Origin of the sequence: Bradyrhizobium sp. RP6, assembly GCF_003837805.1 — a bacterium.
Classification (GTDB): domain Bacteria; phylum Pseudomonadota; class Alphaproteobacteria; order Rhizobiales; family Xanthobacteraceae; genus Bradyrhizobium.
Window position 1 is genome coordinate 222,725 of record NZ_RQIT01000007.1, and the last position, 56,401, is coordinate 279,125.

General features: G+C 64.9%; 52 protein-coding genes and 1 pseudogene (2 of these 53 cut by a window edge). 26 read left to right on the plus strand and 27 right to left on the minus strand.

The window, feature by feature from the left end:
* On the plus strand, positions 1-2,318 hold the 3' portion of the coding sequence (locus EHH60_RS16680; RefSeq protein WP_124160535.1) for a xanthine dehydrogenase family protein molybdopterin-binding subunit. Its footprint begins 7 nt before the window's first position; 2,318 of the gene's 2,325 nt are visible here — the last part of the coding sequence; the start codon falls outside the window, past its left edge; the stop codon is at positions 2,316-2,318.
* Between the two features lie 145 nt (positions 2,319-2,463).
* On the opposite strand, the gene EHH60_RS16685 is transcribed toward EHH60_RS16680, so the two are convergent.
* The 3 genes from EHH60_RS16685 to EHH60_RS16695 are packed head-to-tail and all read right to left on the minus strand — an operon-like array spanning position 2,464 to position 5,682.
* Positions 2,464-3,660 (minus strand): acyl-CoA dehydrogenase family protein, encoded by a 1,197-nt coding sequence (locus EHH60_RS16685; protein WP_124160536.1) that lies wholly within the window; start codon positions 3,658-3,660, stop codon positions 2,464-2,466.
* Positions 3,661-3,673: 13 nt separating this feature from the next.
* Entirely contained in the window at positions 3,674-4,822 is a 1,149-nt protein-coding gene (locus EHH60_RS16690; RefSeq protein WP_124160537.1) for an acyl-CoA dehydrogenase family protein, read from the minus strand.
* A 5-nt stretch (positions 4,823-4,827) separates the two neighbouring features.
* On the minus strand, positions 4,828-5,682 hold the full coding sequence (locus tag EHH60_RS16695) for an enoyl-CoA hydratase (RefSeq protein WP_124160538.1): 855 nt from the start codon (positions 5,680-5,682) through the stop codon (positions 4,828-4,830).
* A 153-nt stretch (positions 5,683-5,835) separates the two neighbouring features.
* Between EHH60_RS16695 and EHH60_RS16700 the strand changes: the two genes are divergently transcribed.
* The 6 genes from EHH60_RS16700 (at position 5,836) to EHH60_RS37570 (ending at position 11,121) form a co-directional block, all read left to right on the plus strand.
* Positions 5,836-6,444 (plus strand): LemA family protein, encoded by a 609-nt coding sequence (locus tag EHH60_RS16700; protein WP_124160539.1) that lies wholly within the window; start codon positions 5,836-5,838, stop codon positions 6,442-6,444.
* A 132-nt stretch (positions 6,445-6,576) separates the two neighbouring features.
* Positions 6,577-7,470: a TPM domain-containing protein gene (locus EHH60_RS16705; protein WP_199751515.1), complete on the plus strand. Its 894-nt coding sequence runs from the start codon at positions 6,577-6,579 to the stop codon at positions 7,468-7,470.
* A gap of 5 nt (positions 7,471-7,475) precedes the next feature.
* A complete protein-coding gene (locus tag EHH60_RS16710) occupies positions 7,476-7,973 on the plus strand; it encodes a TPM domain-containing protein (protein ID WP_124160541.1) in 498 nt (165 codons plus the stop codon).
* Positions 7,974-8,323: 350 nt separating this feature from the next.
* Complete coding sequence (locus EHH60_RS16715) at positions 8,324-9,304, plus strand: hypothetical protein (protein ID WP_199751523.1); 981 nt, start codon at positions 8,324-8,326, stop codon at positions 9,302-9,304.
* Positions 9,305-9,393: 89 nt separating this feature from the next.
* Entirely contained in the window at positions 9,394-10,932 is a 1,539-nt protein-coding gene (locus EHH60_RS16720) for a hypothetical protein (RefSeq protein WP_124160543.1), read from the plus strand.
* Positions 10,933-10,956: 24 nt separating this feature from the next.
* Entirely contained in the window at positions 10,957-11,121 is a 165-nt protein-coding gene (locus tag EHH60_RS37570; RefSeq protein ID WP_199751516.1) for a hypothetical protein, read from the plus strand.
* Positions 11,122-11,343: 222 nt separating this feature from the next.
* On the opposite strand, the gene EHH60_RS16725 is transcribed toward EHH60_RS37570, so the two are convergent.
* Entirely contained in the window at positions 11,344-12,549 is a 1,206-nt protein-coding gene (locus EHH60_RS16725) for a CaiB/BaiF CoA transferase family protein (RefSeq protein ID WP_124160544.1), read from the minus strand.
* 114 nt (positions 12,550-12,663) lie between these two features.
* Positions 12,664-15,663 carry a bifunctional proline dehydrogenase/L-glutamate gamma-semialdehyde dehydrogenase PutA gene (gene putA / locus EHH60_RS16730; protein ID WP_124160545.1) on the minus strand — a complete coding sequence of 1,000 codons (3,000 nt, stop codon included), beginning with the start codon at positions 15,661-15,663 and terminating at the stop codon, positions 12,664-12,666.
* Between the two features lie 113 nt (positions 15,664-15,776).
* On the opposite strand from putA, the gene EHH60_RS16735 reads away from it, so the two are divergent.
* A complete protein-coding gene (locus EHH60_RS16735) occupies positions 15,777-16,238 on the plus strand; it encodes an Lrp/AsnC ligand binding domain-containing protein (RefSeq protein WP_124160546.1) in 462 nt (153 codons plus the stop codon).
* Positions 16,239-16,409: 171 nt separating this feature from the next.
* On the opposite strand, the gene EHH60_RS16740 is transcribed toward EHH60_RS16735, so the two are convergent.
* The 4 genes from EHH60_RS16740 to EHH60_RS16755 form a co-directional block, all read right to left on the minus strand.
* A complete protein-coding gene (locus tag EHH60_RS16740) occupies positions 16,410-16,610 on the minus strand; it encodes a cold-shock protein (protein WP_008563500.1) in 201 nt (66 codons plus the stop codon).
* A 209-nt stretch (positions 16,611-16,819) separates the two neighbouring features.
* Complete coding sequence (gene sorB / locus EHH60_RS16745; protein ID WP_199751517.1) at positions 16,820-17,128, minus strand: SorB family sulfite dehydrogenase c-type cytochrome subunit; 309 nt, start codon at positions 17,126-17,128, stop codon at positions 16,820-16,822.
* A gap of 12 nt (positions 17,129-17,140) precedes the next feature.
* Positions 17,141-18,340: a SorA family sulfite dehydrogenase catalytic subunit gene (gene sorA / locus EHH60_RS16750; protein ID WP_124160548.1), complete on the minus strand. Its 1,200-nt coding sequence runs from the start codon at positions 18,338-18,340 to the stop codon at positions 17,141-17,143.
* 182 nt (positions 18,341-18,522) lie between these two features.
* A complete protein-coding gene (locus tag EHH60_RS16755) occupies positions 18,523-20,256 on the minus strand; it encodes an adenylate/guanylate cyclase domain-containing protein (protein ID WP_124160549.1) in 1,734 nt (577 codons plus the stop codon).
* A gap of 318 nt (positions 20,257-20,574) precedes the next feature.
* Here EHH60_RS16755 and EHH60_RS16760 point away from each other — a divergent pair, with 318 nt between their 5' ends.
* Complete coding sequence (locus EHH60_RS16760) at positions 20,575-22,080, plus strand: glycosyltransferase family 39 protein (RefSeq protein WP_124160600.1); 1,506 nt, start codon at positions 20,575-20,577, stop codon at positions 22,078-22,080.
* Between the two features lie 164 nt (positions 22,081-22,244).
* Here the strand turns inward: EHH60_RS16760 and EHH60_RS16765 are convergent, their stop codons facing one another.
* Both EHH60_RS16765 and EHH60_RS16770 read right to left on the minus strand, forming a co-directional pair.
* Positions 22,245-23,273 carry a YcjF family protein gene (locus tag EHH60_RS16765; RefSeq protein WP_124160550.1) on the minus strand — a complete coding sequence of 343 codons (1,029 nt, stop codon included), beginning with the start codon at positions 23,271-23,273 and terminating at the stop codon, positions 22,245-22,247.
* A complete protein-coding gene (locus tag EHH60_RS16770; RefSeq protein ID WP_124160551.1) occupies positions 23,270-24,739 on the minus strand; it encodes a YcjX family GTP-binding protein in 1,470 nt (489 codons plus the stop codon). The genes EHH60_RS16765 and EHH60_RS16770 overlap by 4 nt, the downstream gene beginning before the upstream one ends.
* Before the next feature lie 177 nt (positions 24,740-24,916).
* On the opposite strand from EHH60_RS16770, the gene trhA reads away from it, so the two are divergent.
* Positions 24,917-25,612, plus strand: a complete 696-nt coding sequence (trhA, locus tag EHH60_RS16775; RefSeq protein WP_124160552.1) for a PAQR family membrane homeostasis protein TrhA — start codon at positions 24,917-24,919, stop codon at positions 25,610-25,612.
* 57 nt (positions 25,613-25,669) lie between these two features.
* Positions 25,670-26,464: an SDR family oxidoreductase gene (locus EHH60_RS16780; RefSeq protein WP_124160553.1), complete on the plus strand. Its 795-nt coding sequence runs from the start codon at positions 25,670-25,672 to the stop codon at positions 26,462-26,464.
* 195 nt (positions 26,465-26,659) lie between these two features.
* Here the strand turns inward: EHH60_RS16780 and EHH60_RS16785 are convergent, their stop codons facing one another.
* On the minus strand, positions 26,660-27,115 hold the full coding sequence (locus EHH60_RS16785) for a MarR family winged helix-turn-helix transcriptional regulator (protein WP_199751518.1): 456 nt from the start codon (positions 27,113-27,115) through the stop codon (positions 26,660-26,662).
* A gap of 75 nt (positions 27,116-27,190) precedes the next feature.
* Here EHH60_RS16785 and EHH60_RS16790 point away from each other — a divergent pair, with 75 nt between their 5' ends.
* Positions 27,191-27,967 (plus strand): SDR family NAD(P)-dependent oxidoreductase, encoded by a 777-nt coding sequence (locus tag EHH60_RS16790; protein WP_124160555.1) that lies wholly within the window; start codon positions 27,191-27,193, stop codon positions 27,965-27,967.
* A 25-nt stretch (positions 27,968-27,992) separates the two neighbouring features.
* Here EHH60_RS16790 and mdlC read toward each other — a convergent pair whose 3' ends face one another.
* From mdlC to EHH60_RS16810, 4 genes are all read right to left on the minus strand, one after another.
* On the minus strand, positions 27,993-29,615 hold the full coding sequence (mdlC, locus tag EHH60_RS16795; RefSeq protein ID WP_124160556.1) for a benzoylformate decarboxylase: 1,623 nt from the start codon (positions 29,613-29,615) through the stop codon (positions 27,993-27,995).
* Between the two features lie 139 nt (positions 29,616-29,754).
* Positions 29,755-30,606, minus strand: a complete 852-nt coding sequence (locus EHH60_RS16800) for an HTD2 family dehydratase (protein ID WP_124160557.1) — start codon at positions 30,604-30,606, stop codon at positions 29,755-29,757.
* Positions 30,607-30,620: 14 nt separating this feature from the next.
* A complete protein-coding gene (locus EHH60_RS16805; protein WP_124160558.1) occupies positions 30,621-31,724 on the minus strand; it encodes a CaiB/BaiF CoA transferase family protein in 1,104 nt (367 codons plus the stop codon).
* Positions 31,725-31,734: 10 nt separating this feature from the next.
* Positions 31,735-32,904, minus strand: a complete 1,170-nt coding sequence (locus EHH60_RS16810; RefSeq protein ID WP_124160559.1) for an acyl-CoA dehydrogenase family protein — start codon at positions 32,902-32,904, stop codon at positions 31,735-31,737.
* A gap of 125 nt (positions 32,905-33,029) precedes the next feature.
* Here EHH60_RS16810 and EHH60_RS16815 point away from each other — a divergent pair, with 125 nt between their 5' ends.
* Positions 33,030-33,950: a LysR substrate-binding domain-containing protein gene (locus EHH60_RS16815; protein ID WP_124160560.1), complete on the plus strand. Its 921-nt coding sequence runs from the start codon at positions 33,030-33,032 to the stop codon at positions 33,948-33,950.
* A gap of 219 nt (positions 33,951-34,169) precedes the next feature.
* On the opposite strand, the gene EHH60_RS16820 is transcribed toward EHH60_RS16815, so the two are convergent.
* Complete coding sequence (locus EHH60_RS16820) at positions 34,170-35,444, minus strand: cytochrome P450 (RefSeq protein WP_124160561.1); 1,275 nt, start codon at positions 35,442-35,444, stop codon at positions 34,170-34,172.
* A 191-nt stretch (positions 35,445-35,635) separates the two neighbouring features.
* A complete protein-coding gene (locus tag EHH60_RS16825) occupies positions 35,636-36,901 on the minus strand; it encodes a cytochrome P450 (RefSeq protein WP_124160562.1) in 1,266 nt (421 codons plus the stop codon).
* Between the two features lie 309 nt (positions 36,902-37,210).
* On the opposite strand from EHH60_RS16825, the gene EHH60_RS16830 reads away from it, so the two are divergent.
* From EHH60_RS16830 to EHH60_RS16840, 3 genes are all read left to right on the plus strand, one after another.
* Positions 37,211-38,356 carry a DUF898 family protein gene (locus tag EHH60_RS16830; RefSeq protein ID WP_199751524.1) on the plus strand — a complete coding sequence of 382 codons (1,146 nt, stop codon included), beginning with the start codon at positions 37,211-37,213 and terminating at the stop codon, positions 38,354-38,356.
* Positions 38,357-38,359: 3 nt separating this feature from the next.
* Complete coding sequence (locus EHH60_RS16835; RefSeq protein ID WP_124160564.1) at positions 38,360-39,469, plus strand: M48 family metallopeptidase; 1,110 nt, start codon at positions 38,360-38,362, stop codon at positions 39,467-39,469.
* Positions 39,470-39,530: 61 nt separating this feature from the next.
* Positions 39,531-40,022 (plus strand): DUF305 domain-containing protein, encoded by a 492-nt coding sequence (locus EHH60_RS16840; protein WP_124160565.1) that lies wholly within the window; start codon positions 39,531-39,533, stop codon positions 40,020-40,022.
* Between the two features lie 3 nt (positions 40,023-40,025).
* Here EHH60_RS16840 and EHH60_RS16845 read toward each other — a convergent pair whose 3' ends face one another.
* The 4 genes from EHH60_RS16845 to EHH60_RS16860 form a co-directional block, all read right to left on the minus strand.
* Complete coding sequence (locus tag EHH60_RS16845) at positions 40,026-40,238, minus strand: hypothetical protein (protein ID WP_124160566.1); 213 nt, start codon at positions 40,236-40,238, stop codon at positions 40,026-40,028.
* 78 nt (positions 40,239-40,316) lie between these two features.
* On the minus strand, positions 40,317-40,946 hold the full coding sequence (gene upp / locus EHH60_RS16850; RefSeq protein ID WP_124160567.1) for a uracil phosphoribosyltransferase: 630 nt from the start codon (positions 40,944-40,946) through the stop codon (positions 40,317-40,319).
* A gap of 133 nt (positions 40,947-41,079) precedes the next feature.
* Positions 41,080-42,318, minus strand: a complete 1,239-nt coding sequence (locus tag EHH60_RS16855; protein ID WP_124160568.1) for a URC4/urg3 family protein — start codon at positions 42,316-42,318, stop codon at positions 41,080-41,082.
* 7 nt (positions 42,319-42,325) lie between these two features.
* Positions 42,326-43,582 carry a GTP cyclohydrolase II gene (locus EHH60_RS16860; protein ID WP_124160569.1) on the minus strand — a complete coding sequence of 419 codons (1,257 nt, stop codon included), beginning with the start codon at positions 43,580-43,582 and terminating at the stop codon, positions 42,326-42,328.
* A gap of 383 nt (positions 43,583-43,965) precedes the next feature.
* On the opposite strand from EHH60_RS16860, the gene EHH60_RS16865 reads away from it, so the two are divergent.
* On the plus strand, positions 43,966-45,093 hold the full coding sequence (locus EHH60_RS16865; protein WP_124160570.1) for a threonine synthase: 1,128 nt from the start codon (positions 43,966-43,968) through the stop codon (positions 45,091-45,093).
* A 49-nt stretch (positions 45,094-45,142) separates the two neighbouring features.
* Here the strand turns inward: EHH60_RS16865 and EHH60_RS16870 are convergent, their stop codons facing one another.
* Together EHH60_RS16870 and EHH60_RS16875 are read right to left on the minus strand one after the other, a co-directional pair.
* Positions 45,143-45,958 (minus strand): DUF2927 domain-containing protein, encoded by an 816-nt coding sequence (locus tag EHH60_RS16870; RefSeq protein ID WP_124160571.1) that lies wholly within the window; start codon positions 45,956-45,958, stop codon positions 45,143-45,145.
* Positions 45,959-46,042: 84 nt separating this feature from the next.
* The gene (locus EHH60_RS16875) at positions 46,043-46,621 is read right to left on the minus strand and encodes a L,D-transpeptidase (protein WP_124160572.1); all 579 of its coding nucleotides are present in this window, start codon (positions 46,619-46,621) and stop codon (positions 46,043-46,045) included.
* A gap of 263 nt (positions 46,622-46,884) precedes the next feature.
* On the opposite strand from EHH60_RS16875, the gene EHH60_RS16880 reads away from it, so the two are divergent.
* Positions 46,885-48,432 (plus strand): acetolactate synthase large subunit, encoded by a 1,548-nt coding sequence (locus EHH60_RS16880; RefSeq protein WP_124160573.1) that lies wholly within the window; start codon positions 46,885-46,887, stop codon positions 48,430-48,432.
* A 183-nt stretch (positions 48,433-48,615) separates the two neighbouring features.
* Positions 48,616-49,134 (plus strand): hypothetical protein, encoded by a 519-nt coding sequence (locus EHH60_RS16885; RefSeq protein WP_124160574.1) that lies wholly within the window; start codon positions 48,616-48,618, stop codon positions 49,132-49,134.
* Between the two features lie 63 nt (positions 49,135-49,197).
* On the opposite strand, the gene EHH60_RS16890 is transcribed toward EHH60_RS16885, so the two are convergent.
* Both EHH60_RS16890 and EHH60_RS16895 read right to left on the minus strand, forming a co-directional pair.
* Positions 49,198-50,145: a hypothetical protein gene (locus EHH60_RS16890; protein ID WP_124160575.1), complete on the minus strand. Its 948-nt coding sequence runs from the start codon at positions 50,143-50,145 to the stop codon at positions 49,198-49,200.
* Positions 50,146-50,400: 255 nt separating this feature from the next.
* Positions 50,401-50,634, minus strand: a complete 234-nt coding sequence (locus tag EHH60_RS16895) for a DUF3551 domain-containing protein (RefSeq protein WP_124160576.1) — start codon at positions 50,632-50,634, stop codon at positions 50,401-50,403.
* 75 nt (positions 50,635-50,709) lie between these two features.
* On the opposite strand from EHH60_RS16895, the gene EHH60_RS37115 reads away from it, so the two are divergent.
* The 6 genes and pseudogenes from EHH60_RS37115 to EHH60_RS38685 form a co-directional block, all read left to right on the plus strand.
* Entirely contained in the window at positions 50,710-50,859 is a 150-nt protein-coding gene (locus tag EHH60_RS37115) for a hypothetical protein (RefSeq protein ID WP_158626738.1), read from the plus strand.
* Between the two features lie 38 nt (positions 50,860-50,897).
* Positions 50,898-51,236 (plus strand): hypothetical protein, encoded by a 339-nt coding sequence (locus EHH60_RS16900; protein ID WP_124160577.1) that lies wholly within the window; start codon positions 50,898-50,900, stop codon positions 51,234-51,236.
* Positions 51,237-51,422: 186 nt separating this feature from the next.
* Positions 51,423-51,908, plus strand: a complete 486-nt coding sequence (locus tag EHH60_RS16905; protein WP_124160578.1) for a hypothetical protein — start codon at positions 51,423-51,425, stop codon at positions 51,906-51,908.
* 58 nt (positions 51,909-51,966) lie between these two features.
* Positions 51,967-52,449, plus strand: a complete 483-nt coding sequence (gene greA, locus EHH60_RS16910; protein ID WP_124160579.1) for a transcription elongation factor GreA — start codon at positions 51,967-51,969, stop codon at positions 52,447-52,449.
* 337 nt (positions 52,450-52,786) lie between these two features.
* A complete protein-coding gene (locus EHH60_RS16915; protein WP_124160580.1) occupies positions 52,787-53,464 on the plus strand; it encodes a hypothetical protein in 678 nt (225 codons plus the stop codon).
* Positions 53,465-53,798: 334 nt separating this feature from the next.
* Positions 53,799-53,891 (plus strand): annotated as a pseudogene (locus EHH60_RS38685) (PepSY domain-containing protein); the annotation flags it as partial.
* 96 nt (positions 53,892-53,987) lie between these two features.
* Here the strand turns inward: EHH60_RS38685 and EHH60_RS16925 are convergent.
* Positions 53,988-54,389, minus strand: coding sequence for a nuclear transport factor 2 family protein (locus EHH60_RS16925; RefSeq protein WP_124160581.1), 402 nt, complete (start codon positions 54,387-54,389; stop codon positions 53,988-53,990).
* A 113-nt stretch (positions 54,390-54,502) separates the two neighbouring features.
* On the opposite strand from EHH60_RS16925, the gene EHH60_RS16930 reads away from it, so the two are divergent.
* A protein-coding gene (locus EHH60_RS16930) for a response regulator transcription factor (RefSeq protein WP_245454509.1) crosses the window boundary here: on the plus strand, positions 54,503-56,401 show its 5' portion. Its footprint extends 1,215 nt past the window's final position; 1,899 of the gene's 3,114 nt are visible here — the first part of the coding sequence; its start codon is at positions 54,503-54,505; its stop codon lies beyond the right edge, outside the window.

Here is a 56,401-nt window from a genome sequence, read left to right on the forward strand (position 1 = left end):
TTCTTCCCGGCAATTTGCGTTTCGGAGCGGGCCAGCCCGTCAAGCGTTTGGAAGACCAGAGGCTGCTCACCGGGAAGGGACAGTTCATCGACGACAAGCCGGAGGAGGGCGCGCTGTGGCTGCACGTGCTGCGTTCGCCGCACGCCCACGCGAAGATCGTCTCGATCGACACCAGCGCCGCGGCCGGAATGCCCGGCGTCACCGCAATCTACACCGGCGCCGACCTCGTCAAGGACGACGTCGGCAGCATCCCGACGCTCAATATCTTCAAGCGCCCCGACGGCAAGCCGATGACCGTGCCGCCGCGCCGGCTGCTCGCCTACGAGATCGTGCGCTACGCCGGGGAGGCCGTGGCCGCAGTGGTGGCTTCCTCTCGCGCGGAGGCGCAGAACGCCGCCGAAGCGATCGTCGTCGAGTACGAGGTTCAGCCCGCGGTGGTCGATCCCATCGAGGCCGTGAAGCCCGGTGCGCCCGTGGTGTGGCCGGAGGCGCCCGACAACATCGTCGGGGCCATGAGCTATGGCGATGCCGCCAAGGTGGACGAGGCCTTTGCCAAGGCGGCGCACACCGTCGAGCTCGATCTCGTCAGCCAGCGCCTCGTGCCCTCCGCGATGGAGCCGCGCTCGACCATTGCCGAGATCGACAAGAAAACAGGCCGTCTCCTGCTGCATGTGCAGTCGCAGACGCCGGCGTCGACCCGCGACGTGCTGGCGGAAGCCGTGCTGAAGCGCCCGAAGGACAGCGTCCGTGTGCTGGTCGGCGACATCGGCGGCGGCTTTGGCCAGAAGACCAATCTCTATCCGGAGGACGGCATCGTCGCCTATGCCGCGACCAAGCTGAACAGGAAGATCCGCTGGCGCGGCGACCGCACCGACGAGTTCGTCGGCGGCACCCATGGCCGTGACCTCACCTCGACCGCGTCCTTTGCGCTGGACGAGAAGGGCAAGGTGCTGGCCTATCGCGTCAAGTCGATCGGCTGCACCGGGGCCTATTCCTCGGGCGCGGCCAACATCATTCCGCTGGTGCTCGGACCGTTCGTGCAGACCGGCGTCTACGATCTGCCGCTGGTGCATTTCGAGGTGAAGTCGGTGATGACCCACACCGCGCCCGTCGGTGCCTATCGCGGCGCGGGTCGCCCCGAGGCGGTCTTCATCGTCGAGCGCCTGTTCGACGCCGCCGCACGAAAAATCGGCATGGATCCGCGTGCGATCCGGAAGGCCAACTACATCAAGCCGGCGCAGCTGCCCTACACCAATGCGGCGGGCCAGGTCTACGATTCCGGCGCCTTCGCGCACATGCTCGATCGCGCCGTGAAGCTTGCCGACTGGGACGGCTTTGCCGCGCGCAAGAGGGCGGCGAAGAAGAAGGGCCTGCTCTACGGCCGCGGACTGACCTCCTACATCGAATGGACCGGCGGGCGCGCCCACACCGAGAAGGTCAGCCTGCACGCGACATCGCAGGGGCGCGTCGTGCTGCATTCCGGCACGATGGCGATGGGTCAGGGGCTGCAGACCACCTACACCCAGATGATCTCCGACACGCTCGGCATTCCCATGGACAAGATCGATGTGGTCCAGGGTGATACCGATCTCGCCATGGGCTTTGGCAGCGTCGGCTCGCGTTCGCTGTTCGTCGGCGGCACCGCGGTTGCTGTGTCCTCCAACGACCTGATCCAGAAGGCACGCGAAAAGGCGGCAAACGTGCTGGAGACCTCGGTCGAGGATATCGAGTACCAGGGCGGCATGCTCACCGTGGTCGGCACCGACCGCCGCATCAGCCTGTTCGATCTCGCCGAGAAGGAGAACGGCGCCAAGCTCAGCGTCGATTCCGAGGGTGAGGTCGACGGCCCGAGCTGGCCGAACGGCACGCATATCTGCGAGGTCGAGATCGATCCCGAGACCGGCGTCTCCAAGGTCGTGCGCTACACCACGGTCGACGACGTCGGCGTCGCCGTGAACCCGATGCTGGTCACCGGCCAGATCCATGGCGGTGTAGCGCAGGGCATCGGCCAGGCGCTGTACGAAGGCGTGTCCTACGATGCCGACGGCCAGCTCCTGACCGCCAGCTATCAGGACTACTGCATCCCGCGCGCCGACGACGTCCCGCCGATCGTGGTGACGCTGGATGACTCCGCGCCCTGCCGCACCAATCCGCTCGGCGCCAAGGGCTGCGGCGAATCCGGCGCGATCGGCGGCCCGCCCTGCGTCACCAACGGCGTCATGGACGCGCTCGCCGAGCTCGGCATCACCCAGCTGAATACGCCGCTCACGCCGCAGAAGATCTGGCAGGCGATCCGGGACGCGAAGGCGGCCGGTTAGCACCGTCATTGCGAGCCACAGGGTCCGCGCAAAGCGCGGCCCGATGACAGGCTCCGCGAAGCAATCCAGTCTCTCTCTGCGGAAAGATTCTGGATTGCTTCGTCGCAAGAGCTCCTCGCAATGACGGAGGAGAAAGCCGTAGCCCTCAAATCCCCAACATCATCTTCGCGATGATGTCGCGCTGGATCTCCGAGGTGCCACCGAAGATCGTGTAGGCGCGGCCGTTGAGATATTCCGGGATCACCGTCAGCATCTCCTCGGGCGTCGCCGGCTCGTGGTTGAGCTTGTAGAGCGGGCGCATCGGCTCCACGGCGAGGGCGTCATGGCCGATCACGTCGGCGCCCAGCCGCGTCACGGCCTGGCGGATCTCGCTATTGCGCAGCTTCAGGATCGACGACACCGCGCCGGGATTTTGCCCGGTTTGCAGTGCCGAGAGCACGCGCAGCTCGGTCATCTCCAGCGCGTCGATGTCGACCTCGACCTCGGAGAGGCGCGTCGCGATATCGGGGCTGTCGATCGCGCGTCCCGTGAGGTCGGACTCGGCAAGGTCCGCGATCGCCTTCAGCCCCTCGCGCAGCTTGGCCGAGGCAATCCCCGAGCCGCGCTCGAACTCGAGCAGATATTTGCCATAGGTCCAGCCCTTGCCTTCCTCGCCGACGCGGTTGGCGACCGGCACGCGCACATCGTCGAAGAACACCTGGTTGACCTCGTGATCGCCGCCGATAGTGAGGATCGGCCTTGTGGTGATGCCCGGCGTCTTCATGTCGATCAGGATGAAGCTGATGCCGTCCTGCTGCCGCGGCCCGTCGCCGGTGCGCACCAGCGCGAACATGCGGTTCGCGTGATGGGCATGCGTGGTCCAGATCTTGGTGCCGTTGATGATGTAGTCGTCGCCGTCGCGCACCGCGCGCGTCTTCAGGGACGACAGGTCGGAGCCGGAGCCGGGCTCGGAATAGCCCTGGCACCAGTAATCCTCGCCGGAGAGAATCCGCGGCAGGTAGAAGTTCTTCTGCTCCGGTGAGCCGAAGCCGATGATGACTGGCCCGACCATCTTCACGCCCATCACGTTGACATTGGGCACGCCGGCGCGCGCGCATTCGGTCTCGAAAATCCAGCGCTGCGCCGGAGTCCAGTCCGGGCCGCCATATTCGACCGGCCAGCCCGGCGCGCCCCAGCCTTGCCTGTGCAGCGCGCGTTGCCAGGCCATGCCGATGTCGGGGTCGGAGAACACCGACGGCGTCAGCGCGGTCGCGCGCTTCATCTCCTCGGTGAGGTTCTTGGCAATGAAGCCGCGCACTTCGTCCTGGAAGGCACGCTCCTCGGCATTGAACGAGAGGTCCATGATGCGCTCCTTGTCAGGCCGAGACGGCCCTGCGTCCCAGCTCGGCGTGGCGGGCATAGTGATGTGCACTGCCGCCGAACAGCGTGTCGAAGGCGACCAGCCGCTTGAAATAGCCGCCGACCTCGAGCTCCTCGGTGACGCCCATGCCGCCGTGGAGCTGGATCGACTGCTCGCCGACGAAGCGCGCGCATCTGCCGATCTTCGCCTTCGCGCCCGATGCCGCCCGGGCACGCTCGATCGGCGCGCTATCTGCCTTCAACGCAGCCCGCAGCGCCATTGAACGGGCCTCGTCGACCTGCATCGCCATGTCGGCGAGGCGGTGGCGGATCACCTGGTTGGCGGAGAGCGGCCGGCCAAATTGCTTGCGGATCTTGGTATATTCCAGTGTGGTGTCGAGCAGCGTCTGCATGATGCCGACGGCTTCCGCACCTAGTGCTGCCATGGCGCGGTCGACGGCCCATTCGATCGCGGGCAGGGCGTCGCTGCCGTCGCCGAGCAGGGCGTCTTCCGGCAGATGCGCGTCGAACAGCTCGATGTTGCAGGCTCGTCCGCCGCCGAGGCGTGGATAATCGCTGATGACGAGACCCGGCGTCGTCGCCTGCGCGAGGAACAGGCCGATCCGCCCCGACGGTCCTCGATGATCGTGGATATGGGCGGAGACGATGATGTCGTCGGCGGCATGTCCGTCGAGCACGGCGACCTTGCTGCCGGACAGGTGCCAGCCTTGCGCCGTCTTGTTGGCGCTGGTCGTGACCTTGGCGAGATCGAACCGGGCCGCGCGCTCGGAATGCGCCAGGGCAAGCTTCAGTGATCCGTCCGCCACCTTGGGCAGGCTCGCTTGCTTCTGCTCACTGGTGCCGCATTTGGCGATCAGCGCGGCTCCCAGCACGGCCGTGGCGACATAGGGCTCCGACACCAGCCCGCGGCCGAAGGCCTCCATCAGGATGCCGATGTCGACCGCGCCGCCGCCGAGCCCCCCGAACTCTTCGGGAAGCGGCAGCGCGAGCCAGCCGAGCTCGGCGAACTGCTTCCAAACGGCCGGACTGAAGCCGAGCGGATCGTTCGCCATCTTGCGGCGGTGATCGGCGTCATAGCTTTCGGCCACGAAGCGTTCGGCGCTTTCGCGCAGCAGCTTTTGCTCGTCACTGAGATTGAGGTCCATCGTGTTTACTCCGCGGCCGCCGGCGGTTTGCGCACGGAGGGATGCAGTCCGGCGGGATCGACGATCATGCCGAACTCCTGGAGATTATGGGCGTGACAGAGCTGGTGCAGCGCAAAAGCCTGGTCGATTGCGGCCGGCTGGCCCATTACGTCGATCGAGCGGTTGACGGCTTCTTTGGTCAGCTTCAGCGCGAAGGACGGTTTTGCCGCGATCCGGCGCGCCAGCTCGAGCACGCGCGACGACAGCTCGGCGCGCGGCACGACCTGGTTGACCATGCCGAGCTGGTGCGCCTCCTGCGCGCTCCAGCTGTCGGCGGTGAACAGGAACTCCTTGGCTTTGCGCGGGCCGAGCTCCCAGGGATGCACGAACCATTCGACGCCGCAGACGCCCATGGTGACGACGGGGTCGCAGAACTGCGCGTCGTCGCTGGCGACGATGAGATCGCAGGCCCAGGCCAGCATCAGCCCGCCGGCGATGCACTTGCCATGCACCTCGGCAATGGTCGGCTTGGCGAGGTTGCGCCAGCGCCGCGTGATCTGGAGATATATTTCCTGCTCGCGCGCGAAGCGGCCATGGGCACCAGCCTCGTCAAAGCCGCCCCAATGTCCGATCGGCGGAAAATCGACGCCTGCGGCATTCTTGGCGCCGGGCCGCAGGTCATGGCCGGACGAGAAGTGTGGCCCATTGCCGGCGAGGATGATCACCTTGACCGCATCGTCCTGCACCGCCGCGTCGAAAGCGGCATTGAGGTCGTAGGTCATTTGCAGGTTCTGCGCGTTGCGTGCCTCCGGCCGGTTCATCACGACCCGGGTGATCGCCGGATCCGGCCTCTCCACGAGGATGGTCTCGAACGAGGACATCGTGTTTCCTCCGGCCTTTCCGCTTTTTGCCGGAGTTGACTATGTCGGCCTGCGATAGGCAAGAGGCTTGCGTCAGCCGGCTGCTTTCGAGCGCTCTGGCGTCTCGCGTGCTCGATCTGGTAGTTTGTATCAGATTCCACCGGGAGAAATTTGATGCGCAAGATCCTGACCGTGCTGGCGGCGCTGGCCTCGCTGAGCCTGACCAATTGCGGCTACAACGCGATCCAGAGTGAGGACGAGCAGATCAAGTCTGCCTGGTCCGAGGTCGTGAACCAGTATCAGCGCCGCGCCGATCTCGTGCCCAACCTCGTCAACTCGGTGAAGGGTTTTGCCCAGCAGGAAAAGGACGTGCTGCTCGGCGTCACCAACGCCCGGGCCAAGGTCGGCAGCATCCAGGCGACGCCCGAGGTGCTGAATGATCCCGCCGCGTTCCAGAAGTTCCAGGCCGCCCAGGGCGAACTCTCCAGCGCGCTGTCGCGACTGCTGGTCGTCACCGAGAACTATCCGCAGCTGAAGTCCGACGCGCTGTTCAAGGATCTGATGTCGCAGCTGGAGGGCACCGAGAACCGCATCACGGTCGCGCGCAACCGCTACATCAAGTCGGTGCAGGATTATAACGTCACCATCCGCTCCTTCCCGAGCAACCTCACCGCGATGGCGTTCGGCTACAAGGAGAAGCCGAACTTCTCGGTCGAGAACGAGAAGGCGATCTCGACCGCGCCGAAGGTGGACTTCAACCCGGCCCCGGCGCCATCGAAGTAAGCGCGTTCGCCTCTCATGCGCGCCCCACACAGTGCTGTCATTCCCCGCGAAGGCGGGGAATCCAGTACGCCGCGGCTTCTCGGTTCAGGCACGGCTGCCTCTGGGATACTGGATAGCCCGCTTTCGCGGGCGATGACGGCGAGTTTGTTGCGGACGATAGCGGTCATCGCGCTCTTCCTTATCCTTGCGTTCCCCGCCTTCGCCGACGTCCCCGTACCTCAACTCACCGGCCGCGTCGTCGACCAGACCGGCACGCTGTCCAGCAGCGACATCGCAGCGCTGTCGCAAAAGCTGAGTGACTTCGAGAACCGCAAGGGCAGTCAGATTGCGGTCCTGATCGTCCCGACCACCCAGCCGGAGACGATCGAGCAATTCTCGATCCGGGTCGCTGAGGCCTGGAAGATCGGCCGCAAGAAGGTCGACGACGGCGCGATCCTCGTCGTCGCCAAGAACGACCGGCACTTGCGCATCGAGGTCGGCTATGGCCTCGAAGGCGCGCTGACCGACGTGACCTCACGGCGCATCATCGACGAGGATATCACCCCCAAGTTCAGGAGCGGCGACTTCGCTGCGGGCATAGGCGCAGGCGTCGACCGCATGATGCGGGTGATCGATGGCGAGCCGCTGCCGTCGCCGTCGCGCAGCGCAAACTTCGCCCACAATCTGGACGACCTTATGCCGGTGTTTGCCGTGGCGCTGTTTGCTTCGATAGGCGTCGGCGGGTTCTTCCGCGCGATCCTGGGACGGCTGCTCGGATCCTTGGTGACCGGGGGCATCATCGCGGCGGTGACCTGGCTCATCCTCGGCTCCGCCGCGATCGCCGCGGCCGTCGGCGTGCTCGGCTTCATCATCGGGTTCATCGCCGATCTTTTTTCGGCGATGGGGCCTGGCACGAGGTCGTCGCGCGGCAGCTCGTGGTCGGGTGGCTCGGGCGGCTGGAGCAGCGGATCGTCTTCCAGCGACAGCGGCAGCTTCAGCGGCGGCGGGGGTAGTTTCGGCGGTGGCGGCGCCTCGGGGAATTGGTAACGATCATGAGCATCAAGCGCATTGCCACACATCTCGTGCAGCATCATTGGCGGGTGAAGCAGATCTTCCCGCAAGCCGTGCTCGACCGCATCGAGCACGCCGTCAAGCGCGGCGAGGCGACCCATTCCGGTCAGGTCCGCTTCGTCGTCGAAGGCGCGCTTGACGGCGTGCCGCTGTTCCGCAACCAGCCGGCGCGCGAGCGCGCGCTTGACGTGTTCTCGCATCTGCGCATCTGGGACACCGCGCACAACAACGGCGTGCTGATCTATCTCCTGCTCGCCGACCGCGACGTAGAGATCGTCGCCGATCGCGGCATCGATGCCAAGGTCGGCGCCGAAGGCTGGGAGAGCATTTGCCGCGCGATGGAGGGCGAGTTCAGATCGGGCCGTTTCGAGCATGGCGTCATCGCCGGCATCGAAGCGGTGTCGAAAGAGCTGGCAAGGCACTTTCCGCCGGGCGCATCGCATTCGAACGAACTGCCGGACGCGCCGGTCGTGATGTGACGGACGCGCGACTGGAGGCGGCGCGACAGTCCAGACTCCGTCATTGCTTCGTCGCTCCGCTCCTCGCAATGATGACGTGAGGCCCCGCGGCTTACTCTCTGTCGGCGACCCCCGCGCGACGACGAAGCCGCACCGACGAAGGCTGCTGGGGTCCATTCCGCCGCGGTTCATCTTCCCCCGGTTACAAACTGTTTCACACCCGCCACGCCGGTTCCATCTTCCCGGCCAAATTCGGCCCCGGATCAATTCCTAAAGTTTCGGTAAGCGGGTCCCAAGGTAAGGATTTCGCAAGCAATGAAAGTTACCAAAAGGTCAATCCAGACTGGAGTATTTGAGCCGTGAGCGAACCATTGCCCGAGCAGCCTGCCCAGGATCATGGCGCCGTCGAATCCATAGCGACCGCGCCGCAGGCCATGGAGGCTGCTGCCGGGATCGACGCCCCCTCGATCGCCCCCGATCACGAGGCGCCGCCCAAGCCGGATCCGGTCAAGGCGGAAGCTCCCAAGGTCGAGCCCCCGCGGATCGACGTGCCGAAATTCGAAGCGAAAGCCGAACCCAAGGCCGAACCCAAGGCCGAGCCAAAGCCGGGCAAGCTCATCGTCATGGCGCCCTCGGACCGGTCCTGGGACCGCGAGGACTTCGCTCCCCATGTGAAGGCGGACGAGCCGCGCCAGACCGGCAGGCGCCGCTTGTCGGCGATGGCCGCGGTGGTGGCGATCGCCGCTTGCGTCGGCGCGATCAGCGGCGCGCTTGCGACCGCCGGCATGATGCGTCTCGCCGCCCCGGCCCAGGCGCCGGTGCAGGTCGCCGACACCAGCGCGCTGGATGCTTCGGTCGCGCGGATCGATGCCGACCTTGTCGCACTGAAGGCCAATGTCGAGCAGAGCTCGAAAACCGGCGTCAGCCAGTTCAACCGGACCAATGACCGCCTCGACAAGCTCGAGAAGGCGCAGGCCGAGCCGCTGGCCAAGATCGCAAAGCTGTCCGAGACCGTCGACAAGCTTCGCGCCACGCCGCCCGCAGCGTCCGCGCAGGCTGCAGCAGCTCCCGCCAGGGAGACCACCGGCTCGATCGCGCCGGCCCAGGTTGCGACCGCCGCAGCCGCACCGGCTCCCGCCGCCCCCAGGACCGAAGTCGGCCGTCTGCCGACAATCGAGGGCTGGAGGCTGCGCAATGCCGGCAATGGCGGTGCGCTGATCGAGGGCCGCGACGGGCTCTACGAGGTCTATCCCGGCGATCCCATCCCCGGCGTCGGCCGCGTCGATGCGATCCGCCGTCAGGACGGCCGCTGGGTGGTCGTCACCAGCAGGGGCCTGATCGTGTCGCGCTGAGCGTTCGATATCTTTCGAAAAGGCGCTTCACCACGATGTGAGGCGCCTTTTTACTTGAATAGGCGTCTCTGCGCGGTGTTACCTGAGGCATGAGCCGCGCCTTGCGAATTCTCTTTGCTGTCGCCGTATTGTTGGGCGGCGTCGTTTCGCTATTCGCAGCGGAGAATACGGCGCTGACGCGCGGCACGGCGATCACCGATCCCGATCTCCTGCGCAAGCTCGACCAGAACAGCACGCTGACGATCTCGCGTCTGCTCTCGCCGGAGCGGAACGCGGACGTCCCGCTCACCACAGACCTGATGTTCGCGTCGCTGCCGCAGCTGAAGGAGATTCCGCCGGCGATCGATGCTGAACTCGATCGCTACATCGCTCGGTACAGCGCGACATATCCGACCGAGACCATCGGCGTCGGCGAAGGCTTCGACGTCCAGTTGTTCGATCGGGCCAATCTGAAGTCGCGTGACACGCGGTTCGTGCTGGCCGGGATCGTCAACCGCATGGACCGCGCCTATGTGTCGGAAGAGTCCTGCGGCGAGATCCGGCTGATCTATCGTCTGGCGCGTTTCGACGGCGGGCCGAATGGCGGCAAGACCGCAACGCGCCTGCCAATGACGCTCAACCTCGTGATGAAGGCGCGCGATCCGCGTCAGACCGATGCGAACGGCACGCCGGTCACCTGCGCCGAGGTTGCCCGGCGCTGGCTCGACAATGGCGACTGGCAGGGGTTGATCGGCAGTCGAATCCCCCCTTACGACGCCATGCTCGACCGCATCGAGACCAACATCCAGGTCTCGGTCGCGCCGAAATCGGCGCTGCACGATTTTCGCTCCGACTATCTGCTCAAGGTGTTCAAGTACGACGCTGCCACGAAGACGTTCGGGGAATCGACGCTGGAGAACCAGATCGACCGCGACAGGATCCACGCCGACGATGCGCTCCTGCGCGACTTCAAGGCCTGGTTGCTCGCGCCCGATCATCTGCGCGAATTCGATCTCGGCACCGTGCTGATCCCAGAAAAATTCCTGGCCAGGGCCGCGGTGGTGCCGACCCCAGCCGGCCTCGATGCCTCGGCGCTGCAGCCCGAGTTCGGCATGATGCAGGGTGAGGGTAGCGGCGATCCGGTCTTCACCGCTGGCGACGTGATCGGTGCGCTGAAGCAGGCGGCGGCACGCGGTGTCGACATGCAGAACGTCCGCTCGGTCGCAGGCTTCCAACGCCGTCTCAACGACGTCACCTGCGCCGGCTGCCACCAGACCCGCGGCATCGGCGGCTTCCATTTCCCCGGCGTCGATTGGCTCGCGGACAGGCCCCCCAATTCCGCCATCGTGCCGGCCTCGCCGCATTTTTTCGGCGACCAGCTCCGCCGCCGCGACATTCTGGTCGCGTTCGCCTCCGGCAAAAGGCCTGATTTCTCACGCGGATTTGCCAGCCGGCCGCAGACCCGCGGAGGTAAGGAACTCGCCGGCACCGAATATCAGGACGGCTGGGGCGCGCATTGTTCCCTGCAAGATGCGGGATCGGGAGCGCCGGACAAGAGTTTTACGTCATGGAGCTGTGCTAACGGTCTCACCTGTCAGGCTGCCGCGGCCTCGCGCCGCATCGGCATGTGCTTCATCAAGACGCGTTAAACCAACAAGCGATTTGGATGACCCATGACGAATACGAGCGAAGCGAACAAGGAGCGCAATCGCGAGATCGCTCATAATGAGGAAGCCAAGCAGGTCACCGGCAGCGTCCGCGTCAGCACCTGGGCGATCGCGGTCGCCTTCATCATCGGCGGCATCCTGTTCACGCTCGGCTGGCTGTCGTTGAGGTGATCAAAGCCCCTCACTTTGCGTAATTCGTCATCCGCTTTCCTGGCAGCAGTTCATAGGCCGGCTTTCCGGATTGCTTCGCTGCGCTCGCAATGACGGGGCTTTGTTGCACGGGCGGCCTCCCGATCGTCGTCCCGGACAAGCGCAGCGAAGCGGGGCGCAGATGGGGTCCCGGGTTCGCGCTTTTGCGCGCCCCGGGACGACAGTGGAGCGCGAGGCGCCGCCTTACCCCACAGCCCCCGAACTGCGCAGCTGCTTGATTGCCGCCTCGTCGTATCCCGCGCCGCGCAAAATCTCGTCACTGTGCTCGCCGACGGCTGGCGGCTTGCGCGGCTGCACCTTCTTGGCGCCGTCGATCCAGATCGGGCTGTTGATGGTCAGCATGGTGTCGTTCTCGAACGGCACCAGCACCTCGTTGTCGAGCATCTGCTTGTCGTTCGGGATGTCGTCCAGGATGCCGACGACGCCGAACACGAGGCCGCTGCCGTCGAGGATCTTTCGCCATTCGGCGAGATCCCTGGTCGCAAAAATGTCGTCCAGAATCTTGATCAGTTCGACCGAGCGGGCGTGACGGTCGGCCTTCGTGGCGAAGCGGGGATCATCGATCAAATCCTCGCGTCCGAGGCAGCGGGCCAGCGTCGGAAACTGCTTCTCCTCGTTGAGCAACGACAGGATCAGCCAGCGGCCGTCCTTGCACTGATAATGGTTGGCGACCGCGTTCAGCGCGCGCTCGCGCGGCCGCCGCTCGCCGAACTTGGAGCCGCAGAGCTTTGCCTGCGCCAGCACGCTCGCCGCCCACACCCCGTTCGCCATCAGATTGGAGGCGACGTGCGAGCCCTTGCCGGTCTTCTCGCGCTGATAGAGCGCGGTGACGATGGCGCCGTAGAACGCCATGGCGCAGGGATGATCGCCCATGCCGGCGACCGAGCGGGCCGGCGTGGTGTCGGTGTCGGCGCGGACGAGGTCCATCAGGCCGGAGCGGGCCCAATAGGCGTTGCTGTCGAAACCGGGCTTGTTGGCCTCCTCACCCTTCTCGCCATAGCCGGTGAAGGACGCATAGATCAGCCGGTCGTTGAGATGGGCGAGATGGTCGTAGGTGATGCCGAGCTTGGCGCGCACCGGCGGCGGCATGTTGGTGATGAAAACGTCGGCCTCCGCCACCAGCTTGTACAGCACGGCCTGCGCCTCCGGCTTTGCGAGGTCGAGGGCGATGCTCTTCTTGTTGCGGGCTTCCAGCAGCCAGGCGAAATTGTGCTCGCCGGTCGGATAGCCCGGCAGGTTCGGCAGATTGCGGTAGGGATCCCCAGCGCCCGGCGGCTCGATCTTGATGACGTCGGCGCCGAAATCCGACAATACGGTCGCGGCCGCGGGCGCTGCGATGAAGCTCGCGCAGTCCAGAACCTTCAGCCCAGCAAAAATGCCCTTGTCCATCGCGGCGTTGCTCCCTCGCTCTTGTCGTTTCCCGCGCGCTGGAATTGGCGCGGGCGCATCGTCGAGCATTAGACCGATGTTTCGGCTGGATGCAACGGCGCCAGGTGCAGGGCCTCACTCCTCCCCCGCAAGCAGGGCGGCATTGCCGCCGGCTGCTGCGGTGTTGATGGTCACCGTCTGCTCGGTGGCGAAGCGCGCGAGGTAGTGCGGGCCGCCGGCCTTCGGGCCGGTTCCGGACAGGCCGTTGCCGCCGAAGGGCTGCACGCCGACCACGGCGCCGATCATGTTGCGGTTGACGTAGATGTTGCCGACCTGGGTGCGGTCGATGATCGCCTCGATGGTGTCGTCGATGCGGGAATGGACGCCGAGGGTGAGCCCGTAGCCGGTGCGCTCGATCGCCTGCAGGACGCGTTCGAGATTCTCGGCGCGATAGCGTACGACATGGAGGATCGGGCCAAAGATCTCCTCGGTGAGCTGACCTGCGTCCTTAAGCTCGAAGATGTGCGGCGCAACGAAGCAGCCGTCCGGCGCGTGGCCTGCAAAGTGCAGCCGCGCCTCGCGCTTCATCCGCGCGATGTGCGCATCGAGGCGTTGCTTGGCCTCCCCGTCGATCACCGGCCCGACATGCGTCGCAACGTCGGAGGGATCGCCGATCTTCAACTCGCGCGCGGCGCCCGCGATCATCTCGATCATGCGGTCAGCGACGTCCTCCTGCACGAACAGCAGCCGTAGCGCCGAGCAGCGTTGGCCGGCTGAACGGAAGGCCGAGGTCACGACGTCGTCGGCGACCTGCTCGGGCAGCGCGGTGGCATCCGCGATCATCGCGTTGATGCCACCGGTTTCCGCGATCAGCGGCACGATCGGTCCGTCCTTGGCGGCGAGAGTCCGGTTGATGCTGCGGGCCACTTCGGTCGAGCCGGTGAAGACGACACCCGCGATATCCGCATGCGCGGTCAGCACGGACCCGATGCGGCCATCGCCGGTGACGAGGTGCAGCGCGCTCTTGGGGATGCCTGCCTCGTGCAGCAGGGCAACGGCCTCGCTTGCGATGCGCGGCGTCTGCTCGGCGGGCTTTGCGACCACGCTGTTGCCGGCCATCAGCGCGGCCGTGACCTGTCCCAGGAAGATCGCCAGCGGAAAATTCCAGGGCGAGATCGCGACGAAGACGCCTCGGCCGCGCATGGCGAGCACATTGCTCTCGCCGGTCGGACCCGGCATGGCAGCGTCGCCCCCGAACAGCTTGCGGCCCTGCGCGGCATAGTAGCGGCAGAAGTCAGCGGCCTCGCGCAGTTCCGACAGCGCGTCGTCAAGCGTCTTGCCGCCCTTGCGCTGCAACAGCGCGATGAAGTGTGCGCCGCGGCTCTCCAGCAGATGCGCGGCCTGCTCCAGCGCGGCCGCCCTCGTACCGGCCGGTGTTCGGGTCCAGGCGGCAAAGCCGGCGCGTGCCGCGGCGACCGCCGCACTGGCCTGATCCGGCGACGCATCGGCAATCGGCTTGAGGCCGGCCGCCTGGGCCTCGACGTCGGTCAGCAACCGGTCGAGCGCGGCACGTTCGCCGAATTCGATGCCGCGCGAATTGCGCCGCTCCGGCGCGAAGAGATCGCAGGGCAATGGGATTTTGGAATGGGCCGCCGCCTGCGGCCGGGCGATGCCATCTGCCGGACGCTGCAAAAGCGCCGACACCGGCACGCGATAGTCCGCGGCCTGCGCCACGAAGGACGAGTTCGCGCCGTTCTCCAGGAGCCGCCGCACCAGATAGGCGAGGAGGTCGCGATGGCTGCCGACTGGCGCGTAGGTGCGGTAGGCGATGTCCGGGCGATCTTTGGCCAGCTGCTCGTACAATGCTTCGCCCATGCCATGCAGGCGCTGGAATTCGAAGCCGCCGCTGTCCGCGGCAAGCTCCAGCACGGTCGCGACCGTCAGCGCGTTGTGGGTGGCGAATTGCGGGAAGATGCGCGGTCGCAAGGCCAGCAGTTTCGTCGCGCAGGCGACGTAGTTCAGATCCGTCATCGCCTTGCGCGTGAATACGGGATAGCCGCCGAGCCCGCGCTCCTGAGCGCGCTTGATCTCGGTGTCCCAATAGGCGCCTTTGACCAGCCGCACCATCAGCTTGCGGTCATGTGCACGGGCAAGCGCATCGACATAGTCGATCACCGCGCAGGCGCGCTTCTGATAGGCCTGGACCGCCAGGCCAAACCCGTCCCAGCCGGCAAGTGAGATATCGGCCAACGTGGCCGCGATGACGTCGAGCGACAGCTCCAGACGGTCGGCCTCTTCGGCATCGACGGTGAAGTTCAAATCGTGAGTCTTGGCGCGCTGTGCGAGGTCCAGCACCAGCGGCACCAACTCGGTCATCACACGGCCACGGCTGATCGCCTCGAAGCGTGGATGCAGCGCCGAGAGCTTGACCGAGATGCCGGGCCGGTCGGGCAGGGGATGGTTGCCTGCCGCCTTGCCGATCGTCTCGATCGCGCTCGCATAGGCGTCGAAATAGCGTCTCGCATCGGCCGCCGTGCGTGCGCCTTCTCCGAGCATGTCGAAGGAATAGCGTGTCTTCTGGCTGGAGCGCGGCCCGCCCCGCTCCAGCGCCTGCTCGATGGTCTCGCCCAGCACGAAATGATTGCCCATCAGCCGCATCGCCTGGCGCGTCGCGGTGCGCACCGCCGGCGCGCCGAGCCGCTTCACCAGACGGCCGATCGTGCCGTCGGGCGTCTCCCCGGGCTGGATCACCCGCGCCGAGAGGCCAAGCGCCCAGGCCGAGGCGTTGACCAGGAACGCGGTGGACTTCGTCTCGTGATGGATGAAATCGCCCTCGCCGAGCTTGTCCTCGATGAACTGGTCGGCGGTGCGCGCATCCGGCACGCGCAGCAGCGCCTCGGCCAGCACCATCAGCGCGAGCCCCTCTTTGGTCGAGAGCGCGAACTCCCGCAGCATGTCCTCGACGCCGCCGAGGCGGTCGTCACGCTTGCGGATCGCCTCGATCAGCCGCGTCGCGGTGCGGTCGATCCGCGCCTCCTGCGGCGGGCTCAGATGTGCCGATGGCAACAGACGCGCGGCAATGTCGGCGTCGTCAGGTGCATAGGGGGCGGTGAAGGGAGGCGGGTTGTTCGGCATGGCGTGTCCTGTGGCTAATTTCAGGATAAGGCCCGCATGACCGTCGTTCGATAGACAAATTAGCCGTTCTGCCTTAGAAAATAAAGTTCATGGGGCGAATGGCCGAGTAAAATATGGAATTCGATCGCGTCGACCGGAAGATCCTCTCGATTCTGCAGCAGGACGGCCGCATCGCCAATGTGGAGCTCGCCGAGCGCATCGGGCTGTCGCCGACGTCGATCGGCGAACGGCTGAAGCGCTTGCAGCGCGAGGGTGTTGTCGAAGGCTATGGCGCGCGGCTCAACCCGCACCGGCTCGGTCTCGGGCTGCTGGTGTTCGTCGAGGTGCTGCTCGACAAGACCACGCCCGACAATTTCGAGCGCTTTGCGCGTGCGGTGAAACTCGCGCCCGAGGTGTTGGAGTGTCACATGGTTGCCGGCGGCTTCGACTATCTTGTAAAGGCGCGGCTTGCGGATATGGCCGCCTATCGACGCTTTCTCGGCGAGACCCTGCTGTCGATGCCGGGCGTGCGCGAGACGCGGACCTATGCGGTGATGGAGGAGATCAAGCGCGACGCACCGTTGCCGGTGGGCTGACGACATGCCGTCGCGATTGTCATTGCTGTGGCGTGAAGAAGCGGTCTTCCAAGGAAAATAACTATCCCCCGTGCAATCGCAACGCCTGTCGTCGACTGCACTGGCCGTCTACTGAATTTTCTTGGCCCGGCTCCCGGATTGGCCTGGGAGGCAGCAAATAGCTGGTGGGCTTTATACTTTGAGGTTTTCTGCGGAGGTCTTGCCCCGGTTTGCGATCTCTTCGTATTCCACCGTCTGTCCCTCGTTGAGGGTGGACAGACCGGCTTTCTGCACCGCCGAGATATGCACGAACACATCCTTGCCCCCCGACGCAGGCTGGATAAATCCATAACCCTTCGTCGGGTTGAACCACTTGACCGTACCTTTAGCCATCACGACTTTCTCCGCGGGTCTTCCTCCGAGATCGCGAACCGCCAGTCCCCGCCAACCGGCCGGTTCGGTCCTATAGGATACGCGGAATGTGGCAGGCTTGGTAGCTCAAACCACATCGCCATTTCGCTGAATTCCGCTCAACTTCGCGGCGTTTTTGCCGGTTTTGCCCGTTTCGCGGTCAAATGGCCCGCATGCGTCCTCCGCATCCCTCAATACGTCGCAGCCAGATAATCGACGATCTTGCCGACATCGGCATCGTCGATCGGCGCGCCATAGACCTTGATCATCTTCGTCACCTCGGCCTGCCAGAAGCCCTTCTTGTCCTTCATCGGCGGCTGCGTGGCAATGTAGTCGGACGAGTGGCAGGCGCTGCAATTGCCTTGCACGACCTCGAGATTGGGACCGGGCTTGAAGGCGGCGACCTCGTCGGGAGTCTTGTAATTGACCGGCGCGGCAAACGCCGAACCCACTGCGGTGGCTAGGGCGAGCGTGACGGCGGGGAGAACGGTGCGCTGCATGATCAGTCTCCTTCAGGCCACGCTGACGCGGACGGTTTCGACGACGTTGCGTAAGTAACCCGCCGGGTTCCAGCGCGGCGTGTCCGGCTGCGTCTCGCCGCCATTGCCGGTGGCGCGCACCTTGAGCTCATGGCTGCCGGCGTCGAGCTTCACCGGCAGCTTCCATTCGCGGAAGGCGTAATTGCCAAGGTCCTTGCCGAGCTTGGCACTCGTCCAGGTCTTGCCGCCGTCGGTTGAGACCTGGACTTCCTTGATGCCCTTGCCGCCGTCGAAGGCGATGCCGCGCAGGGTCGTCGTTCCCGCCTTCAGCCTGGCGCCATCGGGGACGCTGGTGATGAAGGAGCGGATGGTGAAGCGGTTGATCGGGATCGTCGCCTTCGGCGCGGTGCCCGGCTCGACCGCGTTGTTCGGCGTATCGGGAATGCGATACGCCGACTTCATCCAGAAGCCGTCATAGACGTTGTCGATGACGGTGATCTCGTTGAGGTGCTTGACCCAGTAGGTGCCGAAATAGCCGGGCACGATCAGGCGCAGCGGGAAGCCGTTGAGGAACGGCAAGTCCTCGCCGTTCATGCCATAGGCCAGCATCACCTCGCCGTCGGTGGCGTGATCGAGATCGAGCGCCTTGACGAAATCGGGCGTCTTGTCGCTGACCGGTCCGTCCATGCCGTTGAACGTGACCTGCTTTGCGCCGCTCTGAACGCCGGCCGTCTCCAGCACGGCCTTCAGCGGTACGCCGCGCCAGCGCGCGCAGCCCATCGCGCCGTTGGCGAGCTGGCCGCCTGCAACGCGCGGCTCGAAGAAACCGCGGCTGTTGCCGGAGCACTGGTTGACCGCGACGATCTCCGTCGCCTTCATCTTCCTGATGTCCTTCAGCGAAAGTTTCAGCGGCTTGTCGACCTTACCCTTGACCTCGAGCGTGAACTTGTCGGGGTCGAGATTGTAAGGCAGGTCGGAGAGGTGATAGCGCACGAAGAACGCGTTGTTCGGCGTGATCGGACCGTCGTTGAACACCGCAAACGGCGTCTCCAGCTGCGGCGGCCGGCTGGTCAGGCCGATCATCGGCCGCTTCTGCGGATATTTCACCAGCGGCCGTTCGCCATTGGCGAAAGGCAGGGTGACGGTGTCGAGCGCCAGCGCCTTGGTGGAATTCAATGTGGCCGCAATGGCGGCAACGCCCGCTCCCTTGAGCAGGTCGCGTCGGTCGAACATTCTGGTCTCCTCCCGGAGCTTTTCGTTGGATCGCGGTCATCACCGCGATCCTGCGCTCATCTGTCGCAATGATCTGGATGATGTCAATTGGTGCTTTCGCAGCAAGCCCATGCCGCTGTGTTGCAGCAGGCCGGTGTTACGCGGTGAATAGGGAGGAGCCGGGCACTGCCGCCGTGGCTGCCTTACGCCGCCACCCGCTCGCTGCGATCAACCAGCGCCGTCAACTTCCTCGCATCCGCCACCACGCGCACCGCCATCGGCTCGTCGCGGCCGCGGATTGCGACCTCCTGCTGCGGCAGGGCGTCGTCGGCGAGGTCCGCGGTGCGGAGGATCTCCTCCGAGACGATCGCCTCGCAGGCCAGAGTCTTGGTCATGTCCTGCAGGCGGGCGGCGACGTTGACTGCATCGCCCAGCGCGGTGAAGACGATATGATCGCGATAACCGATGTCGCCAATGATGACCTCGCCGCCATGGATGCCGATTCCGAAGCGGATCGGCTGGCGAAGATCGTGGCTCAGGAGCTCGTTGAGCTCGTCGATATGGGCGGCGATTCCGGCGGCGGCCTTCAGCGCCTGCCGGCACGCGGTTCGCGGGTCGGCCGACAGCCCGAACAGCGCCAGCATGCCGTCGCCGACGAACTGGTTCGGTTGCCCGCCGTTCTCGATCACGGCCTGCGAGACCGCACCGAGGAAACGGTTGACGATGAAGACCGTGTCGAACGGCAGCCGCTTCTCGGCAAGCTGCGTCGAGCCGCGCATGTCCACGAACAGGCTGACGAGATAGCGCTCCTGGCCGATTCTGGCCGGCGTCGAAGCCTGCGCGTTGGCGGAGAGTGTGTGCGGTGTGAAGAGCTGGAAGAAGGAGAGGTCGGAGGTTGGCCGCAGCTGGCAGGCGAGCCTGATCGAGGGATCGGTGGTGCCGACGCGGGTGAGCACGAAGGCCTCGCGCTGCGACGGTTCGGGCAGGGCATCATGATCGCCGATGATGCGGATGCGGCAGGTCGAGCAGCGGGCGCGGCCGCCGCAGATGCTGGCATGCGGCACGTTGTGGCGCAGGCTCGCTTCCAGCACCGAGAGACCCTTGGGGACCCGCACCGTCTTGCCGTTGCCGTAGGACAGCGCGATCATGCCGCCGCGCCGCTCGCGCAAGGCCCGCGCGCCGCGTGCCGCCAGCACCAGTCCCAGCAGACCGAAATAACCGATGGTGAGCCCGCCGGCGATGCGGTCGAGCGTGTTGCCTTCCGCTACCGTGCCGACCTGGCGGCGCGTGAGATTGTGCGTGCGCCATTCTCCATCATCGCTCTCGATGGCGACGCTGCGGCCGCCCTGATAGATGCCGAGCAGCGCCAGCGTCGGGATCAGCACGGCGGCCGCGAGCAGATAGGGCGCCGCGCGCGTGAAGAACGGCTTCAGGCGAAGCCAGAAGAAAATGCCGATGCAGCTGTGCACCCAGGCAATGAGGAGCAGGATCGTCATCTGCCAGAGCCGGCCCGGCGCTGCGACGAAGAACAGATAGAGCTCCTGCGGATAGAGCTTCTGATGATCGTACAGCGTGTAGCCGAGCCTCACCCCGATCACGTGCCCCATGACCAAAGCGGGGATGCTCAGGCCCAGCACCAGCTGGAGCGGCTCGACCGTCCGCCAGCGGAACTGCCGGCGCTGATACAGGGCGTAGATGCCGAGGCCCATATGGGTGAGCGCAGCCGTGTAGAACACGATCGCGACGGGTAGGAACTGCCAGAACAGGGTATGGTAGTAGACCCCGACCTCCATGGCATCGACCGAGATGTTGCCCAGCGCGTGGTTGAGGAAGTGGCTGACCACATAGGCGAACAGGATGATTCCGCAGATGAGCCGCACCTGCCGCGCGCTGGTGGCGCAGACAAGTTCGGGCATGTGTACGGGAGCGGTGGCCATGATTCGGTTGTATCAGTTCATGGAGGAGAACAGCCAGCCTAGCGTTTAATTCCGCCCGCGGACAGCTTGCCCGATCACATGCGCGGCAAGGTTACAGAACCGCAGGCGGGAAAGGACGCGCTCTTGCGCGCCGTGCCCACCATTTCGCGGTCACCCTCCGCTGTCGTCCCGGCCCTCGCCGGGACCACGACGCCTACATTGACTCCCCCTCTCAAGTCGGGGAAAAGCGCGGCCGTGACGACCGCTCCCGACATTTCTGCGGAACCAGACGGCGCCGAGCGCCGTCTCATCCTCGTTGCCGCAGCGATCATCGCCGCGATGACCGTGCTGCGCATCGTCTACGCCTCCGCGATCGAGCTGCGCACGGACGAAGCCTATTACTGGACCTGGTCGAAGGAAACGGCGCTCAGCTTTCTCGATCATCCCCCCGGCATCGCCTGGATGATCCGCCTCAGTACCGCGATCTTCGGCGATACCGCGCTCGGCGTCCGCTTCGGTGGCATCGTCGCAATGCTGGTGACGCAGCTGCTGCTCGCCGACATCGTCCGCCGCCTTACCCATGATGCGCGCGCTGTCATGTTCGCGGTGCTGATGCCGGAGGCCGCGCTCTATTACGGCCTGCTGATGGCCAAGGTCGCGCCAGACGTCGCGATGATCCCGTTTGCGGTCGCGATGATGTGGTCGCTGGTGCGGCTCGCACAGGGCGGCGACGGCCGCTGGTGGCTCGCGGCGGGCCTGTTCGCAGGCCTCTCGATGCTGTCGAAATTCACCGCGATCATGTTCGCGCCGGCGGTTGCCGCCTTTCTGCTGGTGCCGGACTGGCGCTGGCGTTGGCTTCGGAGCCCTTACCCTTACCTCGCCGTCCTGATTGCGATCGCCGCGTTCTCGCCGGTGCTGATCTGGAATGCGCAGCACGACTGGGCCTCGTTCCGTTTCCAGGGCGTGCGCGCTACCGCCAGTTACGGCATCTCGCTGCGGACGATCGGCGATTACATCGGCCTGCAATTCGGCCTGGTCGGCTTCGTCATGCTGCCGGTCGTGCTGACGGGCCTGGTGCTGACGGCATGGCGCGGCTTTCGCACGCGCGAGCCGGTGGCGATCCTGCTGTCGACAGCCGTGCTGGTGCCGTTTCTTTATTTCCTTGCGAAGTCGATGACGCTCCGGGTCGGCGACACCTGGCCGATGTTCATGTGGCCGGTCGGCTTCGCGGCCACCGCGCTGAACCTCGCAACGATGACGAAAGAGGGATGGTCGGCCCGAATGCTCAGATCGTCGCTGTTCTGGGCCAGGACTGCAATTGTCTCGGGTATCGCCTTCGTCGTCATCGTGTTTCTCTATTACGTCGCCGCGCCATGGAACTTCCTGGGCAGGATCGATCCGATCGGCGCCGAGGCCGGCTATGAGCAGGTCGCCGCGCGCGTGCAGGCCGCGCTGGATGAGACCGGCGCGACCTGGATCGCAACATCGGACTACCGCACCTACGCCATGATGCGCTGGCTGTTCAGGGGGCGCGCGCCCGTGATCGAGATCAACGAGCGCGGCCGTTTCCAGGATTTCCGCGATCCCGGCATGGACAAGATCAAGGACCACGCGGGCGTCTATGTCGGCCGCGCGCCGGACGATCGTTCGTCGCTGTGGCAGAACATCCCGGCCAAGCGGGAGCAGCTCGGCCAAGTCGAGCGCAGCTGGCGCGGCCGGGTGATGGACACCTATGTGCTGGAAAAGCTCACCGGTTGGACCCCGGAGCTGTCGCCGCCGAAGGACTCGCCATTGTTCCAGTGGCGGGTGTTGGCGGGGGAATTTGAGAAAGGTTCGCTTGGATAGAGCCGCAAGCTCGGACTCTTTCCCTTCTCTCCTTGCGGGAGAAAAGGTGGCGCGAAGCGCCGGATGAGGGGTCTCTATCCACACGGCAAGAGCCGCGTACATGCAGAGATACCCCTCGACGTCTCGCAGGGGGAGAGGGGGCGGCGAACGTGTGGCACGAGAAACTACTCTTCTCCATCCTTCTTCCGCAGCAGATCCGTGGCCAAATCCGACAGCTTCGGCGGCGGCAGTGCCGCGAACGGCAGCGGCCGCGTGACGTCGATCGCAGCTAGCCCCAGTCGCGCCGTCAGCAAACCATTGAGCACGCCTTCACCCAGTCGCTGCGAAAGCTTCGCAGCGATGCCATGGCCGAGCATCTGCTGCACCAGGCTGTCGCTCGCGGCCATGCCGCCGGTGATGGCGAGATGAGCGATGACGTGACGGAGCAGGCGGATCATGCCGAGCGCGCCGGGGCGGCCGCCATAGAGATAGGCAAGCTGGCGGATCAGGCGCAGCGCGGCGACGAACACGAACAGCACGTCGATCGCCGCGCGGGGGGAGACCGCTGTGACGATCGAAACCTTTTGCGCGGCTGATGACACCAGCCGCCGCGCTTCCGCATCCAGCGGCGACATCAGTTCGCGCTCTGCCAGGCGGATCATGTCGGCTCCGTCGATGATCTCGCCGGCATGGCTCTCCAGCGTGGCGCGGGCTCGCGCCAGCTGCGGGTTCTGGTGCGCGATCTTCAGCAGGTCCTGCACGATGACGCGGCTCTCCTTGCGATCGTCACTGGCAAGCACGGCGGCCGCGCGCTGATGCAGCTTCTCGATGGTCGCAAGACGCGCGAGACCGAACGCCTCGCGCCCGATCACCACGGCGAGCGCCAGCGCGGTGACGGCGGCGAAGGCAAGTCCGACGAAGCCGAGCGTCTGGCTGCGCGCGAACAGATCCTCGATCAGATGCACCACGCCGAGCCCGGTGCCGAGCAGGGTCAAGCCCGCGAGCCCCGACCAGAACAGCGTGCCCCAGGGAAAGCCGCGCCGCGCCGGGACCGCGGCTTGCACCGGCACCGGCAGCATCGCCGGGTCGGGCTCCGGCGTGATCTGGATGGTGCCGCGACCGAGCCGTCCCGTCTCGTCGGCCTCGGTGACGACGACGCCGGGATCGTCGAGCCGGAACGTCGCCGGCCGCCGCTGCTGGGATCGGTCGTTCATGACAGCTTGTCTCCGATCAGGAACTGCAAGGCACGGTCGAGGCGGATGTGTGGCAGTGCCGGCTCGTCGTTGCCCCCGCGTTCCAGCTTGGGCGGGCGGAAGCGCAGGAAGCGGAAGTCGCTTTTCCCGGCCGCCTCCGTCGCGAGTCCGCGGAACGCATCCGTGCCGTTGAACAGCGGCTCGGGATCGACGGGCAGATCGCCCGGAAAGGTCGCAACTTCCGTATTGCCGTCGAAGAACTCGCCGCCGGCGCTTTCGCCCGCAGCCGGCGTGCCCAGGATCGACGGCAATTTGTCGCGGCCACGCGCCACCTGCGCCTCACGCGTGGCGCGGACCGCGGCCAGCGCCACGACGTCGACCGCCGCGCCGGTATTTTCCGCGCGCGCGACGGCGCCCACAACGGCGCGGCGCAGCACGGCTTCGAGCCGGTCATGGCTGGAATGATGCAGATGGTCCGCCTTGGTCGCCGCAAACAGGATGCGGTCGATGCGCGGCCGGAACAGGCTGGAGAGCAAGGTGCTGCGGCCGATGTTGAAGCAGTCGAGAATGCCGGCGAGCGCGGCTTCGAGATCGTGCAGCGCTTCGGGGCCCGAGTTGAATGCGGCGAGTGCGTCCGCCAGCACGATCTGGCGATCGAGCCGCGCAAAATGATCGCGGAAGAACGGCCGCACCACGACGTCCTTGTAGGCCTCGAAGCGCCGCACCATCATCGCCCAGAGCGAGCCGTCGGGGGCCTGTCCGCCAGAGGGCAGATCGAGCGGCGCAAAGGTCAGCGCGGGGGAGCCTGCGAGATTGCCGGGCATCAGGAAGCGGCCGGGCGGCAACAGGCTCATCGCAAACCGCTCCTCGCGGCATGCGCGCAGATAATCGGTGAACAGCTTTGCGGCCGTCAGCGTCGCCTGCTCGTCCTCGCGGGCTTCGGGCTTGAGCGCTGCGAGATGCGCGTGCCAGTCCGCCGCGAGATGCGCCCGGGGTGTCTCGCGCGACAGCGCCAGGCTTTCCGCCGACCATTGCTCATAACTTTTCTGCAGCAGCGGCAGGTCGAGCAGCCATTCGCCGGGATAGTCGACGATGTCGAGCGTTAAATTGCGGTCCGCTCCGTTCGGGCGCTGGTACTCGATGACGAGCCTGAGCTCGCTGATGTCGACCGTCGAGTTCGGCCAGCGCCGTTCCTCGATCAGCGCGCGCAGGTGGTTCTCATAGGCAAAGCGCGGCACGGCATCGTCCGGCTGTGGCGCCAGATGCGCCCGGGCGATCCGGCCGGAGGCATAGGCTTCGAACACCGGAAACCGCCCGCCGCGCGTCAGCCCGTGGATCAGCGCTGTGATGAATACGGTCTTACCGGCCCGCGACAGGCCGGTGACGCCAAGCCGCACCGTCGGGTTGAAGAAATGCTCGCCATAGTCGATCAGCGCCCTCGCCGACAGCCGCGCCTCTTCGACCATATCCTGGAAACTGAATGCCATATGAACGTTAGGTGATCTCGGCGGGCAGATGTGTGCGACTGTTCACAAAAGTGGCAATTGCGTGAGGAAAATCAAGCTCCATACTTCCACCGCCTTTATCGGCGAGTCAGCCGCTTGAACGACCTGCCGATCCCGAGAGACCCATACAAGAGGCATTGCCACACCTAGCGGATTGCCATGACGGTCTTCCAGCTGAAAGAGTTCGCATCCAGCTCCGTCCACGCCGCAGCCGACGCGATCGGCTGGAATTACGACCGCGCCGAGCTGATCGCCGATGGTGTCATCCACGCGATCGGCGTCTTCGCCGGTATCGTCGCCGCGACCGTGCTGGTGGTGCTGACGGCGATCTATGCCGATGCGACCGACGTCGTCGGCGTCTCCATCTACGTCGCCGGCCTGCTCTCGATGCTGGTGCTGTCGGCGACTTATAATCTCTGGCCGATCTCGCCCGCCAAATGGCTGCTGCGCCGGTTCGACCATTCCGCGATCTATCTGCTGATCGCGGCGACCTACACGCCGTTCATCCTGGAGCTGAAGGACAGCGTGTTCGCGCTGGTGCTGCTCGCCGGGGTCTGGTGCGTGGCGATATCAGGCATCGTGTTGAAGCTTCTCTATCCCGGCCGGTTCGACCGCCTCTCGGTCGGCATCTACCTCGCGATGGGCTGGAGCGGCATGATGCTCTACGACGCCGTGGTCAGGGCGCTGCCTGCGCTGGTGCTTGGCTTCATCGTTGCGGGCGGCCTGCTCTACAGCTTTGGCGTGATCTTCCACGCCTGGCGGCGGCTGCGCTTTCAGAACGCGATCTGGCACGGCTTTGTCTTGGCCGGCGCGGCATGTCATTATACCGCGGTGCTCGATCTCGTGTTGAGCTGAGCAAGATTCCCGCGAAGCGGTATAAGAGACGCGGTCCAGGACAAGAGGAGACGTCGCATGCAGGTGACCGGCAAGGTCGTGGTCGTCACGGGCGGCGCAAACGGCATCGGCAAGGCGCTGTGCGAGGCCTTTCATCATGCGGGCGCAGCCAAGGTCGTGGTCGCAGACATGGATGCCGCCAATGCGCGGGCGGTCGCGGCCATGGTTGATGGCGCCGCCTTCAAATGCGACGTTGCGCAGGAAAAGGATATCGCTCACGTCATCGAGGAGACCGAACGTCAGTTCGGGCCGATCGACTTGTTCTGCTCCAATGCCGGCATCGGCGGCGGCTTCGATCCGATGTCGGAAAACGCCGGCGGCGCCTCGGATGAACCCTGGCAGCGCAGCTGGGCGATCCACGTCATGGCCCATGTCTACGCGGCGCGGCATCTCGTCCCGCGCATGAGGGCCCGCGGCGGCGGCTATTTCCTCAACACCATCTCGGCGGCGGGCCTGTTGTCGCAGGTCGGCAGCCCCGCTTATTCCACCACCAAGCACGCCGCGGTCGGTTTTGCGGAGAATCTCGCAATCTCGCACAAGGCCCACAACATCAAGGTCTCGATCCTCTGCCCGCAGGGCGTCGACACCAACATGCTGCGCTCGATCCCGAAGGGGCCGCAATCCGGCGATGGCGACCTGACGCCCGAGCAGGTGGCGAAAGACGTGCTCGCCGGCCTCGAGCAGGAGACGTTCCTGATCCTGCCGCATCCGCAGGTGCTCGGCTATATGCGTAAGAAAACCGAGAATTACGACCGCTGGATCGGCGGCATGGCCAAGATCCAGGCGAAGATGCGGGAGGAGTTCGGGAAGTGACCTAGAAGCGGCATCGCTTATAGGCACGCCCACGCCACATACTCGGTGTCGTCCCTGCGAACGCAGGGACCCATAACCACAGGAAGAAGTTTGGCGAAGGCTGGTCGTTGTCGTTGCCCCGCGGTACTGGGACCTTCACTTCCCAGATAAATCACGCGGTATGGGTCCCTGCGTTCGCAGGGACGACACCGGTGACTAGGCTGCCGCCTCGCTCTCCTCCCGATTCGCCCGCAGCGCCCGCGCGTAGAGCATCATGCCCTCGCGCACGGTGCGCTGCTCGGCCGGCGTCAACGCCGCCAGCGCGCCGCGCACCTGCTGCCGCCCGAATGCATGCAGCGCCTCCAGCGTGCGTCGCCCCTTCGCCGTCAGTGACAGCAGCTTGCTGCGTGCATCAAGCTCGTCCGGCGTCTCCCTGAGCTCGCCGCAATCGATCAGCTTGCGCACCATGCGGCTGACGCTGGATTTCTCCAGGCGCAGGAAATCACCGAGCTCGCCCGACGTCATCGGACCGCGGATGCCGATCTCCAGGATGGTGTGGACCGCCGAGGGCGGGTAGCCCGATGCCGCCACCGTCGCGTCCATGAAGCCGAGCTCGCGCACCATCAGGCGCGAAGCGGCGCGGATGTCATCGATCAGCGAAAGCTCGGCCATCTTGACTCTCGGCATATAGTTGTATCATACAACTATATGAGCCCAACGCCGCGCGCAAGCGTTTTGGAGTCGACGATGAGCGGAACTTTGCCAACCGGGATGCGGATGAGGGGCAAGGTCTGCCTCGTCACGGGCGGCGGCAGCGGCATCGGGCGCGCCACGGCGCTGAGGATGGCGGCCGAAGGCGCCGAAGCGATCTTCGTCGCCGGCCGGCGCGAAGCCGAGATCGACGCCACCGCTTCAGCGTGCCGCGAGCTCGGTGTGGAGGCTGTCCCCGTCAAGACCGATATCACGAAGGAGGACGACGTCGCGCGGCTGGTGCGCACGGCGGTCGAGCGCTGCGGAAGGCTCGACGTCGCCTTCAACAATGCCGGATTCCAGGAGCGCCGCGCGCCGCTGGAGGAGCAGGGCACGGAGATCTACGACAGCGTGTTCGATACCAATGTCCGCGCGCTGTTCCTGTGCCTGCGCCACCAACTGCCGGCGATGCTGGCGCAGGGCCGCGGCAGCATCGTCGTCAACGCCTCCGTCAGCGGCGTGCGCAATCCCAATCCCGGCTTCTCGCTCTATTCGGCCTCGAAAGCCGCCGCGATCTCGCTGACGCGCTCGGCCGCGATGGAGAACGCGCCGCGCGGCATTCGCATCAATGCCATCGCCCCCGGCCGCGTCGTCACCGACATGATGCTACGCGCCGGCGTCGGTGACGTCGCGACGGTGAGTGCAGGCCTGCCGCTGCGACGGATGGGAACTCCGGAGGAGGTGGCGGAAGCTGTGGTGTGGCTGTCGTCGGATGCATCGTCCTATGTCGTCGGCCACGTGCTCGCGGCCGACGGAGGATTTTTGGCGTCGTGATGGTCGTAGCGGGGATGAGTGCGCCTTAATGCTTCTGCCCGTACAGCACCGGCACGGCCGAATCCACGACGACCTCGACGAGGCTGCTGCCTGCATGCGTCATCCCGCGCTTTAGCGCTTCGCCCAGCTCCGCGGCCTTCGTCACGCGCACGGCGTCGCACCCCATGCCCTCCGCGAGCCGCACGAAATCGATGCCCGGCAGCTCCAGCCCGGGCACGTTGCGCACCTGCATCACCTGGCTGAACGAGCGCATCGCGCCGTAGCCGGAATTGTTGAGGACGACGACCGTCAGCGGCAGCTTGCGCTGCGCGGCGGTCCACAGCGCCTGGATCGAATACATCGCCGAGCCGTCGCCGATCAGGCAAACCGTGCGCTGCTTCGGCTTGCCGAGCGCCATGCCGACGGCAGCCGGCAGGGAGTAGCCGAGGCCGCCGCTCGACATCGTGTAGAAACTATCCTGGCCGGGCATCGGCATGAACTTCTGCATCGCCGGCCGGTGCGAGGGCACTTCCTCGACCAGCGAGGCGCCCTCGGGCATCGCTCGCGACAGCGCGTGCAGCAGGAATTCCACCGGCAGCGGATCAGCGGCCTGCGGTGCCGGCGGCAGCGTGCGGCCCTTCGGGGCCGCGCGCTTGCTCTCCGGCAGCAGGTCGAGCAGCAGGCTGAGCGCCGGCTTCACCGTCGCGATGATGCTGGTGCCGACGGGCGTCACCGCCGCCGCATCCGGATCGTCCGTGATCTGGAAGATCGTCGCCCCGCCATCGAAGATCGCGGCATGGCCTTCGACATGGAAGGTGAACACGGGCGCGCCGACGACGACGACGACATCGTGCTCGCGCAGCGCATCGGAGAGCTGTGCCGGCGATGCATGCAGGAAGCCCGCGAATTGCGGATGCCGCTCCGGAAACGAGCAGCGCGCCGAGAACGGGCTGACCCAGACGCTGGCCTTAGCCTTCTCGGCGACGCGCACCATCAGATCGACCGCGCCGGCGCGATCGATGCCGGGACCGACGACGAGAGCAGGGTGCTTTGCGGAGCCGAGCGCGGCAACCAGCGCCTTCATCGCGTCAGCCTCCGGACCGATCTCCCGGCTGACCTTGCGCGCCTCGATGGGAGCTACCGCATGCGCCCAGTCGTCGATCGGGATCGACACGAAGGTCGGGCCGCACGGCGGCTGCATCGCGGTGTAATAGGCCCGCGCGATCGCGGCCGGTACGTCCTCGGGCCGCGCGGGCTCGATGCTGTACTTGACGTAAGGCCGAGGGAATTCCGACGCGCGCTCGGCATAGAGGAACGCCTGCAGCGGGAGGATCGAGCGCGCCTGCTGGCCCGCGGTGATCACGAGCGGTGTCTGGTTGCGATGCGCGGTGTAGATATTGCCGAGCGCATTTCCGACGCCGGCCGCCGAATGCAGATTGACGAAGCCGGCATTGCGCGTCGCCTGCGCGTAGCCATCGGCCATGCCGACGGCGGAGGCCTCCTGCAGCGCCAGCACGTAGTCGATGTCGTCGGGCCAGTCGCTCAGGAACGGCAGCTCGGTCGAACCAGGGTTGCCGAACACCTTGTCGATGCCAAAGGCCCGCAGCAGGTCGAGCGTTGCCTGCTTCACGGTGACGGACTTGCTGCCGGTCTTGCCGTTCTTCGCCATGGTTTCCGTCCCCTGTTGTTGATTGACGCCGCCAATCCCACTCGTCATTGCGAGAGAAGCGAAGCAATCCAGGATCTTTCTGCGGCGGCAGTCTGGATTGCTTCGTCGCTTCGCTCCTCGCACTGACGAGGAGAGAGCGTCACCACACCGCCGTGCCCTTCATCGTCGGCTGCCCCTCCGCGTTCGCGGTCCACAACTCCATCCCCGTCTCGATCTCGTTGGCGTTGATGGAGAACTCCGTGCCCTCGAACAGCGGCTGCAGGCCGCGATAGGTAAACTTCTTCGGCGCCTTGCCGGCGCGAAGCTTGGCCGCCATTTCGATGATGAGCGCCGCCTGCAGCGGCCCGTGGAAGATCAGGCCCGGATAGCCCTCGACCTTGGTGACGTAGTCCCGGTCGTAATGGATGCGGTGGCCGTTGAAGGTCAGTGCGGAGTAGCGGAACAGCAGCACGGGATCCGACACATGGGTCTCGCGATGCTGCGCCTTCGGCGGCGGCGGGGGGGCCTTGGCGGTCGCAGGCGCGCTGCTCGTCATCTCGCGATAGACGATGTCCTGCCGCTCGCGGATCGCCGTGCCGCGCGGCGAGGAGATGCTGTGTTCGACCGAGACGAAGCACAGCGTGCCGGTCGAGCCCGATTTGACCTGCACATCGGCAATCCGCGAGGTTCGCGTCGATTCGTCGCCGACGCGCAAGGGCTGCAGGAACTCGATCTCGCCGCCGGCCCACATCCGGCGCGGCAGCGGCACCGGCGGCAGGAAGCCGCCGCGGGTCGGGTGACCGTCAGGGCCGAGCATCGACATCGGAAACACCGGTTGCGCCAGGCACCAATGCACCGTGAACGGCGCGGCGTCACCTGTCCTGGGCTCGCCGACCTCCTGGAACAGCGTCGCGCGCAGGCCCTTCACGAGCTGCGCGGTGACGATGTCGGTTGCCTCCTGGCTGCGGCCAATCCATTGCCGCAAATGATCGATGTCGAGCTTCTCGGTCATGACGCCTCGCTCTCTTACTTCTTGGACTTTGGGTTTTCGCCGATCGCGGGCACGGCACCGTAGCTGCGCGTCTCGCCGACGATGATCGGCGCTGGCGCGGGATAGCTGACGCGGCCGTTCGGCGTGTCGACCTCGATGCGGCGCAGATGCGGATGGTTGGTGAGGTCGGCCATGGTGTTGACCTCGGCAAAAGCAATGTCGGCATCCGATAACCGCTTCAAGAGCTCGTCGCGCGTCATCCTGCCGAAGGCGTCGGCGACCGTCTTGTCAGTGAAGTCGCGGTTGCGCACGCGCTCGACCATGTTGGCGACGCGCGGATCGGCGGGCAGATCCGGCTGGTCCAGCACCTTCAGGCACAGCGTCTTCCACTCCCGCTCGCTCTGGATCGAGATCAGGATGTCCTTGCCGTCCTTCGAGGTGAACACGCCGTAAGGAGCGATCGAGGGATGGCGCAGGCCCATGCGCTTGGGCGGATTGCCGGCTTCGGAATTGAGCAGCGGCACGGTGCACCAGTCCGCCATCACGTCGAACATGGAGATGCGGATGTCGGCGCCCTTACCGGTGCGTCCGCGCGCGATCAGCGCCTCCAGAATCGCCGCATGCGCGGTGGCGCCGGTTGCGACGTCGACGATCGACATGCCGACGCGCGAGGCGCCATCGGGATTGCCGGTGATCGAGGCGAGCCCGCTCTCGGCCTGGATCAGGAGATCATAGGCCTTGCGGTGCGCGTAGGGGCCTTCGTCGCCATAGCCGGTGATGGTGCACGAGATCAGCTTCGGATAGTCCCTTAGCAAGCGCTCGCGCGAGAAGCCGAGCTTGTCCATCGAGCCCGGCTTGAGGTTCTGGATCAGCACGTCGGCGCTTGCAATCAGCTTCTCCAGCTCGGCGCAGCCTTCTTTTGTTGCGAGATCGACCACGACCGACTGCTTGCCGCGGTTAAGCCAGACGAAATAGCTGCTCTGGCCCTTGGCGGCTGCGTCATAGCCGCGGGCGAAATCGCCCTCGGGCCGCTCGATCTTGATCACATCGGCGCCGGCATCGGCCAGGCGTGAGGAGCAGAACGGCGCCGCGACCGCCTGCTCGACCGCGATCACCCTGATCCCGTCAAGTGCTCCCATGGCCGCGACCTCAGTACGAGCGCGGCATGCCGAGCACGTGCTCGGCGACGTAGGACAGCACCAGGTTGGTCGAGATTGGCGCCACCTGATAGAGCCGCGTCTCGCGGAACTTGCGCTCGACGTCGTATTCCTCGGCGAAACCGAAGCCGCCATGGGTCTGGATGCAGGCATTGGCCGCTTCCCAGGACGCATCCGCCGCAAGCATCTTGGCCATGTTGGCTTCCGCGCCGCAGTCGAGGCCGGCCTCGTATTTGCGTGTGGCTTCCTTCACCATCAGCTCGGCTGCGCGCATCGAGGCGTAGGCTTTTGCGATCGGGAACTGGATGCCCTGGTTCTGGCCGATCGGCCGGCCGAACACGCTGCGCTCCTTGGCATAGTTCGTCGCCTTCGCGATGAACCACTTTGCGTCGCCGACACATTCGGCCGCGATCAGGATGCGCTCGGCATTCATGCCGGAGAGGATGTAGCGAAAACCCTTGCCTTCCTCGCCGATCAGGTTCTCCGCCGGCACCTTCATGTCGGTGAAGAACACTTCGGTGGTTGCGTGGTTCATCATGGTGCGGATCGGGCGGATCTCGAGACCGTTGTTCTTGGCCTCGCGCATGTCGACGATGAAGACCGACAGGCCGTCGGTGCGCTTCTTGACCTGTTCCTTCGGCGTGGTGCGCGCCAGCAGCACCATCAGGTCGGAATGTTCGGCGCGGCTGGTCCAGATCTTCTGGCCGTTGACGATGTAGCTGTCGTTGCCCTCCTTGCGCGCGAAGGTCTTCAGCGAGGAGGTGTCGGTGCCGCTGGTCGGCTCGGTGACGCCGAACGCCTGCAGCCGCAATTCGCCGCTCGCGATCTTCGGCAGATATTTTGCCTTCTGCTCGGCATTGCCGTGCCGCAGCACCGTGCCCATCGTGTACATCTGGGCGTGGCAGCCGCCGCCGTTGCAGCCCGCGCGCTGAATCTCTTCGAGGATCGCGGCGGCCGCCGAAAGCTTCAGGCCCGCGCCGCCATATTCCTCGGGGATCAGCACCGACAGATAGCCGGCCTCGGTCAGTGCATCCACGAACGCCTTGGGATAGGCCATCTCGCGATCGAGCTTGCGCCAATATTCGCCGGGAAACTGCGCGCACAGCTTGGCGACGGCTTCGCGAATGTCGGCATGATCTTCGATGTGGTGTTCTTGACTCATGGCGTTTCCTGTTCGTAGCGGCAGTTAAGATAACGCCGGCCAATCCCCTGGCGTTGTGAAAACAACGCCAGCCCCCTATGCTCATTTGCTATAGCGTATGAAGTAGCCTTCCAGGATTGGCAAGCGTGGATTTCCGGCAGCTCAGGACCTTCAGTTGCGTGGCGGAGCTCGGCAGCCTCTCCAAGGCGTCCGACACGCTGCGCGTGGCGCAGCCGGCGCTCTCCAGGCAGATCAAGCTCCTGGAACACGAGCTGCGCACCGAACTCTTCACCCGCAACGGCCGCGGCATGGTGCTGACCGAGGCCGGCCGGCTTCTGCTCGCGCGCACCTCCGGCATCGTGCGGCAGATCGACCAGATCCGCGACGACATCCAGTCCGCCAAGGGACCGCCGTCGGGCCAGGTCGTGCTCGGCCTGGTTCCGACCGTCAGCTGCGTGCTGTCGGCGCGCTTCGCGCGGCGCTGCGTCGAAAAGTTTCCCGGCATCTCGCTGCGCATCGTCGAGAGCTACAGCGGCCATCTCGTCGAATGGCTCCATCGCGGCGAGATGGATCTCGCCATTCTCTACGGCCGCTCGGCCGATCTGCATCTCAATGTGCAGAGCCTGGGGCGCGACAACATCGTTGCGGTCGGCCCGCGGGGCTGTGGGCTGGCGCGCAAGAAGAGCGTCGACGTCGGCTGGCTGCTGCGCCAGCGCCTGGTGCTGCCCAGTCATTCCCACGGTCTCCGTGCGCTGATCGAGCACGCGGCGGCCCAGCGCAAGATCAAGCTCAACGTCCAGTTAGAGGCGGATTCGTTCCGCGTGCTGACCAGCCTTGTCGAGGAGGGCCTCGGCTTCGCGCTGCTGCCGCCCTCGTCGGTCCACGGCGAGGTCGCGGACGGGCGGCTTGAAACCGCGCCCGTATCCAGGCCGATGACGCGCGAGCTCATCTTTGCCTCTCCGATCGATCGCCCGGCCTCGACGGCCTCGCTCGCCATCACCGCCCTCCTGCGCGAGGAAGTCGCCGCCTGCCGCAAGGAAGGCGTGTGGGACATCAAATTGAGTTAGATGGCGTGTGGTAGAACAGTCAGACGCCGTCTTGCCTTCGCATCTGGCGCGACCTGTCATGCCGGAATTTTATAGCCGGGCCAAGGGTACTGCGAATGAGACTCGCATCTGCCCGGAACTCGTCATTGCGAGCGCAGCGAAGCAATCCAGGAATCCCTCCGCGGTGACGGCCTGGATTGCTTCGTCGCAAGAGCTCCTCGCAATGACGGAGGAGAGAGCTTAGGCCGCTATCCGCACCGGCAGCGACTCATACCCCTTGATGAAGCTCGAATAGATCCGCTTGGGCTCGCCGACCACCTCGATCCGGTCGAACCGCTTCAGCATCTCCTCCCAGACGATGCGCAGCTGCAGCTCGGCGAGGCGCATGCCGACGCAGCGGTGGATGCCGAAGCCGAAGGAGAGGTGGGTGCGCGGCCGCGGGCGGTCGATGATGAATTCGTTCGGCTTCTCGAACATCTCCTCGTCGCGATTGCCGGAGACGTACCACATCACGACGCGGTCGCCCTTCTTGATGTGCTTGCCGCCGATTTCGGTGTCCTGCAATGCGGTGCGCCGCATATGGGCCAGCGGCGTCTGCCAGCGGATCACCTCCGGCACCATGGAATCGATCAGCGCCGGATTGGCGCGGAGCTTGTCGTATTGCTCGGGGTTCTCGTTCAGCGCCAGCACCGAGCCGGTCATGGTGTTGCGCGTGGTGTCGTTGCCGCCGACGATGAGCAGGATGATGTTGCCCATGAGGTTGTCGGGGTCCATGTGGCGCGTGGCCTCATTGTGCGCCATCAGCGACAACAGGTCGTTGCGCGGCGCGGAGTTGACGCGCTCGTTCCACAGCTTCGACATGTAGGCGTAGCATTCGTCCATCTCGCGGCGGCGCTCCTCGGCCGATGCGACGATGCCGCTCTTGGGCAGCGCGGTCGAGACGTCGGACCAGCGCGTCAGCTTGCGCCGCTCTTCCCACGGGAAGTCGAACAGCGTCGCCAGCATCTGCGTCGTCAGCTCGATCGAGACGCGCTCGACGAAGTTGAAGGTCTCGTTGCGCGGCAGATTGTCGAGCACGGTCTGCGAGCGCTGGCGGATCAGCTTTGCCAGCTCGTCCAGATGCTGAGGGGTGAACATCGGCGACACCGTCTTGCGCTGCGCCGAATGCCGGGGCTGGTCCATCGCGATGAAGCTTGGATAGTCGTAGCCTTCCGGCACGTCGCGGATCGAGATGCCGCCGAGCTTCGAATCCGAAGAGAAGATGCCGTGATTGGTGTCGACATGCATGATGTCGTCGTACTTCACCACCGACCAGTAGGGCTCGATCGGCGCGTTGGTGCAGTAGTGCACCGGCTCTTCCTTGCGCAGCCGCTCGAACCACGGCCACAGCGTGTCGTCCTGGAACAGCCTCGGGGCGCCAGGGTGGAATTGCGAAAGCGGCGTCGCATAGGCCTCCTCGCGCGCCTTCCGCATGCGTTCGGCCTTGTCGGACTTGACCGGGGTCTGGATGTTCATCGTGGCGTGCTCCAGTGCTTCTGCTTAACCTCTCCCGCTTGCGGGAGAGGTCGGCGCGTAGCGCCGGGAGAGGGTTTTCTCCTCTTGGGGATTATCCCATTGTGGAGATACCCTCTCCCCAACCCTCTCCCGGAAGCGGGAGAGGGGGCGCACCTTCCTTGTAGGCGACCTCGAACCCATCTTACTGCAACTTACGCCGCAATCTTCACCGGCAACGTCTCGAGACCCTTCACGAAGCTCGAATAGACCCGCCTGGGCTCGCCGACCACATCAATATGGTCGAAACGCTTGAGAATTTCTTCCCAAATAATCTTGAGCTGGAGTTCGGCAAGCCGCAAGCCCACGCAGCGGTGGATGCCGAAGCCGAAGGAGAGATGCGTGCGTGGGCGGGCGCGGTCGATGATGAAATCGTAGGGCTTTTCGATCGCCTCCTCGTCGCGGTTGCCCGAGACGTACCACATCACGACCTTGTCACCCTTCTTGATCTGCTTGCCGCGGAATTCGAAGTCGGAGAGCGCCGTGCGCCGCATATGCGCGAGCGGCGTCTGCCAGCGGATGACCTCGGGCACGAAGCTGTCGAGCAGATCAGGGTTTTCGCGCAGCTTGCGGTACTGCTCCGGATGCTGGCTCAGCGCGAGAAGCGAGCCGGACATGGTGTTGCGGGTGGTGTCATTGCCGCCGACGATCAAAAGGATGAGATTGCCGAGGAAGTTCCTGGCGTCCATGTCGCGCGTGGCGGCACCATGCGCCATCATCGACAAGAGATCGCTCTTCGGCGGCTGCTCGATGCGCTCCTTCCAGAGGCGCGAGAAATAGGCCGCGCATTCCGTCAGCTCGGCCATGCGCTCGTCCTCGGTCGCGACGAGGCCATCGGGGCCGGGAATGGTGGTGGCGATGTCCGACCAGCGCGTCAGCTTGCGGCGATCCTCCCAGGGGAAGTCGAACAGGACCGCGAGCATCTGTGTCGTCAGCTCGATCGAGACGCTGTCGACCCAATCGAACACCTCGCCGCGCGGCAGGTTGTCCAGGCACTCGGCCGAGCGCTTGCGGATGTTGATCGCGAGATTGTCTAGGTGCGTCGGCGTGAACATCGGCGCCACGGTCTTGCGCTGGGCCGCGTGGCGCGGCGGGTCCATCGAGATGAAGCTCTCGCGGCGCAAATCCGGATCGATGTCGCGGATGGTGATGCCGCCGAGCGCGGAGGCCGAGGAGAATACCGCATGGTTGGTCTCGATCTCCATGATGTCGTTGTAGCGCGTCACCGACCAGTACGGCCCGAACATCGAGTCCTTGCAGTAATGCACGGGATCTTCCCGGCGCAGCCGGTCGAAATAGGGCCAGAACGTATCCGTCCTGAACAGTTCAGGATCGCCCGGATCGAATTGCTCCAGCGGCAGCGACGTGGCGCGCGCGCGAAGTGCGTCGAGCTTGGCCGCGCTCTCGATGGTCCCATGCATGACCGTTCTCCCTGACCTGAACCGCGCGTTCTCGTTGAATTCTGCGCTGCGGTATTTGATTTGCAATTACAGCCGGTTGTCTGCGTCGGAGCAAGGGAGAGTTTTGCCACATCCAACCTTCACGAGAGCGTCGGACGGTGCTCATGCTGCCGCGCAAGCGTGACCTCCCGCACGCCGATCAGTCGGAATCGTGCAAGAAACCGACTGGAATCGAGCTAATCGAACCCGGCCATCTTGGGGATCGACTAACCTCTGATCTATAGTTTGACCGGAACAGATCCGCATCTCGAGGTTGCCGCCGTGAATAACATGCAGTGGGTCCCCATTGGCTCCGAACCTTTACCCCCGCCGCTGCCGCCCACGCAGGTCGAATTCACCGGCAACCGTTCCGAGTTCCGTAAATTGGTCACCAAGGGTGCCATGTTGGAGCTCGTCACCTTCGGTTTCTACCGGTTCTGGCTCGTCACCGACATCCGCCGCCATCTGTGGACGCACACCGCGGTCGACGGCGATGCGGCCGAATACACCGGACGGGCGAAGGAGCTCCTGATCGGCTTCCTGGTCGCGCTCGCGATCTTGGTGCCGATCTATCTCGCCTACTTTCTGATCGGCATCGAGTTCGAGCGCTGGCAGGGCTTCGCCTCATTGCCACTGTTTATCGGCTTCTACGCCTTCGGCCAATTCGCGATTTTTCGTGCGCGGCGCTACCGACTGACGCGCACGATCTGGCGCGGCGTGCGGTTCTGGATGGACGGTTCGGGCTGGGCCTATGCGCTCCGTGCCATGCTGTGGGGCTTGCTTGTGGTCCTGACGCTCGGCCTGGCGCTGCCGTGGCGCGCAGCTGCGCTCGAGCGCTACAAGATGCAGCACACCCATTATGGCGAGCTCTCCGGCGACTTCGAAGGCGACGGCTGGACCTTCTTCAAGCGCGGCTGGTGGCTGTGGCTGCTCAGCCCGGTCGCGCTCGTGATCTTTCCGCTCGTACCGTTCCTCTACGCCGAGTTCAGGGCGCGCGAATGGCGCTGGTGGCTCGACGGCATCCGCATCGGCGGCGTTAGCCTGTCCTCGAACCTGCCTCATGACGCCTTCTATGGCCTGTACTGGAAGGTGATCGGCTGGTGGACGCTGCTCTCGGCCGTTTTCGGTGCCTATATGATCGGCGGTACCTTGCTCGTCGTGCAGCTCACCGGCGTGCCAGTCGATCGGGTATTCGAGCCTGACGATGGCGCGAAGAGTATCCCGGTGGTGGCAATGATGGTCATCGGCTATTTCGCCGTCGCGCTTGCCGTCAACATCGTCATGCGCGTCTATCTTCAGCGCGATCTCTGGGCCAAGGTGCTGGAGACCGTCGAGGTGCACGATATCGCGGCCGCGGCGGATGTGCGTGGCAGCGGTCAGCTTGCCAGCGCGCTCGGCGAAGGCTTTGCCGACGGACTCGACGTTGCGGGATTTTGAGCTGTGAGTGACGTGTTTGCCGAGGCGCCGGCGCAGTCCGCCAAGCCGACCGTCTTCTTCGACGGCGTGTCCAGCCGCAAGCGGCAGGTTACGTTGACGCTCGGCGATGCGCTCGAGATATGCGAAGAGGGTGGGACGCCCGTTCGCTGGGCCTATGCCGAGATTCGCCGTGCCGACAGTCCCCCCGGGATCCTGCGCCTGGCCGCGATGTCCGCACCGCCGCTGGCGCGGCTCGAGATCCGTGACGGAGTGCTGGCGGCAGATGTGACCGCGCGCTGCATGCATCTCGACGAGCACCGGACCACGCGCCGCGGTGTCGCAAAGATTGTCGGCTGGTCGGTGGCTGCCGCCGTCTCCATCGTCTGCGTCGTCCTGTTTGGTGTGCCGCTCGCCGCCGATCGTCTCGCACCGCTGGTGCCGAAGCCGGTCGAGCGCCGCATCGGCGATGCCGCCGAAGTGCAGATGAAAACGATCTTCGGCCGCAGCGTCTGCGAAGACCCCGCGGGCAAGGCCGCCTTCACGAAGCTCGTCAACCGCTTGCGCGATGCCGCCGGCCTCGACGACACCATGACGGCGGGCGTGCTGCCGACCTCGGTGCCGAATGCCTTCGCGCTGCCCGGCGGCAAGGTGTTCGTGCTGAAGGGCCTGTTCGACAAGGCCGAAAGCCCCGACGAACTCGCAGGCATTCTCGCCCACGAGCTCGGCCATCTCAAGCATCACGACAACATGCGCGGCCTGATCTACAACGGCGGCACCTCGTTCCTGATCGGCCTGTTGTTTGGCGACGTCACCGGCTCCTCGGCCGTGATCTTCGCCTCGCGCAGCCTGGTCGAGGCGTCCTATTCGCGCGAGGCCGAGACCGGCGCCGACACCTTCGCTATCGAGATCATGCACAAGCTCGGCCGCTCGCCAAAACCCGCGGCTGAGCTGATGTTTCGTATCACCGGCAAGGAGGGGGGCTCCGGTCTTGCCACGATCTTTGCCAGCCACCCGCTGACCGAGGACCGCCTCGCGCGCATGACGAAAGAGGATCGTCCCCCCAGCGGCCCGCCGCTGCTGACCGACAAGGAGTGGCAGGCACTGAAGGGCATTTGCGGCAGCGGGAAGATGTGAGCGGAAAGGAACAATCGCACCAGACCGGCATATCCTCTCTGAGAACGACAGGATGTACCGCATGTCTTACAGTCGCTTCGCCGTGATGATCGCGGCCTCCACGCTGATCATGTTTGGGCTGATGTATCTCAACACGTTCGCCCTGGAGCACGTCTGGTACAGCCAGACCCGGACCTGGATGGCGCTGCTGATGGGCGCCGTCATGGCCGTCGTGATGCTGGCTTTCATGTGGGGCATGTACAGGAACCGTGCAGCGAACATCGCGATTTTGGCCGCCAGCGCCGTGGTGTTTGCCGTTTCGTTATGGCTCGTTCGCAGCCAGCAGACGGTGACCGACGTCGCCTATATGAAGGCGATGATTCCGCATCATTCGATCGCGGTGCTCACGAGCGAGCGCGCGCACATCAGGGATCCCCGCGTTCGCAAGCTGGCTGATGACATCATCGCGGCACAGGTGCGGGAGATCGGCGAGATGAAGCGGTTGATCGCCGAGCTGAAGGAGAAACCGGTGGCGGCAGATGCAAAGGACCTGCCGCCAAGGCCGCCCACCTGACGGCTACTTCGCCGGCGTGGCCGGCGCGTTCGAGCCCGTGGTGACGCTCGGCGCGTTGTTCGGACTGGTCGACGTCGCCTGTGGCCCCACCTCGCGCCCATTGTAGAAGAAGACGGCCGCGACCACGGCGATCACGAAGATCGCACCGATCGCCCAGCCGACCGGGCTGTTGCGGCGTGCTCTGTCGGCCCTGCGGTCGTCATTCTGATAGGTCATCGTGCTCTCCATCGCAAAGCAGGAGAACATCGCGCGATGCAAGCTGTTCCTAAAGTGGTGCGGGGTGGACGCGCAGCATTACCTCGTCCCGTAGGCGCGGTCGCCGGCATCGCCAAGTCCCGGCAGGATGAACCCGTTCTCGTCGAGACCTTCGTCCACCGCCGCCGTCCAGATCGGCACGTCCGGATGCAGACCGCGCAGCCGTTCGAGGCCTTCCGGCGCGCCGATCAGGCAGGCGAGGCGGATGTCCCTGGCGCCGCGCTCCTTCAGCCGGTCGATGGCGGCGACGGCGGTGTTGGCGGTGGCGACCACCGGCGTCACCACGATCGCCAGACGCTCGCTGAGATCGGACGGCGATTTGAAGAAGTACTCCACAGCGGCAAAGCTGTGCGGCTCACGGTAGAGCCCGATATGCGCGACGCGCGCGGTCGGCACCAGGTCCATCATGCCGTCGACGAAGGTGGTGCCGGCGCGCAGCATCGGTACGAACACGAGTTTCTTGCCGGCGATCTTGGCCGAGTGCATCGTCGCCAGCGGCGTCTCGATGACGGTGTCAGCGAGCGGCAGGTCGCGCGTCACCTCATAGCACAGGAGCATGCCGATCTCCTTGATCAGTTCGCGGAACGACTTGGTCGAGATGGACTTGTCCCGCACCAGCGTCAGCTTGTGCTGCACCAGGGGATGATCGACGATCGTGACGCCTTCCATGGGATGCTCCTGAAATTCATCGAGCTGTCATTGCGAGCGTAGCGAAGCAATCCAGAGTCTCACCGCGGAAGGATTCTGGATTGCTTCGCTGCGCTCGCAATGACGCGGGTGGTCGCAAATCTTCGTCCATGCTCTAAAACACCGTGCCGTCGCTGATCACCTTGAGCGGCGGTGAACCATCCGGACGGCACGAAAAGGCAATTGTGCGGCCCGCCGCCCAGGTGCCGCCTTCGAGGATGCTCGCAAGCGGCAAGGTTTCAGGCGTACGGCCAAGCTTTGCGCGAATGCGCTCCGCCAGCCTGTCGAGCAATGCAACCGTCAGCGCACGCCACTCCACGACGAGCAGCGAATCCACCGCATGCGCACGCGCGGCATCGGTGGGATCGCGCAGGCGCAGCACCTCATGGTCGACGAACAGGCCGCCATTGCGATATTCGGCAAGCCCCGTGAGGCCGTCGATATCGGTGACGTCAAAGCCGGCGCGCTGCAGCGGCTCGATCAGCGAATAGCTCAGCCATTGCGACAGCTTGTGCAAGGGCACGAGCCCCGCGGTAGCGCCATCCGTCTTGATCGCGGGATGGCGCCAGCAATCGCCGAGCGGGACGCCCGCGAGCTCGAGTCGCGAGGGCCAGATCGGTCCGAGCTGGTTCAGCACCGCGGACAGGATCGCGGGCGCGGCGATGGTGGTGCCGAAAGCCTGCGCCGCGATGTGATCGAACAGGCCTCCCGGGCGCGGCGTGTCGTGGAGGCCGAACACCTCCGCACGCTCTGTCGCCAGCTTGCCGAGACGCTGCAGCAGATCGGTGCGCCCCTCGAGGCCGAGCAGCGGATTGGCATCGCTCGCCTGAAAGGCGGAGGTGAGTGCGGGGAGCGGCAGTTTGGCGAGCACATCCGCATCGGCCCTGAATGGCGCACGCGCATCGCGCGCGAGGAGACCGCTCGCGAACATGTCGAGGCTGGCGATCGCAAGCCCCTCGGAGCGGCCGATCGCTTCGCCCGTCGCGGCGTCGCGGTATCGCCACGCAGCGCCTGCGCCGGCATCGAGCAGCACGCTGACGATCGCAAGATCGAACTCCGCGCGCGCCCGCGCGGCGCGATCCGGCCAGGACGCAGCGTCTGCAAGCCGCGCCCAACGGTCGACGCCGCCAAGCACGAAGTGCCTCCACCGCGCGTGGAAGGGGACATCCAGCGTCGGATAGGCTTGTCGCGTCACCGCAAGCACCGCCTCCGCGACGCCATCCATGCGGTCGAGATCGATCGTGAAGTGCGAGAGCCCGCCGGCGAGGCCGATCTCGAGCATCTGCCCCGCCCGCGCGCGGACCGCGCTTGCGGTGAGCAGCGAGCGTGCCTCTCGTTCCAAAGAGTCCGACATCACGCGATCAGTATTTTTCCAGCGAGCGTCCGACCACGCCGTTCACGTCCTGCTCCGGCGCGATGTCGGTCGAGTAATAGCCGGCGGCCTTCTTCGCGGCGATCTCGACATAGGCGTCGGCCGGAATCAGCTCCGGCGGGATCGGCACGCGCTCGACGATGTCGATGCCCTGCGAGGTCAGCGCGTCGTGTTTCATGTCGCTCATCGAGAGGAAGCGGTCGATGCGCTTGAGGCCGAGCCAATGAATCGTATCCGGCATCAATTGCTGGAAGCGCGCATCCTGCACGCCGGCGACGCATTCGGTGCGCTCGAAATAGGCCGCGGCTGCGTCGCCGTCCTCCTGGCGCTTGCGCGCGTTGTAGACCAGGAATTTCGTGACCTCGCCGAGTGCGCGGCCCTCCTTGCGGTTGTAGACGACGAGGCCGAGCCCGCCCTCCTGCGCACCGCGCGCGGATTCCTCGATGCCGTGGATCAGGTAGGGACGGCAGGTGCAGATGTCGGAGCCGAACACGTCGGAGCCGTTGCACTCGTCATGCACGCGGCAGGTGATCCTGGTGCGATGGTCAGGCAGCTTGGTGACGTCGCCGAACAGATAAACCGTGGTGCCGCCGATCGGCGGCAGGAACACTTTCATGTCCGGCCGCGTCACCAGCTCCGGGAACATGCCGGCAGTCTGCTCGAACAGTGTGCGCCGCAGCTCGGTCTCGCCGGTGCCGAAGCGCGCGGCAAGCCCGGGCAGGTGCCACACCGGATCGATCGCGATCTTCACCACGGATACGCTGCCATTGGCATGCACGACCTCGCCGTCGGCGCGCAGCCGCTTTGCGGCCAGCGCCTCGCGGATCTCCGGCAGGTCGAGCCGCGCCCGCGTCACCGCGATGCTCGGGCGGATATCGGCGCCTTCGGCGATCTCCTGGCGGAAGTTCTCGGCGACGAGATGCCCCCAGGGATCGAGCGCCACGATTTTTGTGGGATCGCTCCATTGCTCGAACGGCCCAATGGTCGCGGCGGGAAACGTGTTGGTGAGATCGGGACGCCGTATGGGATCGAGCGCGCCGGCGGAGACGGCGAGCGCGCGGTACATCGCATAGGATCCGCCATGACTGCCGATCACGTTGCGGTCTCCGGCGCGCGACACCGTGCCGACGATCGGCCCACGGGCGCGCGCATCGGTGGCGCCCCAATGGATCGGAAAGGCGGCCTTCCTGCCCGGCTCCGGATGGGAGGTCAGGCGGATGTGGTCGGTACGGTTGGCGCGGCTCATGTCCAGGCTCCCAAAAAGCCAACGGCCCGCCGCTGGGACGGGCCTGGCTCGCTTGCGCTGCCTGACAGGAACAGCGGCGACGCAAGCTCAATCCAACATATTGTAGCGGCCGGCGACGACAGACAAGTTAATCGTGCCGGGCGGCAGGGCCATTTGCGACCAAATTCCTGTCATCAACGGCCCTGCAAAGTTCGCCTTCAGCGCCGGGCGCACGCGCTGGCCAAAGCGCGCAGCTCTGCCGGCGGCATCTGCTTAAGGAATTGAAGTATTTATACTTTTCATGTTTTCAAGGGGTTGTTTATCCTTTCGCTCGGCCAGCGTCGAATCCCGGACTAAACGTGTCATTCGTCCAATCGCAGATCGTCCTTGTCTTGGAGACCCCAATGCCCGCCGCCAGCTACATCGACCCTCGCAACGGAAAACTCTATCCGCTGGACCAGCCGCGCTGGTGCTCGGACGAGCGTACGCCGCTGCTGGTGACGCCCGGTGCCGGCATCTCCCGCGAGGACATCGATGGCCGGACGCGGTCGCTGTGGCGCTACCGGGCGGCATTGCCGGTCGAGATCGCCGATCCGATCTCGCTTGGCGAGGGCTGCACGCCGCTGATCCAGCAAGGTTGGGGTGACCTGCGGCCCTTCTTCAAGCTCGAATGGTTCAATCCGACCGGCAGCTTCAAGGACCGCGGCTCTTCGGTGATGCTCTCCTTCCTGCGGCAGATCGGTGTCGATGCCATTCTGGAGGACTCGTCGGGCAATGGCGGCTCGTCGATGGCAGGGCTTGGCGCCGCCGGCGGCATGCGCGTGAAGATCCTCGCGCCCGCGTCCACCTCGCCGGCCAAGATCGCGCAGGTCCGCGCCTACGGCGCGACGGTGCAACTCGTCGAAGGCCCGCGCGAGGAGTCGGAAGCCGAAGCCATTCGCCAGTCGAGCCAGACCTTCTATGCCAGCCACAATTGGCAGCCGTTCTTCCTCGAAGGCACCAAATCGCTCGCCTACGAGATCTGGGAAGACCTCGGCTTCCGCGCACCCGACAACGTCATCGTTCCTGTCGGCGCCGGCAGCAGCCTCTTGGGGTGCGCCTTCGGCTTCCGCGAGTTGTTGAAGGCCGGGCAGATATCGAAACTGCCGCGCCTGTTCGCGGCGCAGCCGCTGAATTGCTCGCCGATCGATGCGAGCTTCAAGGCCGGTGTCGATACGCCCGTCGCGCGCGAGGTGCACAAGACCATCGCCGAAGGCACCGCCATCAAGAGCCCGCTGCGCCTGCGCGAGATCATCGCAGCTCTGCGCGAGAGCGGCGGCAGCACGATTGCCCTCAGCGAGGACGAAATCGTCGCCGCCTTGCGCCGTCTCGCCCGCCAGGGCCTGTTCGCCGAGCCGACCAGCGCCAGCGCGGCGGCCGCGCTGGACAAGCTCGCAGCCACTGGTGCGATCAAGCCGACCGAGACTACGGTGGCGGTCCTCACCGGCACCGGGCTGAAGGCCGCGACCACTGTGGCTGATCTGGTGCAATAGGTCGGAGCGGGGCGCCGTTCTTACCCTCCAGAGGAGGGTAAGTACGACCTCACTCCCTCAGGTCATTCACCCGCTTCACCCACGCGCGCACATCCGCGAGCACGGCGGGCAGGACCGCCTTGACCTCAGCCACCGTCATGCCGGCCTTGATGCGGGGATCGTACAGCAGATTGAGAATGTACTGGTCGTAGACGTCGAAATAGCCCATCGAGACGTTGTCGTTGAACATGGTCCACGGCACGCTCGTGGTATCGTTGATGGGCCCGAGCGATTGCAGGAGCTCCTCATAGGCGCAGTCGAGAAAGACGAAATCGCCGTTGTCCACGGTGAGGATGACGTCGGAATGCTCGATCTCGAAATTGTCGTTCTTGCGGAAGCCGGACAGGCATTGCGGGTCGAGCGAGGTGCGGATCTCGCGCGCCTTCTCCGCGCCGTAGAAGCTCGTGATGGTGCGGAAGAGATCGCGGTCGCGCACCAGCTTCACCCGGACGTTCGCCGCTTCGTTGGTGTCGATCATGGCGATGTCGAGATGCTGCACGCGCCTGCCGATGTCGGCCACGACCTTTGCGAGCTGCGTCTTGCGGTCGGCGCGCTCGCTCTCGGCGAACACGCGCACCGGCCCGTCGAACTTGCGGATGCGGTCGACGCGGCCGGCGAGATGATATTCGGCGCCGAATGCCGTCTTCAGGAAGCCTTCGACGATCTCGCCGTCGGTGAAGCTCTTCTTCTCGGCGCGCTGACGCGAGGAGATCGCGGCCAGTTCGCCCGCGGCAGCCATTGGGGCGGTGTCAGGCACCAATGTGAGCGCGGCGAGCGCCAGCAGGGCGATGCGAAGGGCGGGCGAGGACGGAGTGAATGCGCTCATATTTGCCCGACGCTGCCGTATTCACGCCGCGCGCACAAGTCCACAAATCTACGCGCCTTGCCGGTTCCCGCTGCGGCTGTTCGGCTAGTTGTTCAGCACCACCACGGTGGTGCCGACGGCGACACGGCTGTAGAGGTCGGTGACATCGTCATTGGTCATGCGGAAGCAGCCGGAGGACACGGCCTGTCCGATCGTCTCCGGCTCGTTGGAGCCGTGGATGCGGTACAGCGTCGAGCCCAGATACATCGCGCGGGCGCCGAGCGGATTGTCGACGCCGCCCTTCATGTGGCGCGGCAGGTCGGGCCGCCGGGCCAGCATCTGCGACGGCGGCGTCCAGTCCGGCCATTCCCTCTTGGCGGTGATCTTGTGCACCCCGCCCCAGCGGAAGCCGTCGCGGCCGACGCCGATGCCGTAGCGCAGGGCCTGGCCGTTGGGGAGAACCAGGTAGAGCCGGCGCTCGCTGGTGTTCACCACGACCGTGCCGGGGGCGTAGTTGCCGTTGTACATGACGGTGGTGCGGGGAACGGGATTTGCGCCGGAACGGAAGAAGTTCGGGCCGCCACCCATGATGTCGCGCGTGTCGAACTCTTCGGCGAACGCGCTAGCCGCCGTGGCCGACAGCAGTGCGATGGCGGCAATCGGCGCGGCAAAAAACCGGATCATTGTCTCCCCCGGAAAGCAATCGATTCAATGAATGCCACAGGCCATATTTGCAGGCATTCCGCAAGCCACGGGCTCGTGAGGGATGCCATGCTCGACGATCGACGTTACCAAATCGGCAACCACAATTTGCCGAGATCCATTAGCCAAACCGGCGCATCGTCGCGCGGGGCAGGGCGGCGATGGCGGCTATTGCTTTGACGGGACGCGCGAACAATGATTGATCGGACGGATATCTGGATATGGCCGGCTACGGGAGCTTTGGAATGAACGGTGCGGAAAGCCTGGTGCGGACGATGGTCAAGGGTGGGGTGGACGTCTGCTTCACCAACCCCGGCACTTCCGAAATGCATTTTGTCGCAGCGCTCGACCGCGTGCCGGGCATGCGCTGCGTGCTCGGCCTGTTCGAAGGCGTGGTGACGGGCGCCGCCGACGGCTATTTCCGCATGAAGGGCACGCCGGCTTCGACCCTGCTGCATCTCGGCCCCGGCCTCGCCAACGGTCTTGCCAATCTGCACAATGCCAAGAAGGCGAATTCCGGCATCGTCAACATCGTCGGCCAGCACGCGGTCTACCACATCGGCTACAACGCGCCGCTGACCTCCGACATCGAGGGCCTGGCCCGGCCGATGTCGTCCTGGGTCCGCACCTCGCCGGATGCCCAATCGGTCGCCGCTGACGGTGCCGCTGCCATTGCGGCCGCCAAGAGCGCACCGCCCCAGATCGCGACCCTGATCCTGCCCGCCGACACCGCCTGGAACGAAGCCGACGGCATCGCCGAGGTTCCGGCCGAGCAGCAGCGCGCGAGCTATTCGCCGCAGGCGGTCGAGCAGGCCGCCAGGATACTGCACGGCGACGGCGAGGGCACGCTGCTCCTGATGACCGGCAGCGCGCTGAGCGAGCAGGGCCTCGCGCTTGCCGAGCGCATTGCCGGCAAGACCGGCTGCACGGTGATGGGCCCGACCTTCCGTCCGAAGATGGCACGCGGCCGCGGCCGTTTCTCGATCGACCGCATCCACTATGTGATCGATCAGGCCCTGCCCATGCTGGCGAAGTTCCGTCACATCGTGCTGGTCGAATCCGACGATCCCGTGGCCTTCTTCGCCTATCCGAACAAGCCGAGCATGCTCAAGCCGCAGGGCTGCGAGGTCCATCGCATGACCTCCTGGGGCGAGAACTCGGTCGCGGCGCTGGAGGGGCTCGCCGGCGCGGTGAAGGCCAGTGCCAGGGACGTCAAGCCGCAGGCTCTGGCCGAACTGGTCCAGCCGACCGGCGCGCTCACCTTCGCCTCGATCGCGCAGGCGATCGCCTGTGCGATCCCCGAGAACGCGATCATGGTCGACGAATCCCTGACCACCGGCCGCGGCTTCTTCCCGCCGACGGCGGCGGCCGCCCCGCACGACTGGCTCCAGAACATGGGCGGCTCGATCGGCTTCTCCACGCCGCTGTCGATCGGTGCTGCGATCGCCTGCCCGGATCGCAAGGTGATCACCATGGTCGGCGACGGCAGCGCGATGTACACCATCCAGTCGCTGTGGACGCAGGCGCGCGAGAACCTCGACATCGTCACCATCGTGTTCGCCAACCGCATCTACCAGATCCTGCGCGGCGAGTTCGACAATGTCGGCGCGGGCGAGCCCGGCCAGCGCGCCAACGACATGCTCAGGCTCGACCGTCCGACGCTCGATTTCGTCGCGCTCGCTAAGGGCATGGGCGTGCCGGGCCGCGCCGTCACCAATGCCGACGAGTTCAACAAGGCGCTGGCCGAGGCGGTCGCCGAGCCCGGGCCGCGACTGATCGAAGTCCAGATGTAGGAGCGTTGGTTGGCCAGGCTCTCTCTCCATGTCGTCCCGGCGTTCGCCGGGACCCATAACCCCAGGGAGAGGTTTGGCGAAGACTCGGGGTCCGGTACGCGCACCGCGCGTACTCGATAGACCTCGCGGTATGGGTCCCGACACCGAGAATGTGGCGTGCACGCGAGTTGGTCGGGAGGCATGATGCAGGCCGAGCTGAACAAGGTGATCGCGGCGCTCCAGGACTTCTACGCCCACGAGGGTTTCCTGTTCGAGAAGGACATCGGCGAGCGGGCGGTCACGCACCGCTTCGCCGTGCATCTGGAAAAGCAGTTTTCGGGCTGGTCGGTCGATTGCAACTACGACCGGCTCGGCGAGCGCACGCTGCACCTGCCGCACGGCACCATCATCTCGACCGACGATCATCTCGGCAAGTCGATCTACCCCGATGTCGTCGTGCATCAGCGCGAGATCCCGAACAACCTGCTCGCGGTCGAGATCCGCAAGGCCAGCAATCATACGCCGCTGGAGCATGACGAGCACAAGCTGCGGGCGCTCACCGATCCGAATGTCTGGTTCGCCTACACGATCGGCGTGCTGCTGGTGCTGGATAGAACCGGAGTCATGTTGTCGGACGTCTATTTCGGCGGCGAGCCCGACCGGGCAATGGCGGTGTGGTTCGCCAAGCGGCTGAATGACGCCGGCCTTGCCGGGACCTCGTGAGGGCGCCGGCGAGCGGAACGCAGCCGCGAGGTCCCTGTTGGGTTCGGGCCCGAATCTCCTCGCTCAGAACTTGAAGCTGCTCTGGACGAAGGTGCCGTATCGGTCGACCTGATAAGTCTGCGCCTGCCCCGCTGCTCCGCTCGCAGGCTCGGTGAAGTCGTTGATTCCGGTGTGCCAGAATCGGGCGCCGATTCCGACATTCGCGTTGGGCGTGACAGCGTAGGACATGACCGTCTCGAGCTGGAAGCCATGGCCGTAGCCACGCGAGGGCTCGGTGCCGAAGGTGAAGTAGTGCGTGTCGAAAGCTCTCACGTCGGAATAGGTGTAGGCGGCATCGACGGTCAGCTTGAGCGCCGGCGTAAACCAGAGATCGGCAACGGCGCCGGCGCGTACGGTGTGCAGGATGTCTCGCTCGGTGATGACCCTGACGTTGCCGGCGAGGACGCCGGCACCTTCGCAGATCTGACCGCCAGACACGGTCTGTCGGCAACCCCATGCATCGGCCAGTTCGCCGCGGTAATGGTAGCCGACAAAGGCACCCAGACGAAGGCGCGGCTCCGCATTGACCGGGTGGGACTCGTAAAAGGAGTAGCCGATATCGAGATTGGCGTAGCCCAGAAAACCGCGGGTCTGGCTCTCCGTCTTTGTGTACGGCCCGTTGAAGAACGGAGGAAAATCCTCGTCGTTCATGGTGCCGTCGGTGATGCCTCCAAATCCCCCGTAGCCCTTCACGAAGAACTTCATGGGGCTGTCGACCCGGAAGAAAACCTCCCCCGAATGCGTGCTCATGTTGTGATAGTCGAGCCGTGAGATGACCGGTGAAGATCGCGAGCCGCTGGTGTGCAAGTCGTAGGCGGTGCGGCCGATACTGTACCAGTACCGCGCACCGACCTCGACCTGCCAGAGATTGAGCGGCTCGGGAGCCCTGACAGCCTTGATCGGCAGATCGGCGGCGATTGCCGGAGTGACGAGCATGAAGAGGCCGGATGCGATGAATGCTGCCTTGTGCACGACGTGCTCAGCCTGCTTGTCCGGATATCCTGCGAATCGGAGTGAAACCTTGCGGCGGATTGTGGTGATTTGCTGCGACGGGAGCAATCCGCCACCTCGCCCGCGCAGCGGATTTAGGACGGTTGTGATAACTTGGCACCACACGCGAGAGCCCGGCGCCGATGTCGCTGCGCGCGCGACGGTCGAGAGGTTGATCGCAGCCCACCGCGCGGCGTGCGCTATCACGCACGCCGCCATGTCTTCAGCCGCCGCCCTTCAGTAATGATACGGCTGCGAGTAGGCGTAGCGCGGGTTGATGCCGCAATAGGCCGACGTGCCGGAGGCCGTGGCGGCACATTGCTGGTAGCTGGCGAACTGGCAGTTGCCGGGGTAACCCCAGTGGCGGCCTTGCAGGCAATATCTGTCGTTTGCGGCCTGGGCCGGTGCCGTCGACAATGACGCGGCGATCAAGGTCGCGAACGATGCAAGCGTGAGGATGGTGCGACGCATTTCAATTTTCCTTTCAAGCATGGGGAAGGAACGGCCGTGCCTTGGCGTTCCCGCTGGACTGTCTGATACACGGTCATGCCTATATTGGTGTCCGCGACGCCGGATGCGTTCGAGGTGAGATACATCCTGACGCAGCCGGTGCCGGGCAATGTGATCTCCACCACAGTTCGCGCGCGGGTTCCGAGCTATTCGACGAACTTGCACGCCTCGATCCCGCGGGGCTAGGCTTGCCCTTATTTGGATCAGGCATTTTGGAGGTTCTGATGCAGAATTCATATTTGCTGGCTGCGACGGCCGCGCTGCTGCTCGTGATGCAGACGCCGCTTGCGCTGGCGCAGACTGCCCCGGCCGTCGGCGGAACCGCTACGCCTCCCGCGACAAATGCTGCGCCGGCCGCGACGACGACAGCGCCAGGCGCCACCGCCGACAGCTCGAGCCAGCCGACCGACGCCAAGAAGAGCGCGTCGAAGAAGCCTGCGAAGAAGAAGATGACCCGGCGGCAGGAGATCGATCATTCGATCGACACCGGCACCGTGCCGGCGCGCTACCGCAGCTCGGTGCCGAAGCAGTACCAGCAGTATATTCCGTTCGACAAGCGGTAGCGGATCGCACAGCGGCGTGACGCGATCGACCGTCATGCCGCCGGCGTCATCCCGAGGCGCAATTGAAATACGGCCTTGATAATACCGTCTTGGTGATGCGGTTTTGGCCGGGCGGCTTCCGGCCCACGTCGCCGGTGGCGGTCTGCGGGAGCAGTGCTAGAGTAGGCTGAGGCCCCGGGGGGAGCGATGAATGACGAGGTGAAGGACGCTGGTCTTGTGGCGATGATCAGCGGCATCCTGGGAGGCAACAGGCGTGCAGACAGTCTTGCGCCGCTGCCGATCGCCGATGTTCCGCCGACTGTGCCGGCGGACGGATCGGAGCCGGTCGAGACGTCCAGCTCCGCTCCTGTAGCGGCCAACGCCGAGAGCGCGGCCGATGACACGCCGGCTGCCACGAAGCCGGTCGAGCCGCCCGCGCAAATCGCAACCACGCGGGACGGCAAGCGCCTGCTGCCGGCCGAGGCGATCGCCGATCTCGTGCTCGGCGAGCTGCGCAAGCTGGAGAATTTCCCGAGTTCTGGCGTCTCGGTTACGGTCTACGGCTACCGGAACTGGAACGCCATGCTCACCTTCGCGCCGTTCTCGACCACGTTCCAGAATGCAACGCGGTTCCGCCAGGCCATGCCGGACCTTGTCTTCAAGCTGCGCCGTTTCGTCGAACTTGATATATAGTTCAGTGCAATCGGCGGCGCGCGGCGTCGTCTTCCGAAAAGCCCGACAGGATCTTCACTTGAGCGTCGCCTTTACCAAGGAAGAGAGTGCCGAAACCGCGTCCGAGACGCTGTTGCCGGATCGCCCGATCTCGCCGCATGCGAACCTCGTGACCGAAGCAGGCTACAAGGCGTTGCAGGCGCAGCTTGCCGAAGCGCGCGAGGCCTACGAAGCCGCGCAACGCATCGATGACGTCAACGAGAAGCGCCGGCAGTCGGCCGTGCCCTTGCGCGACGTCCGCTATCTCACCGAAAGGCTGCGGACGGCACAGGTCATGCCTGATCCGACCGCGACCGACGTCGTGGCCTTCGGCAGCACGGTAACGTTCAGCCGCAACGATGGCCGCGTGCAGACCTACCGCATCGTCGGCGAGGATGAAGCCGATCCAAAAGCCGGCTCGATCTCGTTCGTCTCGCCGGTGGCGAGGTCTCTGATGGGAAAGGCGGTCGGAGACGTCGTCGGTTCGGGCAGCCAGGAGATCGAGATTCTGTCGATTGCGTAGGCGCGCTCGGGTGAGGCGGGGATTGCATGAGCAAAGGGTGCTCGACAGGAGCAATCTCATTCGCCTAAAGCATGAGCCGGACAAGGACCGCGGTCGCGCAAAATGCAAAACGGTTCTCCGGAAATATCATGCGCCAACAGGGAGCTGAGGCGCGAAGTCGATCCACCTTGATGTCCATCGCGCCAGAGCTGTCCGGAACGGAGACCATGGTACCTGAAGCACGAAGAAGGCAGAGCCCCGGCAGCCGTGCCGGAATCCGGCTTGCGAGACATTTCGGTTGTCTTCTGTCGATACCGATGGTCGCCGCTGTGTCCGTCAAACAAAGCGCGTTGGTTGGATGAGACGTTTTCTGGCGGGAGCGGTACCATTTTACGCGCTGGCTGCACTAGCCATGTGCATGTACCTCGTCCTGTACAGGACGAACCTCTTCGACTTGAACGCCATCGTCCGGGGTGCGACCGGCTCGTCATGGTTTCTGGTCTTCATGTTCGTCTGCGTGCTCCTGGAGTCGGTCTTTCCGTATTTCGGCTATTTTCCGGGGACCGCCCTCATCCTGATGTCCGTGGCGCTCAATCCGAAGTCCGCGGATGTCTCCGTTTTCACCGTGGCGTGGCTGGCCATCATCGTCGGTGCCGTTCTGAGTTACGGACAGGCTCGCTTTTTCAGGCCGCTCTTGCAGCGGGTTGCCTCGAAAGCGGCGCTGCGTCGATGTGAGTCCCTTCTTCATGCCTACGGTCCCTACGCGCGCGTCGCCCTGTTCGTTCATCCCAACGCCTGCTCGATGTATTTCACGGCACTCGGACTTCTCGGCGGAAACCTGACGCGAGAGCTCGCCCATCTTTGCCTGGGTGCAGCAACCTCCGTCGGAGTGCTGTTCGTCATCGTGACCCGCCTCGTGTCGTCCGTAGGCCCGACCGATGATGGACAATTGCAGCTGCTGCTGGCGGCAGGGCTGGTTTCTATCGGGACTCTCGTCGGTCTTTACGCGGCCTGGCGGGCGGAGCGGGCCATTTAAGCGAGAATTTGTCGATTGCCGGAAAGTGAGGCTCGAACGACGGGCAAGACGCGAGAATGGACCGTCGTTGCTCGATGCCCGATTAGACCTCTTGGCTCCGATCCCTGCGCAAGCGGGTGTTCCAGACGAAATCGGCGATGATGCGCATTCGCAAGCTCGAAGCATTTCGCAAATTGCCGGATCGCCCATTGCCACGATCACTTGGTTTGCAATGCATCGACGCAATGTCGTGCGCTTGACCGAGGAACTTCAGTTCGGCGTGCCCGTTGAGGCTCCATATCGAAGCAGGCTCGTGATGAAGCTTGCCACAATTCTGGTTCTCGGTTCCCTCGCCATGGGTTCGGCTGCGAGAGCAGATCAACCCGGGCCTGACTGGATACCGATGGAGCAGGTGAAGGCCAAAGTTATGGAGTCCGGCTATTCGCAGGTCACCAAGCTTGAAGTCGACGACGGCCGGTGGGAGGGCAAAGGCATCAAGAACGGGCAAAAACGGAATTCCATGCCGATCCTAGGACGGGCGTCATCACGCGCGAAAAGCCGGATGACTGAGCCCCGGGATCATACGAGGCAGGTTGCCGGCTTGCCGCGGCATCGCGCCCTTAGTGCAAGGGCTGCAGTTCAGTTCCTTGATCCTCCCGGCGGCATCAAACGTGAAAAGCGCACTCATGACACCGGTACTGGTAATGTAGGAGATAATGGCTCCCTCGTGCGAAGGATTGAGATCGTCCAACTGGCCTGCCGGATAGTCTTGGAGGCGGTCGACCCAATAGGCGCGAAGTGCCTCGCGGCTCGTAATGGTTTTGACGCCGCCGCAGCTGCAGTGAACCACGGCATCTTCGGCATACATTTCCAGGATCGCTTCGATATCGCCCGCGCGGTAGGCGTCGAGCCAGTCAATCGCAACGGCCATCGGGTCAAATGACATTCTTCTCACCTAAAAGCCGTCAAAAACTTGCGATTCCAGGTCGGGTTGACCGCGCTAAGTCACTTTCTTCGCACGGTTAGTTGTATTTTAGTATCTCACCGGGCGTCAGCCATATGCCGAAGCGCATAGGCGGCCGGGCCGAGGCAGAGTCCATGTTAGATGTGTCTGCAAAGCAGGGGACATCCGCGCGCATCCGGCTCGTGATCGTAGATCGACAGCCGATCGTTCTCCACGGACTGAAATCGGTACTCGGGGCGCAGCAGGACTTCGACGTTGTCGCAGCATGCAGCGATGGGACAAGCTGCCTCGAAGCAATCCGGAATTTGACGCCCGACGTCGCGCTACTTGCCGAGACGCTGCCGGATCTGACGGTATCCGAGTTCCTCGCGATTGCGAAAGCCGAGGATCTTTCCACGCGCTTGGTGTTCTTTACCGAGTCCGAATCCGACCACCATCTAACCGCAGCGATTGCTGCTGGCGCGTGCAGCGCAATCTCGAAATATGCCTCCCCCGACACCATGCTGCGATCACTGCGACTGATGACGAAACGCAGTGTAGGCTCGGAGCAGTCCGATCTCTGTCCAACCGGCAAGGAAGCTGACGGCGGCGGCAAAATCGAAAAGATGCTGGAGCTATTGACGCCCCGGGAGCATCAGATCGCACGACTGGTGTCAGAGGGAATGTCGAACAAGGAGATCGCGCGCCAGCTAGACGTTTCCCCGGGGACGGTCAAGGTACACCTCCACAATATCTTCCAGAAGCTCGAGATCACCAACAGGACTGTGCTCGCTACCCTCGCGTTGCTGCGAGGGCCCTCCGGCTCCGGCACGCTCGCGCTGGCCTTTCTGGCGATCGCCATTGCGGACGAACTTAAGGCGTCGGAAGCGAACGACATGCTTCCGGATGACGACGGCATCGGCCACGTGGGAGAGCACGCCGACTATGAGCCGTGGAAAAAAGCCATTCTCCGGCACCTCATCGTCTGGGAATTCGCCGAGCCGCCTCCGCTCACCCAAAGAGGCTCCGTTGCCAAGGTGAGCCACGTCCCGAATCCGGCGGCAATGGAAGCGCAGCGCACGGCCGAGCAATCTGTCGGCACGAAATCGTGGAAAGACAACAGTCCTATTGGATCGAGCGCGCCTCTATCGCGAGGACCCAGCGACACCCGGATTGAAGGTGACCCGGCTCAGGAACACCAATTCCCGAGGCTTACCTCCCATCCGATGTTGATGCAGGGAGAGTATGGCACCTTCGCCACTCTCGCCGGTGCGTTGATCTACGCACTGCACGACCCCCATCTCTCCGTGCAATCGCATGACCGGGGTCAAGCGTCGATCGACAGCTTCCTGGCCCTCACCGGAGAGCATGCGACCACGAGAGTGGCCGCGGTCACCCGTGAGCACGCCAATGGTGGAGACAACTCAGCCCCGGGTTTGCCTTCGCACGATTTCAGCCTGCCTTCCGCCGTCGTGGCCACTGGAAACGAGGGCGTCGCTCGAGAAGACGCGCGCGGCGAAATGGCCCCAGGCGCCGCGAATGACAACCTCCAAAAACCTCCTGGCTTATTGGATTTTGGCCACGATGCCGGTATGGGCGGATATAGCCGCGATCAGCTGATGGGTGGCAACGTTGAAAACGCTGTTTACCGCGTCCCGATCGATTCCGAGTTTACCGCCTCCGACTCTGTCTTCGATTTCGCATCCGGGCCGAGCAGGATCAATCTAGCGGCTTTCGGAGGGCTTGCTTGGCTGCATATGGCAGCAGCAAGCAAGTCCATACCGCCACATACCCTTGCCTGGGTCTACAACGCCGCCAGCAATGAAACGATCGTCTATGTGAATCCGACCGATCGTATCCTCGATATCGGAGATCGCCGCCTGCTGGAAATTCATCTGCAGGGGATCGTATCCATTGCGGAGTCGGATTCCGTTTACCAGCAGGAAGGCGTGGTTGTCGCGGCCACCTTGGATAAGCTCGAAGAACTGCTGATGTCGGTGGCCGCAATCCATGAG

Excerpts from the sequence above, each read along its gene's own strand:
- EHH60_RS16685 (WP_124160536.1), bottom strand. The coding sequence starts at position 3,660 with ATGGACCTCTCGTTCAATGCCGAGGAGCGTGCCTTCCAGGACGAAGTG.
- EHH60_RS16690 (WP_124160537.1), bottom strand. The coding sequence starts at position 4,822 with ATGGACCTCAATCTCAGTGACGAGCAAAAGCTGCTGCGCGAAAGCGCC.
- EHH60_RS16695 (WP_124160538.1), bottom strand. The coding sequence starts at position 5,682 with ATGTCCTCGTTCGAGACCATCCTCGTGGAGAGGCCGGATCCGGCGATC.
- EHH60_RS16700 (WP_124160539.1), top strand. The coding sequence starts at position 5,836 with ATGCGCAAGATCCTGACCGTGCTGGCGGCGCTGGCCTCGCTGAGCCTG.
- EHH60_RS16705 (WP_199751515.1), top strand. The coding sequence starts at position 6,577 with ATGACGGCGAGTTTGTTGCGGACGATAGCGGTCATCGCGCTCTTCCTT.
- EHH60_RS16710 (WP_124160541.1), top strand. The coding sequence starts at position 7,476 with ATGAGCATCAAGCGCATTGCCACACATCTCGTGCAGCATCATTGGCGG.
- EHH60_RS16720 (WP_124160543.1), top strand. The coding sequence starts at position 9,394 with ATGAGCCGCGCCTTGCGAATTCTCTTTGCTGTCGCCGTATTGTTGGGC.
- EHH60_RS37570 (WP_199751516.1), top strand. The coding sequence starts at position 10,957 with ATGACGAATACGAGCGAAGCGAACAAGGAGCGCAATCGCGAGATCGCT.
- EHH60_RS16725 (WP_124160544.1), bottom strand. The coding sequence starts at position 12,549 with ATGGACAAGGGCATTTTTGCTGGGCTGAAGGTTCTGGACTGCGCGAGC.
- putA (WP_124160545.1), bottom strand. The coding sequence starts at position 15,663 with ATGCCGAACAACCCGCCTCCCTTCACCGCCCCCTATGCACCTGACGAC.
- EHH60_RS16735 (WP_124160546.1), top strand. The coding sequence starts at position 15,777 with ATGGAATTCGATCGCGTCGACCGGAAGATCCTCTCGATTCTGCAGCAG.
- EHH60_RS16740 (WP_008563500.1), bottom strand. The coding sequence starts at position 16,610 with ATGGCTAAAGGTACGGTCAAGTGGTTCAACCCGACGAAGGGTTATGGA.
- sorB (WP_199751517.1), bottom strand. The coding sequence starts at position 17,128 with ATGCAGCGCACCGTTCTCCCCGCCGTCACGCTCGCCCTAGCCACCGCA.
- sorA (WP_124160548.1), bottom strand. The coding sequence starts at position 18,340 with ATGTTCGACCGACGCGACCTGCTCAAGGGAGCGGGCGTTGCCGCCATT.
- EHH60_RS16755 (WP_124160549.1), bottom strand. The coding sequence starts at position 20,256 with ATGGCCACCGCTCCCGTACACATGCCCGAACTTGTCTGCGCCACCAGC.
- EHH60_RS16760 (WP_124160600.1), top strand. The coding sequence starts at position 20,575 with ATGACCGTGCTGCGCATCGTCTACGCCTCCGCGATCGAGCTGCGCACG.
- EHH60_RS16765 (WP_124160550.1), bottom strand. The coding sequence starts at position 23,273 with ATGAACGACCGATCCCAGCAGCGGCGGCCGGCGACGTTCCGGCTCGAC.
- EHH60_RS16770 (WP_124160551.1), bottom strand. The coding sequence starts at position 24,739 with ATGGCATTCAGTTTCCAGGATATGGTCGAAGAGGCGCGGCTGTCGGCG.
- trhA (WP_124160552.1), top strand. The coding sequence starts at position 24,917 with ATGACGGTCTTCCAGCTGAAAGAGTTCGCATCCAGCTCCGTCCACGCC.
- EHH60_RS16780 (WP_124160553.1), top strand. The coding sequence starts at position 25,670 with ATGCAGGTGACCGGCAAGGTCGTGGTCGTCACGGGCGGCGCAAACGGC.
- EHH60_RS16785 (WP_199751518.1), bottom strand. The coding sequence starts at position 27,115 with ATGGCCGAGCTTTCGCTGATCGATGACATCCGCGCCGCTTCGCGCCTG.
- EHH60_RS16790 (WP_124160555.1), top strand. The coding sequence starts at position 27,191 with ATGAGCGGAACTTTGCCAACCGGGATGCGGATGAGGGGCAAGGTCTGC.
- mdlC (WP_124160556.1), bottom strand. The coding sequence starts at position 29,615 with ATGGCGAAGAACGGCAAGACCGGCAGCAAGTCCGTCACCGTGAAGCAG.
- EHH60_RS16800 (WP_124160557.1), bottom strand. The coding sequence starts at position 30,606 with ATGACCGAGAAGCTCGACATCGATCATTTGCGGCAATGGATTGGCCGC.
- EHH60_RS16805 (WP_124160558.1), bottom strand. The coding sequence starts at position 31,724 with ATGGGAGCACTTGACGGGATCAGGGTGATCGCGGTCGAGCAGGCGGTC.
- EHH60_RS16810 (WP_124160559.1), bottom strand. The coding sequence starts at position 32,904 with ATGAGTCAAGAACACCACATCGAAGATCATGCCGACATTCGCGAAGCC.
- EHH60_RS16820 (WP_124160561.1), bottom strand. The coding sequence starts at position 35,444 with ATGAACATCCAGACCCCGGTCAAGTCCGACAAGGCCGAACGCATGCGG.
- EHH60_RS16825 (WP_124160562.1), bottom strand. The coding sequence starts at position 36,901 with ATGCATGGGACCATCGAGAGCGCGGCCAAGCTCGACGCACTTCGCGCG.
- EHH60_RS16830 (WP_199751524.1), top strand. The coding sequence starts at position 37,211 with ATGCAGTGGGTCCCCATTGGCTCCGAACCTTTACCCCCGCCGCTGCCG.
- EHH60_RS16840 (WP_124160565.1), top strand. The coding sequence starts at position 39,531 with ATGTCTTACAGTCGCTTCGCCGTGATGATCGCGGCCTCCACGCTGATC.
- EHH60_RS16845 (WP_124160566.1), bottom strand. The coding sequence starts at position 40,238 with ATGACCTATCAGAATGACGACCGCAGGGCCGACAGAGCACGCCGCAAC.
- upp (WP_124160567.1), bottom strand. The coding sequence starts at position 40,946 with ATGGAAGGCGTCACGATCGTCGATCATCCCCTGGTGCAGCACAAGCTG.
- EHH60_RS16855 (WP_124160568.1), bottom strand. The coding sequence starts at position 42,318 with ATGTCGGACTCTTTGGAACGAGAGGCACGCTCGCTGCTCACCGCAAGC.
- EHH60_RS16860 (WP_124160569.1), bottom strand. The coding sequence starts at position 43,582 with ATGAGCCGCGCCAACCGTACCGACCACATCCGCCTGACCTCCCATCCG.
- EHH60_RS16865 (WP_124160570.1), top strand. The coding sequence starts at position 43,966 with ATGCCCGCCGCCAGCTACATCGACCCTCGCAACGGAAAACTCTATCCG.
- EHH60_RS16870 (WP_124160571.1), bottom strand. The coding sequence starts at position 45,958 with ATGAGCGCATTCACTCCGTCCTCGCCCGCCCTTCGCATCGCCCTGCTG.
- EHH60_RS16875 (WP_124160572.1), bottom strand. The coding sequence starts at position 46,621 with ATGATCCGGTTTTTTGCCGCGCCGATTGCCGCCATCGCACTGCTGTCG.
- EHH60_RS16880 (WP_124160573.1), top strand. The coding sequence starts at position 46,885 with ATGAACGGTGCGGAAAGCCTGGTGCGGACGATGGTCAAGGGTGGGGTG.
- EHH60_RS16885 (WP_124160574.1), top strand. The coding sequence starts at position 48,616 with ATGCAGGCCGAGCTGAACAAGGTGATCGCGGCGCTCCAGGACTTCTAC.
- EHH60_RS16895 (WP_124160576.1), bottom strand. The coding sequence starts at position 50,634 with ATGCGTCGCACCATCCTCACGCTTGCATCGTTCGCGACCTTGATCGCC.
- EHH60_RS37115 (WP_158626738.1), top strand. The coding sequence starts at position 50,710 with ATGCCTATATTGGTGTCCGCGACGCCGGATGCGTTCGAGGTGAGATAC.
- EHH60_RS16900 (WP_124160577.1), top strand. The coding sequence starts at position 50,898 with ATGCAGAATTCATATTTGCTGGCTGCGACGGCCGCGCTGCTGCTCGTG.
- EHH60_RS16905 (WP_124160578.1), top strand. The coding sequence starts at position 51,423 with ATGAATGACGAGGTGAAGGACGCTGGTCTTGTGGCGATGATCAGCGGC.
- EHH60_RS16915 (WP_124160580.1), top strand. The coding sequence starts at position 52,787 with ATGAGACGTTTTCTGGCGGGAGCGGTACCATTTTACGCGCTGGCTGCA.
- EHH60_RS16925 (WP_124160581.1), bottom strand. The coding sequence starts at position 54,389 with ATGTCATTTGACCCGATGGCCGTTGCGATTGACTGGCTCGACGCCTAC.